Source organism: Pseudomonas sp. COR18 (assembly GCF_048568395.1).
GTDB classification, from domain to species: domain Bacteria; phylum Pseudomonadota; class Gammaproteobacteria; order Pseudomonadales; family Pseudomonadaceae; genus Aquipseudomonas; species Aquipseudomonas fuscovaginae_B.
On record NZ_CP183808.1, the window covers coordinates 4,731,507 to 4,788,148 of the forward strand.

Consider the following 56,642-nt stretch of genomic DNA (forward strand, 5'->3'; position numbering starts at 1 on the left):
GCCAGAACGAGCCTTTGGCGGTGCTCGATACCGATGAGCGGTTTTTCAGTCCTTCGCCACAGACCGCACTGGACCATGACCTGCGCCTGCACATGCTGCAACGTGCCCTGGCCGAGCTGCCGCGCCTGTGCCGCGACAGTTTCATGCTGCGCAAGCTGGAGGGCCTGTCGCACCCGGAGATCGCCGAACGCCTGAACATCTCCCGCAGCCTGGTGGAAAAGCACATCGTCAACGCGATGAAACACTGCCGTGCCCGTATGCGCCAGTGGGACTGTGAATGAGGCCGGGCGGCCCGAACCTGAACCCTTCCTGAAGAACTTTCCGGTAGCCCTGCGAAACACCTTGTTACCGTTTACCCTGCAAATGTCGAAGTGTAAGCTTCGCGCGTTTTCATCCATTGCGGAGGCCCATGTGGGTACTTGTTCGAGTGACAGTAGTCGGCCGGTTCCGATGACCGGCATATTCTCGGCAAGATAACGCGCAGTCTCTCCCTGCCGTTGTCTCGCCCGAAAGCGAGAAGCGGCATCCCGATCACGCCCCTGGTGGTGGTATCCCGAAGTCCCTTTTCCCGACACTGAACAGCCTGTGATGCGGCCCCCGTGGCCCGTCGCGACGCTATCGACACGCCTGGCGTTTTCGCCAGGCGGCCGGCCGCGCCTGTCCCATCCGGGGCAACGCGGCCTGGCGGTATCGCGCATGCGGACTCTGCCCGCAAGATCAACGTCGCCCGTGTCCCTGCCGTTGCAGGAGCCGGGTCGGTGGTACGGGAGGCAGCCCCATGAAACTCACCCTGTTGAAAGAATTCTTTGCCGGTTTCCTGCGGACCCGGCACTTTGCCCGGCACTTCCGCCGCCTGGCCCTGCTCGAAAGCATGACCGACGCGACGGTCAGCCGCGAGGTCCCGCCGACCCTGGCGCAGACCCTGGTGGCGGCGGCCAACGATCATCCCCAGGGACTGATGGAGCGCCTCGGTGCCCATGCCGACGGCTTGAGCGAAGCCCAGGCCCAGGTCCTGCGCGAGCAGTTCGGGCTCAACGAGGTCGAGCATGAGCAGCCGCTGCCGTGGTGGATGCACCTGTGGCACTGCTACAAGAACCCCTTCAACCTGCTGCTGACCCTGCTGGCGCTGATCTCCTGGCTGACCGACGACCTCAAGGCCGCCACGGTGATTTTCTCCATGGTGGTGCTCTCGACCCTGCTGCGCTTCTGGCAGGAAGCCAAGTCGAACAAGGCCGCCGATGCCCTCAAGGCCATGGTCAGCAACACCGCGACGGTCATGCGCCGGGATTTCGCCGCGGACACCACGCCGGTGTTCGGCAAGTTCCATGCGGCCAGCGCACAGGTGCAAGGTGCCCAGCGCATCGAGTTGCCGATCCGCCAACTGGTACCGGGCGACCTGATCGTGCTCTCGGCCGGCGACATGATTCCCGCCGACTGCCGGGTACTGACCGCCAAGGACCTGTTCGTCAGCCAGGCGGCGATGACCGGCGAGTCGATGCCGGTGGAGAAGTTCGTCCGCCAGATCGACCCCAGCGCCACCAACCCGCTGGATCTGGACAACATCCTGTTCATGGGCACCAACGTGGTCTCCGGGGCCGCCACCGCGGTGGTGCTGACCACCGGCAACAATACCTATTTCGGCGCCCTGGCCCAGCGAGTCAGCGCCACCGACCGTGCGCCGACCTCGTTCCAGCACGGGGTCAACAAGGTCAGCTGGCTGCTGATCCGCTTCATGTTCGTGATGGCGCCGCTGGTGCTGTTCATCAATGGCTTCACCAAGGGCGACTGGATGGAGGCGCTGCTGTTCGCGCTGTCGATCGCGGTCGGCCTGACCCCGGAAATGCTGCCGATGATCGTCACTTCGACCCTGGCCAAGGGCGCGGTGTTTCTGTCGCGCAAGAAGGTCATCGTCAAGCGCCTGGACGCGATCCAGAACTTCGGCGCCATGGACGTGCTGTGCACCGACAAGACCGGCACCCTGACCCAGGACAAGATTTTCCTGGCCCGCCATGTCGACGTCTGGGGCGAGGAGTCCGAGGACGTGCTGGAAATGGCCTACCTCAACAGCTACTACCAGACCGGCCTGAAGAACCTGCTGGACGTCGCCGTGCTCGAGCACGTCGAGATCGACCGCGAGCTGCAGGTCGGCACCGCGTTCCAGAAGGTCGACGAGATTCCGTTCGACTTCAACCGCCGGCGCATGTCGGTGGTGGTGGCCGAGCAGAACCATCCGCACCTGCTGATCTGCAAGGGCGCGGTGGAGGAAGTGCTGTCGGTGTGCACCCGGGTTCGCCACGGCGAAGCCGAGGTGGCGCTGAGCGACGAACTGCTGGCGCGGATTCGCCAGGTCACCGCGGCCTTCAACGAGGAGGGCCTGCGGGTGGTGGCGGTTGCCGCGCGTTCCATGGAAGCCGGGAGCGACGTCTACAGCCTGGCGGACGAGCAGGACCTGACCCTGATCGGCTACGTGGCCTTCCTCGACCCGCCCAAGGAAAGCACCGCGCCGGCCCTGCGCGCGCTGGCCGAACATGGTGTCGCGGTGAAGGTGCTGACCGGTGACAACGAACTGGTCACCGCCAAGATCTGCCGTGAGGTCGGCCTGGAGCAGCAGGGCCTGCTGATGGGCAACGACATCGAGCGCATGAGCGACAAGCAGTTGGCCAAGGCGATCGAGACCACCAACGTGTTCGCCAAGCTGACCCCGTCGCACAAGGAACGCATCGTCCGCCTGCTCAAGGCCAACGGCCATGTGGTCGGTTTCATGGGCGACGGCATCAACGACGCACCGGCCCTGCGCACCGCCGATATCGGGATCTCGGTGGACAGCGCGGTGGACATCGCCAAGGAAGCGGCCGACATCATCCTGCTGGAAAAGAGCCTGATGGTGCTGGAGGAGGGCGTGCTCGAAGGGCGGCGGACCTTCGCCAACATGCTCAAGTACATCAAGATGACCGCCAGCTCGAACTTCGGCAACGTGTTCTCGGTGCTGGTGGCCAGTGCCTTCATTCCGTTCCTGCCGATGCTGCCGATGCACCTGCTGGTACAGAACCTGCTCTACGACATTTCGCAGATCGCCATCCCCTTCGACAATGTCGACGAGGACCTGCTACGCAAGCCGCAGCGCTGGCAGCCGGCGGACGTCGGGCGTTTCATGTTCTTCTTCGGGCCGATCAGTTCGATCTTTGACATCACCACGTTCGCCTTGATGTGGTATGTCTTCGATGCCAACACCCCGGATCACCAGACGCTGTTCCAGTCGGGCTGGTTCGTGGTCGGCCTGCTGACCCAGACGCTGATCGTGCACATGATCCGCACACCGAAGATTCCGTTCCTGCAAAGCCGCGCGGCGATGCCGCTGATGGTGATGACCGGGATCATCATGGCGGTGGGGATCTTCCTGCCGATGGGCCCGCTGGCGCACTACTTCAAGCTGCAGGCGTTGCCGTCGCTGTACTTCGTGTTCCTGCCGGCGATCCTGCTGGCGTACATGGCGCTGACGCAGGCGGTGAAGGGCTTCTACAGCCGGCGGTTCGGTTGGCAGTGATCCGCGTATCGACCCAGGAGTGAATGGATGAAGGCCCTCGACAACATCAACCTCGACTCGCTGACCGACACCCTGGTCAGCCTCGGTGCGGCCTTCATCCTCGGCGGCCTGATCGGCTTCGAGCGCCAGTACCGGCAGCGTACCGCCGGCCTGCGCACCAACGTGCTGGTGGCGGTCGGCGCGGCGATCTTCGTCGACATGGCCAACCGTCTCGGCGGCGCCGAAGGCGCGGTGCGGGTGGTCGCCTATGTGGTGTCCGGCATCGGTTTTCTCGGGGCCGGGGTGATCATGCGCGAGGAGGGCAACGTCCGCGGCCTGAACACCGCAGCCACCCTGTGGGGCTCGGCAGCGGTCGGTGCCTGTGCCGGGGCCGACCTGATCCTCGAAGCGCTGCTCGGCACCCTGTTCGTGCTGGCGGCGAACACCCTGCTGCGGCCGATCGTCAACTACATCAACCGCCAGCCGCTGGACGTGGTCTCGGCGGAAGTCACCTACGTCCTCTACCTGACCGCCCTGCGGGCCGAGCAGAAGGTCGTGCTGTCGCTGCTGGAGAAGGAACTGGAGCGCAGCAACTACCCGGCCAGCGACGTCGAGGTACGCACGGTCGGCGACGACGAAGTGGAGATCGAGGCGACCCTGGCGGCCACCTCGATCGATGGCGACGAACTGGATGCGCTGGTGGCGCGGTTGTCGACCTCCAGCCGGGTGCAGCAGGCGTTCTGGAGTCCAAGCACCACCGATTGAACCGCATCTACCGTTGCGGCAGCCTGGTCTTGGGATTATTCCTACATATCTCGCCGGCCCCGCTCGCTAAAGTGCGCGATCCGTCCGGTTGGCCCTTGAGGTCGCCAGGGGACGTGCCAAGGCAGGTTTTCGAGAACTTTCCTACACTTGAGTTCGTTGGATCCCTTTCTCTTTCGATCGATGCAAGCACGTACCTGTCTCAAGCAGTGGCCGGCGTACTTCTCAAGGATTTGCGATGCGTACAGCACTGATTGTGGACGATCACCCGTTCGTTCGCCTGGCTATCAAGATATTGCTGGAGAAACTCGACTACGAGGTGCTCGCCGAGGCCGACAACGGCGTCGATGCGGTGCAGCGGGCGCGAGAACTGGAACCGCAGTTGATCGTGATGGACCTGAACATTCCCCGCCTCGATGGCCTGGAAGTCATCACCCGTATCAGCGCGCTGGGACTGCCCAGCAGGATCGTGGTGCTGACCGAGCAATCGCCGGAGTTCTACTCCGAGCGCTGCATGCGCGCCGGTGCCCTGGGCTATGTCTCCAAGACCGCCGAACTCGATGAGTTGCAACTGGCGGTGCGGGCGGTGATGCTCAACAAGAGTTTCTTCCCCCGTCTCGAAGATCACGGGCGTTTGGTCGCCCATGTCAACGAAACCGAGGCACGCCAGATCGAGAACCTCAGCAATCGCGAACTGAGCATCCTGCGCTACATCGCCCGCGGCATGAAGAACAAGGAGATCAGTGAGCTGATGCTGCTCAGCGACAAGACCGTGAGCACCTACAAGACCCGGCTGATCGACAAGCTGAACCTGAAGTCGGTGGTCGCGCTGGCGGAGTTCGCCAAGCGCAACCAGTTGCTCTGAGGCTCAATCCCAGGCCGGGGCGAGGCCGGCCGGGCTGGTCAGGCGGTGGCCGCGTTCCAGGCCGGCGATCAGCGCCATGTCGTCGTCGCTCAGGCGCAGCTCGCGGGCCTTGAGGTTGCTGGCCAGGTTCTCGCGTCGGGTCGAGGAGGGGATCACCGCGTAGCCCAGTTGCATGGCCCAGGCCAGGGTTACCTGGGCCGGGGTGGCCTGGTGCCGTTCGGCGATCTGCTGGATGACCGGGTCCTTGAGCACTTCACCGTAGGCCAGGGTCATGTACGAGGTGATCCGGATACCCTGGCTCCGGGCGAACTCGACGACCTTGCGGTTCTGCAGGTAGGGGTGCAGTTCGATCTGGTTGGTGGCGATCTGTTCGGCACCGACGGCGGCGATGGCCTGTTGCATAAGGTCGATGGTGAAGTTGGAGATACCGATCTGGCGGGTCAGGCCCAACTCCTTGGCCTCCAGCAGGGCGGCCATGAATTCGGCGACCGGTACTTCATCCGCGGGCGATGGCCAGTGGATCAGGGTCAGGTCGAGGTAATCGGTACCGAGTTTGCGCAGGCTGTCCCGGAGGCTGGGGATCAGCTTGTCCTGGGCGAAGTTGGCGACCCAGATCTTGCTGGTGATGAACAGCTCGTCGCGGGCCACGCCGCTGGCGGCGATGGCCTGGCCGACTTCGGCTTCGTTTTCGTAGATCTGGGCGGTATCGACGGCCCGGTAGCCCAGCTCGAGGCCGGTCTTCACCGAATCGATGACGACCTGGCCCTGCAGGCGGAAGGTACCGAGACCAAAGGCGGGAATGGACATGCTTGACTCCTGGAATGAGGGTGGGAATGGGCAGGAGTATCCCGATTCCCACTTTTGAGAAAAATACAGGCTGGAGAAAAGGACTCTTTACCTGCCAGCACGAATTCATATGGGCAGATGAGGTGGACGCGGAGCGTCCTTGGATGCATTCCCACGCAAAGCGTGGGGACGATCGACACATGGCGTGGGAACGATCTATGCACGGTGCGGGAGCGATCGGTGGGGCCTCTAACCCCCCGCTCGCTGATAGTTCCCACGCTCCGCGTGGGAATTCAGCCAGTGACGCTCCGCGTCACCTCGACTCACACCACGCCTTCATCCATCCCACCGCTGAATCTCGATCAACCCCTCCAGGCCGGCATAGTTGCGAGCACTGGAATAACGCCAGTGCTCCGCCAGGTCGACATAACCCCGCTTCACCGGGTTGTGGTGGATATAGTCGAGCTTTTCCCGCATCACCCGCTCGCTACACACTAGCTCCGCATGTGAGCCCTCCTGCCAGAGCTGATAAACCCGGTCCCGCTTGTGTGCTCGCTTGCTGAAGCACAGGCACTGCAGGGCCCGCTGCGCATTGTCCTGCTGCAACTGGTCGATGATCCGGCGGGCGGTGAACGACTTGAAGCTACTCAGGCAGCGGTTCAACTCCGGTGCCTGGGCGACGAAGTGCAGATGATTTTCCAGGACCACGTAGCCATGCAGGCGCAAGCCTTGGTAAGCCTGCTGATAGCGCCAAGACTCCAGCAGCAGGCTGACCAGGGTGGGGCGAGTGAACAGCGGCAGCCATTCCATGACGGTACAGGTGAGAAAGTGCGGTTGGTCGGGTTCAATGATGGTGTAGCGGCTTCTGCCCATGAGATCGTCCGTGATTGGGTGTGGGCTCGGTGACGCAGAGCGTCGATGGCTGCATTCCCACGCAGAGCGTGGGAACGATCAGTTGAGTCTAGGCGCGCCTCGAGCATTACCAGCCTGGCAAGTGTCAGCAAATCCTTCCAAGCTGCCTGTCACCGCCATCAGCGTCTTCCATCACGATCGTGCAACACGCACCGATGGCTCCCACGCTCCGCCCCTACACCGATCGTTCCCACGCTCCGCGTGGGAATGCCGCCCGTGACGCTCCGGCGTCACAAGTGCCCACACGTATCAGACCATCATCCGCATCCCAATCGTTCGTTCCATGGTTGGGACGATGAGGTTGATTTTTGCCGACTACCGCTAAGAACGTGACGAATCTAAGCTATGCCCCATGACTTGATGGAGGCGCCCATGAAAAAGATTCTTGGTATCTACACCAGCCCGCGTGGCCACTGGGTCGGCGACGGTTTTCCGGTGCGCACCCTGTTTTCCTACGATGGCCTCGGCCAGAAGATCAGTCCGTTCCTGATGCTCGATCACGCGGGCCCGGCCGAATTCACCCCGACCACCGAACGTCGCGGCGTCGGTCAGCACCCCCACCGCGGTTTCGAAACCGTGACCATCGTCTATGACGGCGAAGTCGAGCACCGCGATTCCACCGGTGCCGGCGGCATCATCGGGCCGGGCGACGTGCAATGGATGACCGCGGCGGCGGGGATCATTCACGAGGAGTTCCATTCCGACGCCTTTGCCCGCCGTGGCGGCCGGCTGGAAATGGTCCAGCTCTGGGTCAACCTGCCGGCGCGCGACAAGTCGGCACCGGCCGGCTACCAGGGCATCCTCGACCGCGATATTCCGAACATCGCCCTCGGGGACGGTGCCGGTCGCCTGCGTCTGATCGCCGGTGAGTTCGACGGCCAGCGCGGCCCGGCACGGACCTTCACGCCGATCGATGTCTGGGACATTCGCCTGGCGGGCGGCAAGGTGCTGAATCTCGACCTGCACGCCGGCCACAACACGGTGCTGGTGCTGCTGCGCGGCAGTGTGCAGGTCAACGGCGAGGCGCAGGCGGGCGCCGGGCAACTGGTGGTGCTCGAACAGGCCGGCGAACGCCTGCAACTGCAGGCCGATGCCGACGCCATGCTGCTGTTGCTCAGCGGCGAGCCGATCGACGAACCGATCGTCGGCCACGGCCCGTTCGTGATGAACACCGAGGCGGAAATCCACCAGGCCTTCGTCGATTTCCACAGCGGTCGTTTCGGCCGCATGGATGACTGAAGGCAGGCTGTGAGCCGTGGGTGAAAGCGGGCTATCCTTGGCACCTGCAGCTGTCCAGCTGTTTCCGGAGCCGTGCGATGCCTGACCTGTTCACCCAACACCCCCTGCTGTCCGAACACCCGCTGCTGTGCGCGCTGTTCCTGCTGGTGATCGACCTGTTGCTGTGGCGCCTGCTCGGCACGCGCAGCAGCAACTGGAAGCTGGTGGTGCGCCTGACCGTGTTTTCGCTGTACAGCCTGGTGCTGTTCAACGAAGGCATGAACCCGATGCAGATCGCGCCCTGGCCCGAGGATATCTCCCGGCACCTGGCCGCCACCGGCCTGCAGATCGGCTGGTGGCTGTTCGGTGCACGGACCCTGACGGTACTGGTCGGCACGGTGATGATGCAGCGGGTCGGGCATGCCGGGCGACTGCTGCAGGACGTGCTGGGGGCGATCATCTTCCTGATCGCGATCATCGCGGCGGCGGCCTATGTGCTCGATCTGCCGGTCAAGGGCGTGCTGGCGACCTCCGGGGCGTTCGCGATCATCGTCGGCCTGGCGTTGCAGAGCACCCTCAGCGACGTGTTTTCCGGCATCGTGCTCAACACCACCAAGCCCTACCAGGTCGATGACTGGATCTCCATCGACGGCACCGAGGGTCGGGTGGTCGATATCGACTGGCGTGCCACCCGCCTGCAGACCTCCCAGGGCAGCCTGGCGGTGGTGCCCAACTCCCTGGCGGCGAAAGCGCGGATCATCAACTTCAGCCGGCCCAGCGATGTGCACGGCCTGGCCATCAGCCTGCAGGTCAGCCCGCATGTGCGGCCCCATGTGGTGATCGACGCCCTGGAGCGGGCGGTGCTCGGCTGTCGGGCGCTGTTGACGACGCCGGCGCCGAGCGTGGCGCTCAAGAGTTCCAGTGCGACTGGCGTCGAATACGAAATCAGCGGTTTCGTCAGCGCCATGGGGCTCAAGCGCGAGGTGCGCAATCAGCTGTTCGACCTGGCGTTCCGCCATTTGCAGGCGTCGGGGGTAAGCCTGCTGTCCACGGTGGAGAGTGCCTTGCCGAGTTCGACGTCGCGCCCGCGGGCGCTGCTGGAAAGTTCGCCGATCTTCTCGACGCTGCGTTCCGAGGAGAAGGAGACCTTCAGTCAGAACATGGTCGCGCAGCTGTTTCGCGCGGGCAGCGTGATTCTGCCGCGGGGCGAGGTCAGCGACCATCTGTTCATTATCGAGTCGGGCGTGGTGTCGGTGACGCTGTTGCGCGGCGACAAGCCCGTGGAGGCGGCGCGGATGGGGCCGGGGGAGGTGATCGGCGAAGCCGGGATCCTCGCCGAGCAGGGGATGCCGGCGGACTTCACGGCCAAGACCGATTGCCTGCTGTACCGGATCGAGAAGGAATACCTCAAGCCGTGCCTGGATGCCCGGCATGATATCGGCGAGGCGATGCGCAGCCTGCTCGATCACCGCCTGCATGCGGCGCAGAACTTTACCCGCGAGGTGCCCAAGCCGGAGGTCAAGCGCGGGTTCATGCAGTGGCTGCGTAGCCGGGGAGGGCAGGGTTAGGTGCTGTCTGTACCGGCCTCTTCGCGAGCAAGCTCTGCTCCTACAGTACCGAGTTGTCCACATGATTTGTGGGCATCCACGAACTGTAGGAGCAGAGCTTGCTCGCGAAGAGGCCAGCACAGGCACCAAGGCCCCACGCTCGATCAGAAATCCACCGTCGCCGAGACTTTCAGGGTTCGCGGCGTCCCCTGGGTCAGGTACCCGCCGTTGGCCGAAGCCCAGTAGGCGGTATTGGCCACGTTCTCCAGGTTGGCCCGCAGGGTGACTTCCTTCTCATCCAGCTTGAAGCGATAGCGCGAGCCCAGGTCGAAACGGTTCCAGCTCGGCAGGCTCAGTGTGTTGCTGGCGTTCGCATACTGCCCGCCGGTGCGCAGCATCCGTGCGCTCAGAGCCGCGCCCTCGATACCCGGTACGTCCCAGTCGGCGCCCAGGTTGAACTGGAAGCTCGGCACGCCGATCGCGCGGTTGCCATCGTTGGTGCCGTTGAGGGTGCCGGTCAGCTCGGTTTTCATCACCGTTGCACCGCCCAGCAGGCGCAGGCCCGGCAGCGGTTCGCCGAACAGGTTCAGTTCGACGCCCTTGTTGATCTGCTCACCCTCGACCCGGAAGATCCGGTCGGAACCGGTGTAGCTGGACGGCTGTTCGATGCGATAGACGCCGAGGCTGCCACCGTAGCTGTCCATGTCCAGGCGCACACCTGCCTCGACCTGTTTGCTGCGCACCGGCGCAAAGGTCTCGGTGCTGTTGATCGCGGTAGTGGGGGCTGACGGCCCCTTGGCCAGGCCTTCGATACGGTTGGCGTAGAACGACACATGTTCCCAGGGTTTGATCACCAGCCCATAGACCGGTGTCGTGATCGACTCGTCGTAGCTGGCGTTATGCACGCCGGTGACGGTGTTCCAGCCATTGACCACGATGGACTGGCGGCGCGCCCCGACGGTCAACAGCACGCGGTCATCGAGAAAACCCAGGGTGTCGGCCACCGCCGTGCTGCGGATCTGGTTCCTGCCGACCACCCGCGGATCGTGGATGTCGCTGCCGAATGAGGTCGCCACCGGCCGGGGACGTGGCACCGCATCGTAGATGTTGTTGTAGTAGCGCCCGGCGCTGGCGATGTTCTCATAGGCCGAGCGTTGTTCACCCCACATCCCGGCCAGGCCGAAGCTCAGTTGATGACTGACCGGGCCGGTCTGCAGGCGGCCGTTGAGCCCGGCCATCAGGCTCCGGTTGTCCTCGGTGTGGGGCGCGTAGAGCATACCGCCGCGGGCGTTGCCGGTGGTGTCGGTGAGGGTCAGCGAGGAGTACACGCCGTTCTCCCGGGTGTACTTGGCGCCACCGGCGACGTAGCCGGTCCAGTTGTCGTTGAAGTCATATTCGGCACGGGCCATGCCGAAGGTGTCTTCCAATTGTGAATAACTCCAGGACTGGGCGTAGTTGTCCTTGGCCGACGGCGCGTGGGGTACCTTGTTCAGGCTGGAGTCGAGGTAGATCACCGGCCGGCCCTGGTTGATCACCTGCTTCTGGTAGCCGATATCCGCCGACAGCCGCAGGCGTTCGCCGCGATAGTCCAGGCCGAGGGTGGCGAGGGTCGAGCGTCGGTCTTCGTCGTCGATCCCGGAATCGCCCTCGCGTTGCAACAGGTTCAGGCGCGCGCCGAAACGGTTGTCCTCACCGAAGCGCTGGCCCAGGTCGACATGCGCACCGGCACGCCCCGAGCCACCGGCATCGAGGGTGACGCTGCGGGTCTGGGTGTCCCCGGCGCGTTTGGGCTGCAGGTTGACCCCGCCGCCGATACCGCTACCTCCGGGGGTGACGCCATTGATGAAGGCGTTCGGGCCCTTGAACAGCTCGACCCGTTCCAGCGCCTCGGTGGCGATGATCTGCCGGGGCAGAACGCCGTACAGGCCGTTATAGGAGATATCGTCGCCGTTGAGCGGCAGGCCGCGGATCATGAACACCTGGGAGAAGTTGCCGAAGCCTGCGGACTGACGCACCGAGGCGTCGTTGAGCAGCACATCGCCGACGGTCTGTGCCTGTTGGTCACGCAGGGTCTGCGCGGTGTAGCTGGTGACGCTGAAGGGCACGTCCTGCATCGACTGGGTGCCGAGCATCCCCAGGCGGGCGCTGCGGGCCACCTGGCCACCGCTGTAGATATCGGCGTCTTCGGCGGACTGGCCGCTGATGTTGGTCGCACCCAGTTCCAGGGCGCCATTGGCCTCGACATGGGGAGCGAGGGTGTAGCCGTTGCCGCCGCTGCTGATCAGATCGAAGCCGCTGCCTTGCAGCAGGTGCTGGAAGCCTTCGAGCACGCCGTAGCTGCCGTTGAGTCCGGGGCTCTGGCGGTTGCCCAGCAGCGCCGGGTCGAACGACAGCGGTACGCCGGCGCTGACGGCGAACTGCGCCAGCACCTGGTGCAGTGGGCCGGGGGCGATGGCGTAGGGGCGCACGGTATTTTCGGCGGCGACTTCAGCGGCGTGGCTGGCGGAGGGCAGGGTGACACCGAGCGTCAGGCCGAGGGCCAGGGTCAGCGCCTGCAGCGGCAGGCGGGGTGTCAGCGGGTGGTGCCTGGAGGTCATCGAACAGTCCTGTCGGAAGCGTGGAAACGCAAGGGGTTATCCACACACCGGACGAGAGTGGAAAAGGTATCAGTTCAGGGGAGATTTTTTCTGGGGAGGAGCGGAGGCTGTTCTGTCCGCGAAGGGACTCTACAGATCAGGCCCGGCCCTCGACCGACACCCAGTACCGGGTCAACCGGCTGACCTTCAAGGGCAGGGTGTTCTGCAGCAATTGCAGGCTCGAATCGGTGTCCTTCAACGAAAATGCCCCGGATACCCGCAACTCGGCCACCGCCGACTGGCAGCGCAATACGCCCGGCCGGTAACGCCCCAGTTCCTGCAGCACCTGCGCCAGGCGCATGTTGCGCGCCAGCAGCATGCCGCGGTCCCAGGTGAGGCTGGCGATATCGAAGTTCTCCAGCGGTTCGATACGGCTGTGCTGCAGGCCTGCCCGTTGCCCGACCTGCAACGTCGAACCGGGCCCGCCGACCTGGGTCTTCAATTCCACCGCTCCTTCGAGCACCGCAACCTCGCTGCGCTGCCCGTCGATCCTGACGTTGAAACGGGTGCCCAGTGCCCGCGCGGTTCCCTGCGGGGTCTCGACGATGAAGGGGCGATGGGTGGGCGCCGGGTCGCGGGCGGTGCTGACCAGGATCTCGCCGCTCAGCAGGATCAGCCGACGTTCCTGGCTGCTGAAGGCGATATCCAGTGAACTGTCGGTATTGAGCAGCACCTGGCTGCCATCGGCCAGGGTCAGGGTTTTCTGCTCGCCGACGGCGGTGCGCTGGTCGGCGGTCCACTGCTCCCAAGTGCCACGTTGCCAGGCCACGCCGATGGGGGCGGCCAGCAGTAACAGGCCGATGCGGTTCAGCACCTGGCGACGACCAAGGCCCTGCTGGCGCTCGACGTGCTTGAGGGTGTCCCTGACGATCCCGGCCGGCACGTTGCGAAAGTCGCCCAGTACCGCCTCGGCCCGTTGCCAGGCCTGGGCATGCTCGGCACTGCGCTGGCGCCACTGCTCGATGGCCAGGCGATCGGCCGCCGTTGCCGTACCGGAGTGCAACTGCACCAGCCAGTCGGCCGCCTCGCCGAGGATATGCGGGTTGATCGGCGCCTGGCTCATCAGGCGACGCTCAGGCAGGCGATGAACGCATCGCGCATGTAGCGCTTGACGCTGATCAGCGAGACGCCCAGGCGCTCGGCGATCTGCCCGTAGGTCAGGCCCTCGATCTGCGACAGCAGGAACGCCTCACGGGTCTTGCGCGGCATTTCCCGCAGCAGTGCCTCGATCCGCCACAGGGTCTCGAGGATCAGCAGGCGGGTTTCCGGCGAGGGCACCTCCTGGGTTGGCAGGTGGGCGATGGTCTCCAGATAGGCCCGCTCGACTTCCTGGCGGCGCCAGCGATCGATCACCAGGCCTTTGGCGATGTGCGTCAGCAAGGCCCGCGGCTCGCTGCCCAGCGAGCGTGCGGCAGGGCGGCTGAGCAGGCGCAGGAAGGTGTCGTGGGCCAGGTCCGCGGCATCGCAGCTGTTACCCAGCTTGCGCTGGAGCCAGCCATGCAGCCAGCCGTGATGCTCGCTGTAGAGCGTATGAATATGCGGGTGAGGGGCTGACGACATGGCACCGACTGCTCGCAGGGCGGCATCCTGCATGAATGTAATTAAGAATTGATCGCATTCTAGCGGTGTGCACCCGGCGCTGGCAATTGCGCCGTATCAGCTATTGCCAGGAGCGGCTGTCTTGCGAAAGCCCTGCAACTTGAGTGGTCAGCCATGCTGACCTATATTGGTTCCCTTTTTGCTGCGATATCAGATCAAGGAACAATCATGATGGGTAAGCGCGAAATCGGTGGTGAACGATCCCGGATCGGGCAGCCAGCGGAAGAGGGCATACGCCTCTGTGAGTTCAAGATAGATAATTTCAAATCCCTTGTCGGCTTTGAGATGGATTTGGCGAATTTCACTTGCTTGATCGGGCTGAACGGTGCTGGAAAGTCAACGATCCTGCAGGCACTGGATTTCCTCTCTCAACAAATCAGGGGAGACTTATCCGGCTGGCTGAAAAAGCGCGAGTGGAAACCGATCGACCTGAAATCCAAGTTGAGCAAGAGTAGCAACATAAAATTTGAGGTCGTTTTTGAAGTCGATGGTGAACGTGCGCTGTGGAAAGCAAGTTTTAACCGCACCTTTCTACGCTGCACAGAAGAGTTATGGCAAATCGATGAAACCCTTCTCTTGGTTGAGGATGGGCGCTTGTCTACCCACGAGAAAAAGGGCAATACAGCGACTGGTAGCAGTGGGTCGATCAATTTCGAATACCAGGGGTCGGTCCTTTCCGCTCTGAAGGAGACCAGCTTGCCCTCGGCAATCCTGAAGCTCAAGAAGTTCGTTTCTACCATCACCTCTCTGGATGCGTTGTCTCCCCAGTATCTGCGCAAACAGGCACGAGGAAGCGACGGTGACCTGGGATTTGCTGGAGAGAAACTTTCCGCGTTCATCCATCAGTTGGCGCCCAGCGAACTGGACTCCCTGCTGACAATGTTGAAGAAAAACTATCCGAAACTTCAGTCAATTGAGCTCAAGTCCTTGAACTCTGGCTGGAAGTCCCTGGCTATACAGGAAACCTACAGCACTGGAACATTCAGCACTCACGCCCGGCACATGAACGACGGCATGCTGCGTTTGATGGCGATACTGGCCGAAACTTTGTCCAGTCACGGTTTTATGCTGTTTGACGAAGTAGAGAACGGTATAAATCCGGAACTGATCGAGTTTTTGCTGGATTATCTGGTAAGCATTGATCGGCAGGTCATGGTCACTACCCATAGCCCGATGATTCTCAATTATCTCGAAGATGATGTTGCCCGCGAAGGGGTCCGGTTTATCTATAAGACTGACGACGGCAGAACGCGGACTATCCCTTTCTTTTCCATTCCCTCTGTGGCGGAAAAGCTCACTGTCATGGGGCCTGGAGAGGTATTTGTTGATACCGATCTGGTGCGTCTGCCTCAGGAAATCGGGCGTTTGGTCGCGAGGTAGTAGGGATGTTGCTTCTGGTCAGTGGAGAAGGGCCATCGGATATAGGTCGTCAGTCTCCCGGTGAAGAAGGGTTCGAGTTTTCCCCAGGGCCGATGTGTCTGATTCTGGATCTGCTGATCGAGAGACTGATGGGGTATTCATTGTTCGACTACCAAGGTGTGCAGTTCATCCATAAGTCTCAACTGGTTGCCGTGGAACCCAAGCATCATGGTCGCCGGTTCTCGGCGCCAGGCAAGGGTAGATCCAAAGAGACGGGCTATTACTACGAAAATGCTCGGCGGCTTGCACTCAAGGCTGTTGCTCTGGCTCAGGAAAGCAGTGACGTGGTCGTCCCGGTTTTGTTTCGAGATGCTGATGGTACGCAGTCTTCAGATCGAGGAGAGTGGTCGGCAAAATGGCAATCCATGATCAAGGGTTTTGAAGCGGGTGGCTCATCACTGGGTGTTCCTATGTTGCCCAAGCCCAAGTCGGAAGCCTGGTTGTTATGCGCATTTCGGGAACCTAACTATCAGCATTGCGCGGCGCTGGAACAGGCATCGGGTAATGATGACTCTCCAGATTCGCTCAAATCTCAGCTTGAACGGGTGCGCAACGGTTTATCGTCGGCCGCTGATATCAATGATGCGATACGTAATGGTGAAGTGGACCCTCACCGGATCGAGATGGATAGCTTCAATCTCTTCCGAAACCGGCTGAGTGAGGTGATCCATCAGGTTATTGCTCCGGCTGTAGCTGGAGCGCCGCCTGCATAGCCGTTTTCAATTCTCAGAGCATAGTTGGCGAAGCAGTCCGAGTACCCGGTCCAGGGACGGCTGGATGTCCAGGGTCTCGATCGAGCCGTAGCCCATCAGCAGGCCGGTGCGTGGCGGCGTGCTGTGGTAGAAGGGCGCCAGGGGGTAGAGGCCGACCTCGAAGCGTTTCGCCAGCTCGATCAGTTGCGCGATGTCCACCGTGCCGCGATCGAGGACCGCCATATGGTAGCCGGCGGTGGAGTGGATGCGTTCGAACCAGGGCGACAGGTCGCCGTCCAGCCGTTTGATCAGCTTCTCGCGGCGGCTGGCGTAGGCCTGGTGGCAGCGGCGGATATGCTTGACCAGGCAGCCATCGTTGATGAACTTGGCCAGGGCCCACTGGGCCAGGGTCGCGGTGTGCCAGTCGGTCAGCTGCTTGGCCGAGATCAATGCCTTGAGCAACCCCGGCGGTGCCACCAGGTAGCCCAGGCGCAGCTCTGGCAGCAGGGTCTTGGAGAAGGTCCCGACATAGGCCACCAGGCCATGCCGGTCGAGGCTCTGCAGGCAGTCGGTGGGCCGTCCTTCGTAGCGGAATTCGCAGTCGTAGTCGTCCTCGATGACGATCGCGCCCAGTTCCCTGGCCCGTTCCAGCAGGGCCTGACGCCGCTCCAGGCTCATCGGCATGCCGAGGGGGAACTGGTGCGCCGGGGTCACGTAGATCAGCCGCGTGCCCTCGGGAATCCGGTCGACCCGGATGCCCTGCGCATCCACCGGTACGCCGACCACCCGCGCGCCCTGGGCGGCGAACAGCAATCGCGCCGGCGGGTAGCCGGGGTCCTCGACGGCGACGGTGCAGCCGGGCTCCACCAGCACCCGCGCGACCAGGTCCAGGGCCTGCTGGGCGCCATTGGTTATCAAGAGGTCGGTGGCGTTGCAGCGCACGCCGCGAGCAAAGCCGATATGCCGGGCCACCGCCTCGCGCAGCATTGGGATGCCCTCCGGCTGGCTGTACAGGCCACGGGCCTGGGCGGTCTGGCGCAGGGCAAAGAGCACGCAGCGACGCCATTCGTCATGGGGGAACTGGTGCTTGCTGGTGGCCCCGCCGAGGTAGTCGTAGCGCAGGGTGCCAAGCGGATGATGCAGCGGTACCGAGGCCTCGCGCCATTGGCGTACCACTGCCGCACCGGCCAGCTCCTCGCTCCGGGCCGGGGTGCGTTCCTGGGGCGTATGCGAGTTGACGAAGGTCCCGGCGCCGACCCGGCCGACCAGCAGGTTGTCGTAGGTCAGTTGCGCGTAGGCATCGGCCACGGTTTTGCGTGACACCCCCAGTTGCTCGGCCAGCAGGCGGGTGGGTGGCAGTTGCGTGCCGGCCGCCAGTTTTCCGCTGGTGATGGCGTTGCGCAGTTGATCGGTGATCTGCCTGGCCAGGTCGCGACGACCCTCGAGGGTGATGTGCAGTTCCATGTGGGCTCGCTGGAGGGAGGGGGTGGTGCCTGTCAGTCCGCAGTTTAGCCTGTGGCCCCGGCCCATGGCAGTACCGGTCGATTGGCTTACCGATCTTGCCCGGAATTGGCTATTTGGCCTGGAGCCTGTCGGGCTTAACGTAGCGCCATCGCCAACCTCCTGAGGAAAACTGCCATGCAACCTCGTATCGACTTCTACACCGCTTCCCCGGATGCCATGAAAGCCATGATGGCGCTGGAAGGCGCGGTGAACAAACTGCCGCTGGAAAAATCCCTGCTGGAACTGGTGAAGATGCGCACCTCGCAGATCAACGGCTGCGCCTTCTGCCTGGACATGCACAGCGCCGATGCGCGCAAGGCCGGTGAAACCGAGCGGCGCCTGTACACCCTCTCGGCCTGGCGTGAAACGCCGTTCTTCAGTGCCCGCGAGCGCGCGGCCCTGGCGTGGACCGAAGCACTGACCCGGGTATCCGAAACCCACGCCCCGGACGAAGACTATGCTCTGCTCAACGCCGAGTTCACGCCGGCCGAGCAGGTCAACCTGACCCTGGCGATCAACACCATCAACAGCTGGAACCGCCTGGCGGTGGGTTTCCGCAAGATGCCCACCGAGTGACCGGCTGTACGGTGGTTTTTTTGCGCCACTGAACCTGTTGCCGCCGCGTGCGCCTGTTCTAGAGTGCGGGAACTTGTATCCGCCTGATGGGGAGCGCTATCGGATGTACAGCCAGTTGCAGCCACCGGCCATGCCTGAGGCGTTTCACTCGCGGATCTACGCCGGAGAGGTGTTCGCCCTGGCATTGCCGGCCATGCAGGTACTGGTCGAGACGGCCCGTCGCCTGCTGGAAGAGGCGCTGTACCCCTTCGAGCCGACCCGGGTTCATCAGTACTTGAACTACGTCCAGCAGGCGCAGTGCTTCACCCGCCTGCAGACGCTGTTCCATCGGCACGACGGCATCCAGCACCACTGGTCACAGGTGCTCGACAGCCTCGGCCTGGCCGCCGCCGGCATTGCCTGCGACCGCCTGCACCTACGCTTCCAGCCGCCGCATCCACCCGGTGAGGCGGCGCCGCGGGACCGCGCCACGGCGACCATCGCTTTCCACCGTGACACCTGGGGTTCGAACCTCTACGCCCAGACCAACTGGTGGGCGCCGATCTACCCGATCAGTGCCGGGCGGACCTTCGCCATCTATCCACAGCTCTGGCAGCGGGCCCTGGCCAACAGCAGCGCCGACTTCGATCTCAGCCGGGTGCTGGAGCGCTCGCACCGTGACGGCCGCAACTCGGTGAATGCCGACCAGGCGATTCCCCACCTGCTGGAATCCATCGAGGATGAAGTGGCGGTGCCGGTGGTGATCGACCCTGGCAGCCTGCTGGCGTTCTCCGGCGCTCACGCCCATGCCGGCGTGCCCAATCACACCGAGCTGACGCGGATCTCCTTCGAGACCCGCACGGTATGGATCGACGACGTGCTGGCCGGCCGCGGCGCACCGAATGTCGATGGCCGCGCGCCGTGGCGTTCGCCGGGATTCTTCCGCCGCTTGAGCGACGGTCGGCGCCTGCATGAGGTGTTGGGATGCGGTTATCTGGAAGCCTGCAACGCCTAGAGTGACAACCCCAGCGCACGGCTGGCGAGCAGCAGTGCGGCCGTCACGCCGACCACCGCGAACAACTGTTGCAGGCGTGGCCCGGCCAGGCGACCGGCAACCTGGCGTCCGAGCACCAGGCCCAGCACCGCGCCACCGGCAAACGGCGCGCCGACCGACCAGTGCATCACGCCCGAGAGCGTCGCCGTGACCACGCTGGCGGTGGACACCAGGGCGATCACCGCCAGGGAGGTGGCGACGATGCTCCTGCTGTCCAGGTTGGTGTAGCGGGTCAGCGCCGGAATGATGACGAAGCCGCCGCCGACCCCGAGCAACCCGGAGAGCAGCCCTGACACCACCCCGGTGACGGTCAGTGCCCGGGCGCAGGGCAGGGTCCAGCGCAGGCGGCCCTGCAACGGGTTGAGTACGCAGGGCAGGAACTCGGCGCGCGGTGCCGGCTGGCCGTGCCTGAGTTCGTGGCGGGCCTTGTTGAAGATCCGCGCGCAGGCGTAGACCATCACGGCGGCGAAGCCCAGCGCCAGCGGCTCGTTCGGCAGCCGATGGGCCAGCCACAGCCCGACCGGCGTGAGCAGGATGCCGATCCCGGCGATAAAGCCGGCGGCGCGATAACGCACGATACCCTGGCGCAGGCCGAGCAGGGCACCGATCGCTGCCGCCAGGCCCACCGCGAGCAGGCCGATAGGAGCGGCCTGGACCATCGACAGACCCAGGCCGAACACCAGCAGCGGCACCGCCAGAATGCCACCCCCTGCACCGGTCAGGGCGAGGATGGCACCGATCAATACGCCGAACCCGCTGCCCAGCAAGAGATGTTCGTTCATACCGCCGGCTTGTCCGCTTGCAGGGTCGGTCGGGCCAGCCATTCGTGGCCCTTGAGCATGCCGCGCCAGTACAGCGGCGGCAGCAGCCGTTCCTTCAGCCACCAGGCCAGGCGGGTCGGCCGACGGCCGTCGAGCAGCCAGGGGGCGAAGGTCGGCGCCAGCTTGCCGCCGTAGGTGAACTCGGCCAGGACGATCTTGCCGCGCTCAACGGTGAGTGGGCAGGAGCCATAACCGTCATAGACCGCCGCGCGGGTCAGCCGTCCCAGGGCCACCAGCACGTTGTTCGCCACCACCGGTGCCTGCTTGCGCGCCGCCGCGGCGGTCTTGGCGTTGCTGGTGTTGGTGACGTCACCCAGGCCGTGGATGTTGGCGAACCGGCGATGGCGCAGGCTGGCCGGGTCGACATCGACCCAGCCGGCGGCATCGGCCAGCGGGCTGCTGCGGATGAAGTCCGGGGCGATCTGTGGCGGCACCACGTGCAGCAGGTCGAAGGCGCGCACCACGGTCTCCCGGCTGCCGTCCGCCAGGGTGCGGGCGAAGGTCGCCTGTCTGGCCGGGCCGTCCACGGCAATCAGGTTATGGCCGAACTGCAGGTCCACGGCGTACTTGTCGATGTATTCCATCAGCGCCGGCACATAGTCGGGAACCCCGAACAGCACCGCGCCGGCGTTGAGAAAACTGGCCTTGACCTGGCCCTGTCGGCCATTTTTCAACCAGTGGTCACAGGACAGGTACAGCGCCTTCTGCGGCGCCCCGGCGCACTTGATCGGCATCGGTGGCTGGCAGAACAGCGCCTGGCCTTCCTTGAGCGCCTGCACCTGTTTCCAGGTGTAGGGTGCCAGGTCGTAGCGGTAGTTGGAGGTCACGCCGTTGCGCCCGAGGGTGTCCTCCAGGCCGTCGATGGCGCCCCAGTTCAGTTTCAGGCCGGGGCAGACCACCAGTTGCCGGTAGCCGATGCGACGCTGGTCGGCCAGCACCACGCAGTTGGCATCCGGTTCGAAGGCGCTGACCGCGGCCTTGATCCATTGCACGCCACGGGGGATCAGTGAGGCCAGTGGGCGGGCGGTCGACTCGGGGCTGAATACCCCGGCACCGACCAGGGTCCAGCCCGGCTGGTAATAGTGGGTGTCGGCCGGGTCGATGATCGCGATATCCAGGCCGGGGGCGCGGGCCAGCAGGCTGGCGGCGGTGGCGATGCCGGCGGCGCCGGCGCCGATGATCAGGACCTGGTGCTGGACCGGGGCGTTGCTGCTGTTCGAATTCATGAGGTCGGATCCTGGCTCAAATGGCGTTCAGCGGGATTTTCAGGTAGCGCACGCCGTTGTCTTCCGGCTCGGGCAACTGGCCGCTGCGCATGTTCACCTGCACCGAGGGCAGCATCAGCACCGGCATGTCGAGGGTGGCGTCACGGGCTTCGCGCATGTTGACGAAGGTGTCCTCGTCGATGCCGTCGTGGATGTGGATATTGCGCGCACGCTGTTCGGCCACGGTGGTCATGTATTGCAGTTCGCGCCCGCCTGGCAGGTAGTCGTGGCACATGAACAGCCGGGTCTGCGGCGGCAGCGCCAGCAGGCCCTGGATCGAGCGGTACAGGGTGCGCGCGTCGGCACCGGGGAAGTCGCAGCGGGCGGTGCCGTAGTCGGGCATGAACAGGGTGTCGCCGACGAAGGCGACGATCTCGTCCCCGTCATGAATCAGGTAGCTCATGCACGCCGGGGTGTGTCCCGGGGTGTGCAGGGCGGTGGCGCGCAGGTGGCCGATGGCGAACTCGCCATTGTCGGCCAGCAGCACGTCGAACTGGCTGCCGTCGCGACGGAACGCGCTGCCCTCGTTGAACAGCTCGCCGAACACCTGTTGCACTTCGGTGATATGGCTGCCGATTGCCACCTTGGCGCCCAACTGTTGCTTGAGGTAAGCCGCCGCCGACAGGTGATCGGCATGCACGTGGGTCTCCAGGATCCACTCCACTTTCGCATCCAGCTCGCGGATGCGTGCCAGCAGGCGGTCGGCGGATTCGGTGCGGGTGCGGCCGGACTTGGGGTCGTAGTCGAGCACGCTGTCGATCAGCGCACAGCAGCGGGTATCGCGATCCAGCACCAGGTAACTGATGGTCCAGGTGTTGGGATCGAAGAAGGCTTCTACGGTCAGCTTGTCGCCGATGTTCATTGCGTACTCCAGGCAAAGAGGGGCGGCGGCCGAGGTTGTCGGGCCATCCCTTGTTCGTCGAGGATTTCAATAAGCATGCCAACGGGCTGTGGTGCATTTTTCCTACGGTTTATTGACCTTTATCAGCGCGATTGACGGACTTTTCTGGATCTGAAAGTCAGTCTGGCAGAAATGGCGGAAATAATGGCAGTCAGTGGCAGTGAAATGGCAGATGCGCGCGAGCTGTATTAAGCTGCGGCCTTCGCCCCGGAGTCGCCATGAACCTGATTGCCACCGATCTCTCCCAGCCGGACATGCAGGCGCTGGTGTCCTACCTCGAACACGACGTTCAGCCGACCATCGTCCTCGACACCGACTACAACATCGTCGCGGCCAACACCGCCTACCAGCGCCAGTTCGGCGTCGCGGGCCGGCCCCATGTCGGCGCCAAGTGCTACCGGGTGTCCCACCAGTTCGCCGTGCCCTGCGACCAGGCCGGTGAGCACTGCCCGATGCGCAAGGCCTTCGATACGCGCCTGCCCGAACGGGTGTTGCACATCCATCACACGCCGCGCGGACCGGAGCATGTCGACGTGGAACTGCGCCCGTTGCTCGGTCGCCAGGGCGAAGTGGTGGGTTATGTCGAACGGCTGAACAGCGTCGCGGTGGCGGCGGCGCAGCCCCAGCATCAGGGCCTGGTGGGGCGCTCGGTGGCGTTCAAGGAGGCACTGACCGCACTGCAGCGGGCGGCGCCGTCGCCGATTCCGGTGTTGTTGCAGGGTGAATCGGGCACCGGCAAGGAGCTCTTCGCCCGGGCCTTGCACGAGGGCAGCCCGCGGGCTGGCGGCCCACTGGTGGTGGTCGACTGCACCGGCCTGACCGAAACCCTGTTGGAGAGCGAACTGTTCGGTTACGAGAAGGGCGCCTTTACCGGCGCCCTGCAGCGCAAGATCGGCCTGGCCGAAGCGGCCCACGGCGGCACGCTGTTCCTCGACGAGATCGGCGAGGTGCCGTTGGTGATGCAGGTCAAGCTGCTGCGGCTGATCGAGTCCGGCAGCTTCCGCCCGGTGGGCAGCCTGCGCACCGTGCATTCGGACTTCCGCCTGGTCTGCGCCACCCACAAGCCGCTCAAGGACATGGTGGCGGCCGGCAGTTTCCGCCAGGACCTGTTCTATCGCATCAGTGCCTTCCCGATCCGCCTGCCGGCCTTGCGTGAGCGCAGAGATGACCTGCCGCTGTTGATCGACAGCCTGTTGCAGCGCCTGGCCCCAGGCGCGGTGCCGCGTATCGATCCGCAGGCGCTGCGGGCCCTGACCCTGTATGCCTGGCCGGGGAACATCCGCGAGTTGCGCAATGTGCTGGAACGGGCGCGGTTGTTTACCGACGATGGAGTGATTCGGGTACAGGACCTGCCGGCGGAACTGCGCAACGAGACTCCCGTGGCTCTCGTGCCGACCCGTCGTCGGGGGCGCAGGGACCTGGAGCAACTGGCCCATGCGCTGGAGGTATTCGAAGGCTCGCGCAGTGAGCTGGCGAAGGAGTTGGGGATGAGTGAGCGGACGTTGTATCGGCGGTTGCAGGCGTTGGGGGGGAATGCCTGAGCCCGTCTCCAGGCCGGTAACGCAGGGGTATGCCGGGCTCGCCTGGTGGAGCCCGCCTCCCTTACGGGCCCGTCCTGATAGCCCGTCTAAGCTGATGGGTATTCACCTTTCTTGCAGGTAACCAGATGAGCGTGCCCGAAGCCATTGAGTCTGTCGAACAATACATCTTCATGTGGAAAGTGCTGGCCGGCGACCGTTGTGGCGCCGACCTGTCGGAGCAGCCAGGGCTATCGCTGTGCTGGGCCGACAGCCCTTTTTCGTTCTGGAACGCGGTATTTCTCAACGAGCAAATTACTGACGAACAGCTGTTGCGCGAGCGCCTGCGGGCCGGGGCCGCCTACCTGCGTGCCCGGCGCCAGGACGGCCTGGTGTATGTCTGCGAGGATTACCTGGGCGGTTCGGCCCGCCAGGCGCTGGAATCGATTGCCGCTGAGGAGCGATTGTCCTTTGCCCTGGACATCATGGGCATGGTGGGTGACCTCCTGCCATTCGAGCAATCGGCAGGGCACCCGCTGCTGACCTTCGAGCGGGTCCGGGATGAAGTCGCTTTGCAGCATTACGCCGATATCAACAGTGAAGGTTACGGCTCCCCCCTCGACGCCGGGCGCGCGGGGCTGGCAGGCTCGAATTTCTGGAAGCAGGAGGCCTTTGCGTTCATCGGCTACCAGGACGGCCGGCCGGTGTCGACGGCAGCGGCCATCGTCAACCGGGGGCAGCTCTACGTGGCCCTGGTCGCGACCCGGCCCGACGCCCAGCGCCAGGGCTTCGGCGAAGCCACGGTGCGCCACGCCCTGCAGGCGGCCCATGAGGCGACCGGGTTACGGCGTACCACATTGCATGCCACTGATGCGGGACTCCCGGTTTATCTGCGGTTGGGATACCACCGGACCACTCGGTTTATTACCTACGGCTTGGCTCCCTGACGGGACTTGTTGGAGGGAGCCGAGGGAGGCTCCCTGCATGAAAGGCCAATCAGCCTGTGTGAAATTTCTTGAGCAGGCGGTTATCCAGCCTGAATGTTTCGCTGCTTAAAGTAGCCTTCGTCGACTCCTGGTGCAGCGGATTGAACAGGTAGTTTTGGGTATGCGGCATGATCACACTGGGGACCGGCATCAGCAGTGCCGGGCTACTCAAGAGAAAGGTATCTCCCAGTTTCTTAGTGTAGCGCAGGTCATCAGCCCATTCTGCCTTCAGCGTCGGTGGCTGCCACTGGCTGGCATCGTCCGCGATCTCCACCTTGAGCAATTGCAGGGTTTGTGGGAAATCCTCCTGATCCACCTCCAGATGGACCAGAATTTCCAACATCGCTCCGGCCGGCGTCCCGGCCAAGTAGACCACCGGCCTGCCGGCTGAGTGCCAACGCCCGCTGGCGAGCAGGCCACCACGACCACTCAGGTCGGCAAACGCACTGATTCTCCAGAGGATCAAAAGCTAAAACCCTCTGCCAGTTGAATCAGCATCTCCTCGACCTGGCGGGTGCCCTGGATGGTCGAGAACATCGCCATGGGACTGCTGCCAGAAAAGCGCTCCTTGGGTTTGGACAACCAGCGCCTGGCCTTCTGGTCATCGCCGAAAATGGCAGAGGCCATTGCGGTGATATGCGCGGCACGGAACAACCGATCACTCTCGTCGACCGTCAACTTCTGTTCCTTGGCGATCCGCGTCTTCAAGGTTTTGAGCGGGATGATCCGGTCGCGCTCCAGCGGCGTGACGTCGCCTTGATCGCAGAGCTTCATCAACCGTTCGGCATCGAAACCGAACTGGATCATCTCGTGAATCTCCAGATCGCTGGCGTCGGTCGGAATCTGCAGCAGGTACTCCAGGCGGCTCCGATAGACCCCATAGGTGGGTTCCCGCATCACTTCGGCCAACATGAAACACCTCCCGAAACTATCGGCATTTGCCATATTGTAGCCGGCAAATGCCGGATATTGGAATGTTTCGGTGATGAGCGTTGATGTCTGGCACTCCAAGGCAGCTTGAGCAATGGGTCACATTCGACGGCCCAGTTTGCAGAAAGCGCTAGGCGCAGCCTCTCCGTGCATTGCACTATCCCCACTGTTTTTGTTATGGGCGCCCATGCGGGCGCCCGGTTTACCGGGAAACCAATTAGTGAACGGGCTTGTTGTCATCACTACCTACTTCAACCCCTGCGGCTACGCCACCCGCCGGAGCAACTACGACCTGTTCATTGCCGGCATGCGCCGGGCCGGGGTGACCTGCATCACCGTCGAATGCGCCTTCGGCGATGAACCCTTCGAGCTGCCACCGAGTCTGGACGTGATCCAGGTCCGCGCCCGCACGCTGCTCTGGCAGAAGGAGCGCCTGCTCAATCTGGCCGCCTCCTGGCTGCCAGGCAGTTGCCGCCATGTCGCCTGGCTCGACTGCGACATCCTCTTCGACAACCCGTCCTGGGCCCGCGACCTGGTACGTGTGCTGCACGAGTATCCGGTGGCCCAGGTCTTCGAAAGCTGCCTGCGCCTGGAGCGTGGCAACGTCGAGGGTGCCACCGCCGATATCGCGCATTCCTTCGCGGCGGTCATGCAGCGCCAGCCCGACAGCCTGGACGCCGGCCGCTATGATCTGCACGGCCACACCGGCTACGGTTGGGCCATGCGCCGCGAGATCTTCGATGAAGTGGGCCTCTACGAGTGCGCCGTCTCCGGCAGCGCCGACCACTTCATGGCCCATGCGATCTTCGACGACTACAACTTCTGCATCCGCAACGCCCTCAAGCACGACCCGCGGCAGATCGATCACCTCAAGGCCTGGGGCCGGCGCTTCCACCAGCGCGTCCAGGGTCGCCTCGGCGTGGTGCCGGGGCGCATCCGCCATCTGTGGCACGGCGATGCCGTGAACCGCCGCTACTTCCTGCGTATGCACGACATCACCGACCTCGGCTTCGACCCCTGGACCGACTTGCAGATCGCCCCCGGCGCCCCGCTGGAATGGGCCGAGGGCATGGACAAGCCGGGGCTGCGGCAGTATTTCGCCAACTACTTTGCCAGCCGTCGCGAAGATGGCCATCAGGCGCTTCAGGAGAACCCTGCATGAACGAGTTCCATAACCCGGACCTGGACGATGCCATCGCCGAATTGAGCGACGTGCTGGCAACCCTCGAACAGCGCGCCCGGGACAACGAACGCGCCATCGACAAACTGGCGCGCCAGCGCAAGGCCTACCTGACCCAGGTGACCTATGACCTGCTGCCGAAGCTGTCCGGCAGGGTCTTGGCAAGGCTGCGCGAGCAGGTGCCGGGGTTCGTCACGTTGCAGGTGCAGGAGAGCTTCGACAGCCAGCGCAAGTTTCTCGGGCTGTTTGCCAGCAGGGATTACGCCCACACCCTGGCACTGTTGCAGACCCGGCTGGCCAGCCACCTCGACCAACTCCAGTATGCCGGGCTGTGCGAGCGCGACGACGAGATCGGGCAGGTGGCGGCGCAGCGCGACGGGCTACAGGCCCAACGCAAGGCGACCGGGGAACTGCTGACGTTGCTGCGACAGGCCAGGCAGCAGGGCGCGCCGTTGCCACCGCAGGTACAGGAGCAGGTTCGGCATTTGGCCTCGCTGGCCCGGGCGGCTCGCCGGGACGATGACCGGCCATATACCCCGGATCGGGATTATTCGTCCTCGTCGCGATACGCCAATGAGCCGGGTCGCACGACGACGGTGGACGATCGGTTGCCGGGAAGCCGGGACAATCCGCTGGATCTGCTGATTTACTGGGCGACGGATGTCACGACGAGCTTGCGGACGCTGGTGCTTGATACGGTGGAGGAGGCGAAGCGTGACGTTGAGGCGTTTGGCCGGGAACTCAGTGGCGAGCCGAATGAGTCGGGGCCAGCGGAATCGAGGGATTCAGGTTCGTCGCCGTCCTCTTCGGTGGGGGATTCGGTGGTGCCGGTTGCTGTGGCGGCAGGCGTGACGGCTGCGGCGGTGACGGGGGCGGTGATTGCCACGGATGATAGTTTGGGATTGTTTTCGTGAATGCAGCTATGGCCGGGAGCAGCTTTTGCGCAAGGCACCTGATACGCGTGACGCCGGAGCGTGGGTGCTCAGGTTGAGATTGAGGTCCTTGCCTGGTGCAAACACGCTGAACAGCCCCCAACGGGCGGACCCTACGGGGCCGTGATGGTAGAGGGCGGCGACTCAGGCATGTCCGGATGGCTGCAATTGAGGCGTGCTTCAGAGGCTTCCTTGTGCGACAGTTGTGATACATGTTTTTGTCATATTCTTGTCAGACAATCCTACGCAGGTCGGTTATAGTTTCAAAAGTATCGAACCAGTTAGTTATTTTAACCATGAATCAACTGATCGCTCAGTGGGAACCTGCCAAGGCCCGAGGGCACAAGCAGCCGGCCAGAGAAATCGGAATTTCCATCGGGTATTGACGTGAAGCGTGACATCCAGCTTGTTGTAGTTCTGTTGTCAGTGATCGGTTGTTCCCTTGCCTCTCTGGCCTTCTGGAAGGTGATCGCTTCCAGGGAACAGGCGCTGGATGAAATCAACGTTCATGGATTGAACCTGGCTCAAGCGCTTTCAACGTATTCGGAGGGCATCGTCAGGCAAAGCTCGCTTCTTTTACTGGGCCTGGTCGAGCGTCTGGAAACCGAGGGGATCGATTCTGCGCAAATTGAGCGATTGAACACCCTGGTCAGTCGGCAATTGCCGCTTATGCCGCAGATGAGCGGTATCACCATCTACGACAGGCAAGGTCGCTGGATGGTGTCATCCAGCCAGCCAATTCCGACCGGCCTCAACAGCAGTGATCGGGCCTTCTTCATTCACCATCGTGACGATCCCTCGCGGGAGCCCTTCATCGGCCCGCCCATTCGCTGCCGGTTGAAACAGGAGTGGGTGATCACCATTAGCCGCCGTTTCAATGATCGCAAAGGCGACTTTGCCGGGGTGGTGGCGGTCACCCTGGGAATTGAAAACTTCCTGCGGCTGTTCGGGGCTATCGATGTAGGGCGGGACGGCGCAATTGGCTTGTCGTATACCGACGGTTCGATACTGGTTCGTTATCCGTTTCGCGAGGAGGACATGGCGCGCAGCTTCTCGAACTCACCCATTCGGGAGAAGTATCTGGCTGATCGGAATGTGGGAAATGCCTCGTTCACCTCCAGCCTGGACGGTGTCGACAGGCTCTACGCTTTCCGTAAAAGCGAAACCCTGCCCCTGGTGACGACAGTCGCCCTTGGCAAGGATGAGGCGTTGGCTGCATGGCGTCTTGAAGCGATGCTGTCATTCATGGTGGTGGCCGGACTGTTGATGCTGACCGGATTCATCGGGGTGCTGCTGATTTGCGACATTCGTCGTCGCAATCACGTCGAGGAAGAGTTGCGGGTCGTGCAAAGCCAGTTGCTGGAGAAAAACCATCAGCTCGCTCGAATGGCGATGGATGACGCGCTGACGGGGCTCGCCAATCGGCGTTGTTTCGATGAAAGGCTGCTGGTGGAAGTCAATCGCGCCCAGCGGGACAGGACGCCGTTGGCGTTGCTGATGATCGATATCGATTACTTCAAGCTGTACAACGACAGGTATGGGCATCCTGCTGGCGACGCATGCCTTCAAACGGTCAGCGCTGTCCTTTCCACGTGCATTCGTCGCCCCTGCGACCTGCTTGCGCGTTATGGCGGCGAGGAGCTGGTGGTCATTCTGCCCAATACGGAGATCGAAGGGGCGTCGGTGGTCGCGCAACTGATGATCGAGCGCTTGAACCAGCACAATATCCCTCACGAAAGCAGCCCTGACGGCCATATCACGATCAGCATGGGTGTCACCGAGCTTCGGCAAGCCGTTGCGGATCCCCTGCAATCGTTACTCAACGCCGCAGACGAGGCGCTCTACAGCGCAAAGGAAGCAGGCCGGAATCGACTGGCGGTCTGTTGAGCTTCTGATCGTTCAATCATTCACCTGCGACAGTGGCCTGGCGACATGCTCCAGCGACCGCCGCTCTGCCGCCACACCCCAGATCGCCTGCACTGCTGCCGCGCCGATCATTAACGCCGCACCGATCAGATAGCCATACAGCACATTGGTCCGCTGCCCGGTCTCGATCAGCGCGCCGAACAGCGTCGGGCCGATCAAACCGCCCAGGCCGGTGCCGAAGGCGTAGAACACGGCGATGGCCAACGCGCGGATCTCCAGCGGGAAGGTCTCGGCCACAGTCAGGTAGGCCGAGCTGGCCGCCGCCGAGGCGAAGAAGAAAATCACTACCCAGGCGATGGTCTGTTGGGTGGCGTCGATCAGCTGCTGCTGGAACAGGTAGCCGCTCAGACACAGCAACACACCGGAAATCAGATAGGTGCTGCTGATCATGATGCGTCGGCCCACCACGTCGAACAGCCGTCCGAGCAGCAGCGGCCCGCAGAAGTTGCCGAGGGCGAAGGGCAGCAGGTACCAGCCGATCTGGGCCGAAGGCACGTGGTAGAAATCGGTGAGCACCAGCGCATAGGTGAAGAAGATCGCGTTGTAGAAGAACGCCTGGGCGGTCAGCAGGGTCAGGCCGACCAGCGCCCGGCGGCGGTGGTCGACGAACAGGCTGTGGAACACCTCGCGCAACGGCGTGTGATCACGGGCGTGCAGGCGCAGCGGTGGCTCCTGCAGCGCAGGCACCTCGATGCCGCGCTCGCGGTAATGGCGCTCGATCTCGGCGACGATGCGCTCGGCTTCTTCCGGCTGGTTGTGGATCATCAGCCAGCGCGGGCTTTCCGGGACCCACAGGCGCATCAGCAGGATGATCAGCCCGAGTGCCGCGCCGATGCCGAAGCACAGCCGCCAGCCGAGTTCGCCGCCGGCCACCGCCGGGTCGAGCAGCACCACCGAGCCGACGGCGCCCAGGGCGGCACCGATCCAGAAGGTGCCGTTGATGGTCAGGTCGACCCAGCCGCGGTAGCGGGCCGGGGTGAATTCCTGGATGGTCGAGTTGATCGCGGTGTATTCGCCGCCGATGCCGGCGCCGGTGAGGAAACGGAACAGCAAAAAGCTCCACAGGTCCCAGGAAAAGGCCGTGGCCGCTGTGGCGCCGATGTACAGGAACAGGGTGATGAAGAACAGCTTGCGCCGGCCGAGGCGGTCGGTCAGCCAGCCGAAGAACAGCGCGCCGAGCACCGCGCCGGCGATGTAGGCGGCACCGGCCAGGCCGATCTCGGTATTGCTCATGGCCAGGCTGTCCTTGAGCGCCCCGGAGACGGCCCCGGCCAGGGTCACTTCCAGGCCGTCGAGCAACCAGGTGATGCCCAGCGCCAGGACCAGCAAGGTGTGGAAACGGGTCCACGGCAGGCGGTCGAGGCGCGCGGGGATGTCGGTGCTGTAGCAGCGCTCGTCCACTGAGGCGCCAGCTGTGCCTTGCAGGGCTTGGGTCGTCATGGTCACTCCTGTTCGCTGACGGGGTCTCATAGCGATGGAGTTTTGCGTAGGCGGAGGAGTTCAAAAAATTCGCCTTTGTCCGACTCGGGTGCTGTCAGTTTTTCCGACAGGAAAAACTAACTATTGAGTCAGTGTCGTGGTCTACCGTGATAGATTGATTCGATTCGCCGCCACCTCCCCATGCCTCTCGGCGGTCCCATCAAGAGCGATCTAAATGCAAGCAACGGCCCGCGAAGTTCATGTACCCCCGGTTCTGCAGGAACTGCGAACCGGTACGGCCGAACGACATATCGCACTGGAAAAACGTCTTCCCTTTTTCTCCGATACTTTTGACTCCAATGCCTTTCAACAACTGATGCAGGCCTACTATGGCTTCTATCAGCCGCTGGAACAGGCCCTGCGCAACAGCAGCGCACTCCCTGACGATTTTGATCTCACCCCGCGCCTCAAGGCACAGACCCTGCGCGGTGACCTGCACAGCCTGGGGCTGTCGGCCGAGGCCATCGACCGTTTGCCGATCTGCCAGGCATTGCCGCGGATCGATTCCGGGGCCGCCTGCCTGGGCGTGCTGTACGTCCTGGAGGGAGCCACGCTCGGCGGGCAGATCCTGCGCCGCGAAGTGTCCAGGCGCCTGGGCATTGAGGCTGACAGCGGCGCGGCGTTTCTGCAGGTCTACGGCGACGCCACGGGGCGGCGCTGGCGCGATTTCATCGAGTACCTGGGCAGCCGTCCCCTGGACGCGGTCGAGCGCGAGGCCGTCGTCACGGCAGCACACTCCACATTCAGCCGTTTCGAGCACTGGCTCGAAAGCCGGGAGGTACTGGCATGAGCCCGCAAGATCAGGAAGCATTCGAAGAGTTGCTGGCCAACTGTGCCAACGAACCGATCCGTTTCCCCGGTGCCATCCAGCCCCACGGCCTGCTGCTGACCCTGGGCGAGCCGGCGCTGGAGATCATCCAGATCAGCGCCAACGTCGAAACCCTGCTCGGCCGTGCGCCGCAGACACTGATCGGCCAACCCCTGGCCAGCCTGATCGGCGACGAGCCCACCGCGGCCGTACGCGAAGCGTTGCAGCAACCGGCCTTCTTCGATGCGCCGCCGTTGTATTTCCACCTCAACGGCACCACGTTCGAGGGCTTGCTGCATCGGCATGATGGCGTGCTGATCCTGGAGCTGGAAATCCACGTCGAGAACTTCCGTTCCCTCAACGTGGCCGGCAACCAGACCCATCTGGGGCGGATGCTGCAACGGCTGCAGGCGGCGACGTCGCTGCAGGCGCTGTACGACATCTGCGTCAAGGAACTGCAGGCAATGACCGGTTACGACCGGGTGCTGATCTACCGTTTCGAGGAAGAAGGCCACGGCCAGGTGATCGCCGAAGCGTCTTCGCCGTCCATGGAACTGTTCAACGGGCTGTTCTTCCCGGCGTCCGACATTCCCCAGCAGGCCCGCGAGCTGTATCGCACCAATTGGCTGCGGATCATTCCCAATGCCGACTATGAGCCGGTGCCGTTGGTGCCCAGGCTGCGTCCCGACACGCAAGCGCCGCTGGACCTGAGCTTCGCGACCCTGCGCAGTGTGTCGCCGATCCACTGCCAGTACATGAAGAACATGGGCGTGCTGTCGTCGATGAGCATTTCCCTGCTCAAGGGCGACCAGCTCTGGGGCCTGATCAGTTGCGGCAACCGCCAGCCGCTGCACGTCCCGCACGAATTGCGGGTGGCCTGCCAGACCATCGGCCAGGTGCTGTCGCTGCAGATCAGTGCCATGGAAGCGCTGGAGATCAGCCGCCAACGCGAAGCCAAGGTCGAGGCCCTGGCGCGACTCAACCAGGCGATGGTCGACTCAGCGCAAGACGTTTTCGACGGTCTGGCCCATGAGCCACAGACCCTGATGAAGCTGGTCGATGCCGGTGGTGTCGCGATTATCGAGGGCAAGCAGTTGCACTGCCATGGCAACTGCCCGCAACCGCAGGACATCCGTGCCTTGCACCAGTGGTTGCAGGCCGGCGGTGAGCCGGTGTTCGCCTGCCATCATCTGTCCAGTGTCTACCCAGCGGCGGCGGGCTATCAGCAGGTGGCCAGCGGCGTGCTCGCCATGAGCCTGCCCAAACCGGTGGAAAACGGCGTGCTGTGGTTTCGCCCGGAGGTCAAGGAAAGCATCAACTGGAGCGGCAACCCACGCAAGCCGCTGGACCTGGAAAACACCGAGACTGGCCTACGCCTGCGTCCGCGCACCTCATTCGAGATCTGGAAGGTCGAGATGGCCGGGATCTCCACCAAGTGGAGCCATGGCGACCTGTTCGCGGCCAACGACCTGCGTCGCTCGGCGCTGGAGAACGACCTGGCCCGGCAGGTGCGGCGGGAGCAGGAGGCGGTACGCGCCCGCGATGATCTGGTTGCTGTGGTCTCCCACGACCTGCGCAACCCGATGACGGTGATTTCCATGCTCTGCGGCATGATGCAGAAGACCTTCAGTTCGGACGGCCCGCACACCTCGCGGCGCATCTCCACGGCCATCGACACCATGCAACAGGCCGCCGGACGCATGAACACGCTGCTGGAAGACCTGCTCGACACCTCGAAGATCGATGCCGGACGCTACACCATCAAGCCGCGCAAGCTCGATGTGGGGCAGATGTTCGAGGAGGCGCAATCGCTGCTGGCGCCGCTGGCGCGCGACAAGGACATCAGCATTTCCTTCGAGGCCGACCCCGACCTGCGTATCCATGCCGATCCCGAGCGGTTGTTCCAGGTGCTGTCGAACCTGGTCGGCAACGCGATCAAGTTCACGCCGCGTCTGGGTACGGTCGGGGTGCGCGCGCAGTCGTCCGGCAACGACATCGTCTTCACCGTGCGTGACAGCGGCGAGGGCATTGCCCAGGAACACCTGCCGCATGTGTTCAGCCGGTACTGGACGCTGAAGGAGGGCAACCCGACCGGTACCGGCCTTGGCCTGTACATCACCCAGGGCATCGTCCATGCCCATGGCGGGCAGATCGTTGCCAGCAGCGAGCCGGGGCAGGGCGCCGAGTTCCGCTTCACCCTGCCGATGTTCAAGGGGAGCGCCTGAGATCGGCAGCGGCGCGCTGACGCCCGATTGGCCTGGATCAGCTTTCGGGCGAAAGCGTTTGCGCCTGGCTGGCCTCTTCGGCCAGTTTCAGGCGGTCGGCCTTGCTGATGTATTTCGGCTTGTTCTTCGGCGCCAGTTTGGCGCTGGCCTTTTTCGCGTGGGCTTTGAGCAACTGGCTGATTTTCTTGCGGCGGTTCATGTTTCTGTTTCCTATTCCTTGTGGGAATGAAATGAATAAAAATTATAAATTTCAGTAATTATCTGCGTCGGCATAGAGTGGTTTCAAGATGAACGGAGGCCATCATGAAACCGCAAACCCACAGTGCCAGTGCGAAGTTCGATGTCTCACGTGCCGCAGAGTATGGCATTCAAAGCCGAGTGGCCCTGGCGGGCTACGATGCCTGTCACGAGTTGAGCGCCTGCATACTGGCTGCGAGCCTTTCGACCGGACGCGCGGCGCGCGTGCTGGTCGTGGGTGTCGGCGGCACGGCCCAGGAAATCATCACCATGGGAGCATTGGAGCCGTCGTGGACCTTCGTGGGTGTGGACCCGTCGTCAGCCATGCTGGAGACTGCTGCCGCGAACCTCGGGGCCCACGGGATGCTTGGGAAGGCGCAGTTGCTCCTGGGTACCGTCGATGATCTCCCGGTCGACGAGCCCTTCGATGCCGCGACATTGATCGGCGTGCTGCATCACGTGCCCGGTGACGAAGCCAAGCAACAGCTGCTGCGTTCGATCCAGGCCCGCCTGAAAGTCGACGCCCCCTTCGTCGTGGCCTGCAACCACTACGCCTATGCCGAGCAACCCTTGCTGCTCAAGACCTGGGCCGAGCGCTGGCGGCAGCAGGGCGCGAGCCCGGATGAGGTCAAGGCCAAGCTTGCCCGGATCATGCAGGGCGCCGAGCCGCCCCGTTCGGAGGCGGCGGTTTGCGAGCTGCTGCAAGCGTGCGGTTTTGGTGAGAGCCAGCGCTTCTTCAGCAGTTTGTTCTGGGGCGCCTGGGTGACCCAACGACACGGATGAACCGAATGGCTGATCTGGACCGTCTGCCCAGCCAAGTGGTTTTCACTGGAGTGATGGTTTTCAACAACTGTTGAAAACCCTGGAACTGATGAAAATTGATCCGCAGGGGCAGAGACGGACAGCTTGCGGTTGATGTCACCCATGGCGCCCGTCGCCGGCGTTCACTCCACGTAGCGCAACCACAGATGCCGGCGGCCGCAGATCGCCTGGGCGAACACTGGAACCAGGGCTTGCCGTTTCTCTTCAGTGACGTTGTAGAGCGCACAGAAATCCTTCGCCACGGCGCCGGCCACCGCTGCATCGGCCGGCTCTGCCCGGAGGAAGCCGAGGTAGGCCGCGCCCACGCCGATCAGTTCATAGCCCTGCGTGAGGGAGAAATGCCGCGCCACCGCATGGTTCTGTGCCGGGCCCAGGTCGCAGGCGAAATAGCCGTTGGGAAAAGCCGCCAGCGCCTGGGACGAATGTTCGACCGGAACCAGCAGGGCCGAGAGCGGCTGGTCGAGCAGTGCCACAGGGTCGTCCTGATAGGCGACCCATTCCCGGATGGCCTCGTCATCGAGGGTGAGCCCATGGGCGCAAGCGTCTTCGAACGAGCCGTCGGCAACCCGACGAGTGAAGTTGCGCCGGCAGATGGCGAACTCGGCTTTCGTCGTCGGATAGCCCAGGTATTCGCCATGCTCGAAGCATTCCTCGGGCAGCCCGGCGATGTCCTCTTGCGTGGCCTCGTCCAGGTCGATGTGGTGGCGCGCATGCCCCGAGGTGTAGCGGGCCTGGTGCAGGTCATCGAGCGAGAACAGCGGGAGGAAGCCGGGATGGTGGGCGGCGAGCGTGCGGTAGGCCTCGACCAGTTCGTCGAGGCGGGTTATGGCGCTCACGCTGTACTCGTCGCAGGTACCTGAAGATGGGTTGTGGGGTTGTGTGTGACCGAGAAACTGGATGTCCATCGAATGCCTGCCTGCTCCATGTCGGGATGACGGAGTAGATAACAGGGTCCGTCATCCTGGCAAGGGCCCCATGTGCATGGGGCGCTGCCGCGGCGGTCAAAGGATGAACGCCGCAATCATTGGGCGTTGCGGGTCGGGAGCAGGTCCTCCGGCTGCACCGTCAGGATGATCTTGCCGATATTTTCAGCGGACTCCATGCGGCGGTGGGCATCGGCGGCACGGGACAGCGGGAAGGTGCTGTCGACCACCGGCTCCAGGCTTTCGCCGCCCTCGAAGCGCTCCAGCCAGTGCTCGCGGAAACGCCTGATCATCTCGTGCTTCTCATGCTGGCTACGGGACTTCATCACCGTGCCGATGATCTGCAGATGACGGTAGAGGAGGTCTTCGAGCTTCAGTGCCACGTTGCCGCCACCGCCCAGGATGCCGACCTGGACCAGCCTTCCGCCATTGGCCAGCGAAGCGATGTTGTGCGCGAAGTAGGGTTCGCCGATGAAGTCGATGACCACGTCGACACCCCGGCCGTTGGTCTTTTGCGCGATGACCTCGGCGAAATCCCGGGCCTTGTAGTCGATGGCGAAGTCGGCCCCCAGGTGCTCGACGCGCGACAGCTTGCTGGCGTCGGTCGTCGCGTAAATGGTGGCGCCCGTGGCATAGGCCAGCTGGACCGCAGCGGAGCCCACGCCGCCGGCGGCGGCATGGATCAGCACCGAGTCGCCGGGCTTCAGCCGGCCCAGGTGGAGCATCGCCTCGTGGGCGGTGACGAAGACTTCGGGGATGGCGGCGGCCTGCACATAGTCCAACTGCGCCGGAATCGGCATCGCCATGCGGTAGTGAAGGCGGGCCAGCTCGGCATAGGCGCCACCCCCGACGACGCCCATCACCCGGTCGCCGACCTTGTAGCCGACGACGTCGCTGCCGATCTCGATGACTTCCCCGGCGATTTCAAGGCCGATGAGCGACGAGTCGCCAAAGTCCGGACGGCCGTAGCCGCCCTTGCGGTGGGTCAGGTCGGCGCGGTTGACGCCGGCTGCGTAGACCCGCACCAGCAGGTCCGTGGGACGTACTTCGGGGCGTTGCACGTCGGTCAGTTCCAGGACGTCGGCGTCACCGAAGGTTTCGAAGGTAATGGCTTTCATGGTCGGTTTTCCTCAGATCTGGCTGATGAATTTGTGGGTGAGGTAGTGTTCGATGCCTTCGATTCCGCCTTCCGAACCGTGGCCGCTTTCCTTCAGGCCGCCGAACGGCAGCTCGGTGGCGACGATGCGGTACTGGTTGATGCCGATCATGCCGGCTTCCAGCCCATCGGCGACGTCGATGGCGGTGCGGGCATCGCGGGTGAAGGCGTAGGCGGACAGTCCGTAGGGCAGGCGATTGGCTTCTGCCAGTCCGTCGGCCAACTGATCGAACGGCATCAGGATGGCGATGGGGCCAAAGGGTTCTTCGTGCATGACCCGCGCCTCCATGGGCACATCGACCAGCACCGTGGGTGCGAAGAAGAAACCGGGGCCTGGCAGCGGCTCTCCGCCGGCGAGCACCCGCGCGCCCTTGGCGACCGCATCGGCGACCAGCTCTTCCATCTTGGCCAGTTGCCTCGGGTTGGCGAGCGGCCCGACCTGGGTCCGGGGATCCAGGCCATTGCCGATGCGCAGGGCCTGGGTCGCGGTCACGAATGCATCGACGAACGGCTGGTACACGCCGCGCTGGATCAGGAAGCGGGTGGAGGAAATGCACACCTGGCCGGTGCCGCGAAAGCGGTTCGCCACGCCTTCCACGGCCGCCTTTTGCACATCGGCGTCGTCGAATACCAGCACCGGCCCGTGGCCGCCCAGTTCGAGGGTGATCGGCTTGACCCCCTCGGCCGCCCGGGCGGACAGCAGGCGGCCGATCGGTACCGAACCGGTGAAGGTCACCTTGCGGATGACCGGCGAGGCGATCAGGTGGCTGGAGACCTGGTCCGGCACGCCGAACACCACCTGCAGCACACCCTTGGGCAGGCCGGCGTCGTCGAGGGCCCGGGCCAGCGCCAGGGCGGTGGAGGGGCTTTCCTCGCCGGGCTTGAGAATGACGCTGCAGCCGGCTGCCAGGGCTGCCGAAAGCTTGCGGGCCGGGGTGATCGCCGGGAAGTTCCACGGGGTGAAGGCGGCCACCGGGCCGATCGCCTGGCGCTTGACCAGTTGCAGCACCCCCGGCCGGTTGGCCGGTACCACACGCCCGTCGATACGCCGGGCGCTTTCGGCGAACCATTCGAAGTACTCGGCGGCCCGGGTGACTTCATCCATCGCCTCGGCAAGCGGCTTGCCTTCCTCCAGGGTCATTTGTGCGGCGATATGCGCGGCCCGCTCCAGGATCAGGTCGGCGGCCCGCTTGAGTACCTTGGCGCGCTGGTCGGGCACGGTCTGGCGCCAGGTGGCGAAACTCTGTTGCGCGACGTCGAGGGCGCGATCCAGGTCGGCGAGGGTGGCCAGCGGTACCCGGCCGATTTCGGTTTCGGTGGCCGGGTTGATGACGGCGGCGGTCGCCCGGCCGTCGGTGCCGATCCATTCACCGCCGATGAAAAGGTAGAGCGAGTCGTAGGTCGTATTCATTACTGTGGCCTTCATTAATGTCGGGAATGGACTGCGCGCTGCTGCGGCGGGTCGAGGAGGCCGTTCAGGCGATCCGTGCAATCCAGTCTATGGAGGACCACCCCGTTGATTTAGCCGGGCGGGAGGAAAGCACTGTTGTGCACAGAGGAAATATCCGCCGGGCGATATGCGGTACTCTCAGCCCCCAACCGCCGTCACTTGCCGTCCGGGCTTGCTGCATGGCATCGATCGAACACGCCGGGCACGGGCATCGGGAGGTTAGGCATGGACAAGTTTGCGAACATGGTGGTGTACGTGAGGGTGGTCGAGATGGGCAGCTTCACCGCCGTGGCGAACCACCTCGATTCGACGGTGGGCAATGTGTCGCGGGCCGTTTCCGCGCTCGAGTCGCTGCTCAACACCCGCCTGCTGCAGCGTTCGACGCGGCGTCTGTCGGTCACCGATGCCGGTCGCCGGTTCTACGAGCGCTGCACGGCGATCCTGGCCGACCTTGAACACGCGGAGGCGGAGGCCGGCAGTGCGCTGCAGGAGCCCAGGGGCACGTTGCGGGTGCATTGCGTGCCGGGGCTGGCCCGCCACCTGGTGACCCAGGCCGTGCTCGGCTATCGCCAGGACTACCCGCAAGTCTCGGTCGATCTGCTGCTGTCCCAGCGCATGCCCAACCTGCTGGAGGACCAGTTGGACCTGTCGATCCTGATCGCCCGGACGCTGCCGGACTCGGCCTACGTCAGTCAGAAAATCGGGGTCAGCCACTGTGTGCTGGTCGCGTCCCCCGAATACCTGGCGACGCATGGAGTTCCCGCGCAACCGGAGGATCTGGTCGATCACTCATGCCTGCTGCTGGGCACCGTCGATTACGCCCGGGATGAATGGCAGTTGAGCAGCAAGGCCGGCAGCACGACCTTCGTGCCGGCCGGGGCGAGCTTCAGTGTCAACGACATGGAGGCCATGGCGGTGGCGGTGCGCGAAGGCGCGGGCATCGGCCTGCTGGCGGGCTTCTCGGCGATTGACGAGCTGCGTTCGGGCAGGCTGGTGCGGGTGTTGCCGGACTACCATACGCAGGAGCGCAACGTGTATGCCGTCTACTCCTCACGGCAGTTCGTCGACGCGAAAATCACCCGCTTCATCGAGATCCTGAAGACCCGCGTGGGGGGGCAGTTGGCAGCGATTGCCCGGGAACTGGTCGGCGATTGACCCTCACATCCTGTGGTGCTCCAGCAGGAAATCCACGAACACCCGGACCCGGGCCGTCATCGCCGTCCCCCCGACGAACACCGCATGGATCGGCTCGCGGTCCCCGGGGTTGTAAGCCTCCAGCAGCGGTACCAGCCGACCGCCTTTCAACTCGTCGGCTACCGAAAAGGCACCGATGCGCGCGATACCGGCGCCGAGCAGGGCCAGTTGGGTCAATGCCTCGCCGCTGCTGCATTCGATATTGCCGGCGATCTTCAGTGAGAAATGCTGTCCATCGCGCAGAAACGGCCAGTCGGGCTCGGCCCGGCGGAAGCTGAAGCGCAGGCAGTTGTGCTTGAGCAGGTCTTCCGGTTCGCGGGGAACGCCGTGGCGTTCCAGATACTCGGGTGAAGCGACCACGACCTGGCCGGTTTCGCCGATGCAGCGGGCGCTCAGGGGGCTGTCGGGCAGATGGCCGAAGCGCAGGGCGACATCGGCCTGGCCGCCGAGGATGTCGACGACCTCGTCGCCGAGCATGAGGTCGACCAGGATCTTCGGATAGCGGGCGCTGAAGGCCGCGATCAGCGGCACCACGGTCAGTCGCCCATGGGCCAGTGCCGCACTGACCCGCAGCCGCCCCCTTGGCACGCCCTGGTCCGTTATCGCTTCCTCCACTTCATCCATGTCGGCCAGGATCCGCCGTGCACCGCGCAGGTACGCCTCGCCCTCGGCGGTGAAGGTGATGGCGCGGGTGGTACGCAGCAGCAGGCGGGTGCCGATGCGCTGTTCGGTGCGGGCGATGATCCGGCTCACTGCCGACGGGGTCAGGCCCAGGGCCCGCGCGGCGGCCGACAGGCTGCCGGCCTGCGCCACCTTGACGAACACCTCCATTTCGCCGGATCGGCCGTTGAAATCCATTTGTGCCTCGCAAGCAAAGGTGATTGTCGTGAAGGTGGGCTACTGCCTGGAAGTCACGAATTGTAGCATCTGCGGCACAGATGAGGAGTCAACCATGCGTATCAATCCACCCCTTGTAGCTCTCTCCATCGGTGCCTTCGGCATCGGTGTCACGGAGTTCGCCCCCATGGGCATGTTGCCGAGCATCGCGGCCGATCTCGGTGTTTCGATTCCCGCCGCCGGGCTGCTGGTCAGTGCCTATGCGATGGGTGTGCTGATCGGTGCGCCGCTGATGACCCTGGCCACGGTCAGGGTGCCGCGGCGTTACCTGCTGATCGGCCTGATGGCGATTTTCGCCCTTGGCAACCTGATGTCGGCGCTGGCCACCAGTTACGAAAGCCTGCTGGTCGCCCGGGTGGTGACCTCGCTCAACCACGGTGCGTTCTTCGGCGTCGGCTCGATCGTCGCGGCCAGCGTGGTCCCGCCGGACAAGCGCGCGGGCGCGGTGGCGGCGATGTTCATGGGGCTGACCCTGGCAACCATTGGTGGCGTGCCGTTGGCGACCTGGTTCGGTGAGCTGATGGGCTGGCGCACGGCGTTCTGGGGCATTGCCGCCCTGGGCCTGGTGGCGATGGTTTCGCTGTGGTTCGCCCTGCCCAATCTGCCGTTGCCGAAGAACGACGGCCTGCTGGCCGAGATTCGCGTGCTGGGGCGAGGGCCGGTGCTGTCGGCGTTGGCTCTGACGGTGGTCGGCTCGGCGGCGATGTTCACCGTGTTCACCTACATCGCGCCGATCCTGAGCAGTGAGACCCATGCATCGACCAGCTTCATTACCGGCATGCTGGTGCTGTTCGGCGTGGGCCTGACCCTGGGCAACATGTGGGGCGGCAAGGCGGCGGATCGCTCGATCGACCGTACGCTGATCGTCTCGCTGATGGTGCTGATCGGTGTGTTGCTGGCGTTCTCGGTGCTGGTGCGTTGGCCGTTGCCGGCCGCAGTGGCTATTCTGGTCTGGGGGATCGCCAGTTTTGCCCTGGTCCCGCCGTTGCAGATGCGCGTGATGGAAGCGGCCAAGGATGCGCCCAACCTGGCCTCCGCGGTGAACATCGGTGCATTCAACTTCGGCAACGCCATCGGTGCCGCGCTGGGTGGGGCGGTGATCAATGCCGGGCTGGGTTATCCGGCGATCTCCCTGGCGGGGGCGGCGATGGCGGCACTGGGCCTGGTGATGGTGCTGGTGTTTGCCTGGCGCTCCCGGGCCGCGGTGGCGCGGCCCGAAGGCGAGGTGGATGCGACCGCTTGACGAGCGCCGCGCAGTTCCGGACATTGCTGGCAATGGAATCGAACTGACGGAGCCTGGACCCTGATGATTGACCGCAAGCAACTGCTTCGGGACGGCCATGTCCTGCTGCGTCAGGCGATCCCGACACTGTGGCTGGATGAGCTTCGCGCGGTGTTCGACGCGGGTATCATCCCTTCGGCGCAATGGCCGGTGCCGCGAGGCATGGACTGGCGGCATTCGCTGCTGGACCTGGAGCCGAAGGTTCAGGCGGTCTGCCATCTGCCACAGGTGCTGGCGGCCGTTGGCGAGTTGATCGGCGAGCGGTTCTTCCTGTCCCAGGTGGAGGGCCGCGAACCGCTGGCCGGTGGCGGTCAGCAGCAGTTGCACCGCGACCTGTCGGCACTGCGGCCAGGCGACACCGTCAACTTCCTGGCCTATCTGGACGACTACGGCCCGCACAACGGCGCGACGCGGATCGTCCCCGGCAGCCATCGCCCGCAGCCGGCAGCGCCACCGGTCGACTTCAGTGACGAGTCCGGCGCCGTGCAGCTTTGCGGCCGGGCGGGTGACATCCTGGTATTCGATGCCGACCTGGTGCATGCGGGCACTCTGAACATCGGCGGCGGGCACCGTCGCTCGTTGCTGGGCACCTACTTCTCGGAAAATCTGTACGCCTCGCACCTGGAAACCGTGAGGCTGCGCAATGTCCGGATGGACACCCGCGAACGCTTCGAACCCGCGGATTACCCCTGGCAAGGGCCGCTTGCCTGACCGGCGCCTGCCGGCAGCATCGGCTACCGGCAAGCGCCGTCAACTCCCCTACTTGATGACCAGCAGCCGGTACACCCCGCCCTGGCTCTCGATGCCGTGGGTGTCATGGGCGAAGGCCGGGAACGCCCGGTCGAAACTCTCCAGGGCGCGCAGGTAGGTCAGTTGCGGGCCGTCCAGCGGTCCGGCGTTTTCACCGGGCATCAACAGCGGGATGCCGGGCGGGTAGGGCACGATACCGGTGGCGACCACGCGGTTGGTGGCTTCTTCCAGCGTCACCAGCTCCACCTCGTCCTTCACCAGTTTTTCGTAGGCCTCCACCGGGCTGTACACCGCCTTGGGCAAGGCGGCGAAGGCGTTGGCCATGGCGCTGGTGGTGCTGTGCTGCTTCATGGCCTGGAAGATCCGCTCGCACAGGTCCTTCAGGCCCAGGTGCTGGTACTGGTCCGGGTGCGCCTGGGCGAGGTCGGGCAGGCACAGTTCCAGGTCGAGGTTGGTGTCGTAGTCGCGCTTGAAGTCGAGCAGGGCGTTGACCAGCGTGCCCCACTTGCCCTTGGTGATGCCGATGGAGAACAGGAAGAGAATGGTGAAGTCGGTGGTCTTCTCCACCACGATGCCCTGGCGCGACAGGTAGGCGCTGAGCACGCAGGCGGGGATGCCGAACGGCAGCAGCTTGCCGTCGTCGCCCATGCCGGGGGTGAGCACCGACACCTTGATCGGGTCGAGCATGCAGTAGCCGTCCTCGATGTCGCCGAAACCGTGCCACAGCTCGTTCGGGTGCAGTACCCAATGCTGCGGTTCGCTCTTGAGGCGGGCTGGATCGACCTTGTGGAAGTCCACGGTCTGGCCGTCGACCTTTGCCGACGGTGGCTGCCAGCAGGAGAAGAACCACTGCCCCTGGCTGGCCAGGTCGGCATGCATGCGTGCGATCACCTGGCGGAAGGAGATGGCTTCCTCGATCGATTCGTTGGTAAGGATCTGCCCGCTGGGCGCGCTCATCATCGCCGAGCTGACGTCGCACGAAGCCATGATCGCGTAGTTCGGCGAGGTCGAGGCATGCATCATGAACGATTCGTTGAAGCGTGCGTGGCTGATGGCCTTGCGGCCGTTGCGCACGTGGATCATCGAGGCCTGGGAGAGGGCCGCGAGCAGCTTGTGGGTGGACTGGGTGGCGAACACCGTGGGCTTGTCGGCGTTGTGTTCGTCCGGGTCGCCGTGCATGGCGAAGCGGTCCTTGTACAGCGGATTGAAACGGGCGTAGCCGTACCAGGCCTCGTCGAAATGCAGGCGGTCGACGCTGGCACCGAGCAGTTCCTCGACGCGGGTGACGTTGTAGCACAGGCCGTCGTAGGTGGAGTTGGTGATGATCGCGTGCATCGGCGTCCGGTCGATGCCGGGCTTGACCAGCGGGTTGCGCGCAATGGCCTCGCGGATGGCCCCGGCTTCCAAGGTTTGCGGCAGGATCGGGCCGATGATGCCATAGCGGTTGCGGGTCGGCTGCAGGTAGGTGGGCAGCGCGCCGGACAGGGTCATGGCGTGCTCGGCGGACTTGTGGCAGTTGCGGTCGCAGAGGGCGATCTGGTTGCGGGTGACGCTGGCCATCAGGATCACCCGGTTCGAGGTCGAGGAACCGTTGGTGACGTAGTAGGTGCGATGCGCGCCGAAGACCTTGGCGGCGTAGCGCTCGCCCTGGCCGATGGGGCCGGAGTGGTCGAGCAGCGAGCCGAGTTCGCCGACCGAGATCGACAGGTCCGAGCGCAGCAGGTTCTCGCCGAAGTACTCGTAGAAGGCCCGGCCCGCGGTGCTCTTGAGGAACGCCGTGCCGCCGGCATGGCCCGGGGTGTGCCAGGAGTATTCGTAGGAGCGCGAGAAGCGCAGCAGCGCCCCGAGCATCGGCGGCAGCACGGCCTGGCGGTAGCGTTCGATGGCCGCCAGGATACGGCCGCTGAGGAAGCGGCTGGTGTCTTCCGGCAGCCAGATGAAATCGTCGGCGTGCTGCATCACCACCAGCGGAATATTGCTGGCGGTGCTGCGGTCGCTGATCAGGAACACCGGTACCCGGGTGTTGCGTTCGCGCAGGTTGTGCAGCAGGTCGATGCACTGCTGGTGGCCTTCGCTGTGGTCCATGCCCCAGTTCAGCAGCAGGCACTGGATGGCCGGGTCCGAACGGAGAATGGCGGTGGCGTCGGGCAGTGACTCGGACAGCAGCACGCTGATCGAGCGTTCTTCCACTTCGGTGATCAGCTGGCCAAGGGCACGGCCGAACACGGTGCGTTTGTCGGGGGCGGTGCTGACCAGCAGGGCCAGCATGCCGAGGTTGCTCCGGGGCTCACTCATGGAGGGTCTCCAGGCGGGACGCGGCCCGCTCTTCATGGCTGATGTGCCGGGCGCTGACCGATTGCACCGGCACGCTGACGCGGCCTTCGGTTTCCAGGCGGATCAGGCGGTTGTTGACGAAGCCGAACAGGGTATAGCCGAAGAAGGTCGCCAGCCCGCCCCACATCAGCGCCTGCTCACCGGAGCTGAACAGCGCCAGGTAGCTGTAGGCCGCGGCGATCAGGGCGACGATGTTCGAGGCCAGGGCCTTGCCCGGCGGCACGTTGGCGGCTTTCTGGATGGTCATCAGCGCGGCCATCGACAGGATGTATGGCACCAGGTTGGTCACCACCGCCAGGTTCACCAGCACATCGAATTGCTTGGACAGGTCCGGGCTGATGGTCAGCAGCCCGATGGCGGTCTGCGCCGCCAGCAGGATCAGCATGCCGATGATCGGCGTACCGGCCTTGTTGACCTTGGCGAACACCGGGATGAAGTAGCCGGTGTCGGCGGAACTCTTGAACACCTGGGCGATGGTGAACTGCCAGCCGAGCAGCGAGCCGACGCAGGCGATCACCATCAGGCCCATCACCACGTTGCCCACCGTCGGCGTGAACAGTTGCGCGAAGGCCAGGCCGAACGGCGCGGTGGAGGAGACCAGCGCGGCATTGTCGACGATGCCGGCGATGGCGTTGGTGGAGGCGATGTAGATGACCGCCGCGCCGAGGGTGCCGCCGAGCACGGCGATGGGCACGTTACGCTCGGGGTTTTCCACCGCATCGGTGTTGGCGCAGGCCGACTCCAGGCCGAGGAAGGCCCACAGGGTAATGGCTACCGAGGCATTGGCCGCCTGCCACCAGTTCAGGTCGTGGGGGTTCCAGGCCGCCATGTACCTGGCGCCGTCGAACCAGAACCAGCCCGCGGTGGAAATGAACAGCACCGGCGCGATCACGCCCCAGACCGTCACCGCACCGATGCGCCCGGTGATGCTGGCGCCGCCGAAGTTGGCGAAGGTGGTGAGCCAGAGCAGGGCGATGGTGGCCAGGCAGATCTGCACCGGCGTGAGGGTGAGGTGGAACAGGGTCTGGATGTAGCCGACCGCGGTGATCGAGATCGCCACGTTGGCGATCAGCAGCGACAGGCCGTAGGTGTAGTTGGTGATGTAGTTGCCGCCCTTGCCGAAGGTGTATTCGGCGTAGCCGCCCATGCCGCCGGTCTTGCGGCTGAGCATGCCGCAGCGGGCGAAGGCGTAGGCCAGGGCCAGGGAGCCGGTGGCGGTGACCAGCCACGACAGGATCGAGATGCCGCCCACCTCCGCCAGCTTGGTCGGCAGCAGCACGATGCCGGAGCCAAGCATGTTTACCGCGGTGAGCATGGTCAGTTGTACGACACTCATCTTTTTCGCCGTAGCCATTCCATTTTCCTCCGATACGAGGGCAGAGAGTCTCGGCAGGCCCCGATCACTGGCATTCCGTTGCCCTACTAGAAAAGGTGAGTGGGTTTAGCTATAGCAGAGCCGTTGCGCTAAGCAAGAATGTTTCCAATTCACGCCGGCTTGTCCGCTCGGCGTTTGCAATGAATTGCGGCTATTAATAGGACGCATTATTATTCGTACCCCGCCTTCATCGCCTGTCGCCATGAACCTCCAGCCACCTCGCAGACCCGGCTTTTTCGAGCATTACGAAGAATTGATCGGCACCTGGACCCGCCGACTGCGCAACCGTCAGAAAGCCGAGGACCTGGCTCACGATACGTTCGTGCGGGTATTGGAAAGCCGGGCCGACAGCGTCGAGCAGCCGCGCGCCTACCTGCACCAGACCGCGCGCAACATCGCGGTGGATGCCTATCGCCGCGAAGACCGGCGCGGCGCCCTGGAACTGGACGCGATCGATCACAGTGCGCCGCCCAGCGGCGACCCGGAGCATTTCATGCACGCCATCCAGCTGGCCGACTCCATCGAGCGGGCATTGGCCGAGTTGCCCGTCAACTGTCGCAAGGCGTTTGTCTGGCAGAAGATCGAGGGCCTGAGCCAGGCCGAGATCGCCGAACGCCTGGGGCTGTCCAAGAACATGGTCGAGAAGTATATGATCCGCACCCTGCGGCATCTGCGCGAGCGTCTGGACGAGCCGGGGCAATGATGGGCGAGGCGATGCAAACTTCATTCGGACAGGACTTTCCATGATGGATACCCGTGATTGCACCTGCGATGCCAACACGGTGCGTGAGGAGGCCGCCGCCTGGTTCGTGCGGGTCCAGGAGGCGCCGCTGAGCGCCGTGCAGCAGGCCGAGTTCGATGCCTGGCGTAACCGGCACCCGCTGCACCAGGAGGAGTTCGACCTGCTCCAGGGGCTCTGGAGTGCCACCGACCTGTTGCCCCGGGCACGCCTGCAGGCACTCTGCGAGGTGCCGCCGGAGCGTTCGCGGCGCCGGCCGCTGCTGCGTTATGCGGTGGCCGCCGGAGTGCTGGCGGTCGCCGTCGGGCTGGGCCTGTTCAGCGGGCTGAATCATCCGGCGCCCTACAGTGCGACCTTCGCCACGGTGCTCGGCGAGCGTCGCCAGGTGGCCCTGCCCGATGGTTCGGTGATCGATCTCAACAGCCGCAGCCGGGTGCGGGTGAGCTATGAACGCGATCGGCGTTCCGTCGAGCTGGAGCAGGGCGAGGCGCTGTTCAGCGTCGAGCACGACAGCAGCCGGCCGTTCGTGGTGCAGACCGGCGTCGGCAAGGTGACGGTGACCGGGACCCGCTTCGACGTGCGTCGCGATCCGACGCAGACGCGGGTGGTGGTCGAGGCGGGGACGGTCAGGGTCCAGGGGCGCAACGCCCGGGACGACGAGTTCGTCAGCCTCACCGCAGGCCTCGGGACGCGGGTCGATGCCCAGGGAAATGTCGCGGCGGCCCAGGCAGTCGACCCCGGGGAACTGACCGCTTGGCGCAGCGGCAAGCTGGTCTTCAACAACGCCAGCCTGGCCGACGTGGTCGCCGAGGTCTCGCGCTACCGGGACAGGCCGTTGACGGTGGCGAACCCGGCGGTGGGCAATCTGCGCCTGAGCAGCGTGTTCAAGCTCAACGACACCGATGCCTTGCTCAATGCCCTGCCGAACATCCTGCCGGTGGCCGTGCGCAGCCGTGCCGACGGCTCGCAGGAAATAATTTCAAAATAGATTCAGGTTTTTTTCGAGTTCGTCGTCTTCTGTCCAACTGCAACTGGTTTGCATTAACGCTCGCATCTATTGGCGAACAACAGGACAAGGTCAGACGTGAACAACAATAAACCCAACGCGCTTTACCAGGCGATCCGTAGTGCACTGCCCAGCTCCCAGGCCCTGGCCCTCGTGCTGGCGGTGACCGGCGTGGCGACCCTGAGCCAGGCGGCCCGGGCCGATACCGCCATTCATATCCAGGCCCAGCCGCTGGCGTCGGCCTTGAGCCAGTTGGGTCAGCAGACCTCTTTGCAAGTGTTCTTCAATCCGCAACTGGTGGCCGGCAAGCAGGCCCCTGCGGTGGACGGCAACCTGTCGCCGGAGGAGGCGCTGAACGTGCTCTTGCGCGGCAGCGGCCTGGACTACGACCTGCAGGACGGTTCGGTGACCCTGCGTCCGGCCACCCTGGCCGCCAGCGGCTCGCTGGAACTGGCACCGCTGGACGTCAAGGTGGTGGGTGACTGGCTCGGTGACGCCGACCAGGCGATCGTGCAGAACCATCCGGGCGCGCGCACCGTGGTCCGCCGCCAGGCAATGATCGAGCAGGGCGCGATGAACGTGAAGGACGCGCTCAAGACCGTGCCCGGCGTGCAGGTGCAGGAAAACAACGGCACCGGTGGCAGCGACATTTCCCTCAATGTCGGTGTGCGCGGCCTGACTTCACGGCTGTCGCCACGCTCCACCGTGCTGATCGATGGCGTACCGGCGGCCTTCGCGCCGTATGGCCAGCCACAGCTGTCGATGGCGCCGGTTTCGGTCGGCAACCTGGACAGCATCGACGTGGTGCGCGGGGCCGGCTCCGTGCGCTACGGACCGCAGAACGTCGGCGGGGTGATCAACTTCGTGACCCGGGCGATCCCGCAGAAATTCTCCGGCGAAGTCGGCACCACCCTGGAAACCACCCGCTACGGTGGCGTCAAGCACCTGGACACGGCGTTCCTCGGCGGTACCGCCGATAATGGTTTCGGCGCAGCCTTGCTGTATTCCGGGGTGAAAGGCCAGGGCTACCGCGAGAGCAACAACGGCAACGACATCAACGACGTGCTGCTCAAGACCCACTGGGCGCCGACCGATGTCGACGATTTTTCGCTGAACCTGCACTACTACGATGCCAACGCGGACATGCCCGGCGGCCTGACCCAGCAACAGTATGATGCCAAGCCGTACCAGTCGGTGCGCGACCATGACAATTTCACCGGTCGGCGCAAGGACATCTCCTTCAAGTACAAGCGGCAGGTGGATGACCAGACCCAGGTCGAGGTGCTTACCTACTACACCGACAGTTTCCGTGGCAGCAACATCGCTGCCCGTGACCAGAAGACCCTCGGTTCCTTCCCGCGCAGCTACTACACCCTTGGCGTCGAGCCACGGGCCTCGCGGGTGTTCGAACTGGGCGAGACCAGCCAGGAAGTCAGCGTCGGCTACCGCTACCTGCGCGAAGCGATGCACGAGTCGACCAGCCGGCTGGCGCTGGTCAACAACGTACCGACCGTGACCTCGACGTCCGACGGCCATATCTATCAGGACCGTACCGGTGGCACCGAGGCCAATGCCTTCTACATCGACGACAAGATCGACGTGGGCAAGTGGACCATCACCCCGGGTATCCGTTTCGAGCGGATCAACACCGACTGGCATGATCGTCCGGTGCCGGGCACCAACGGCGTGCGGGTCCAGGAGAAGAACCGCAGTGTCGAGAGCAACGAGCCGCTGCCGGCGCTGAGCGTGATGTACCACCTCTCCGATGCGTGGAAGCTGTTCGCCAACTACGAGACCTCGTTCGGCAGCCTGCAGTACTTCCAGGTGGCCCAGGGCGGCAACGGCGACAGTACCGCCAATGGCCTGCGGCCGGAAAAGGCCAAGACCTACGAGCTGGGTACACGTTATGACAGCGGTATCTGGGGGGGAGAGGTGACGCTGTTCTACATCGACTTCGCCGATGAGTTGCAGTACGTCAGCAACGATGTGGGCTGGACCAACCTGGGGGCGACCAGGCACCAGGGGATCGAGACGTCCGTGCACTACGACCTGTCGGCGCTGAACCCGGCACTCGACGGCCTGACCGCGAATGCCGGCTACACCTACACCAAGGCGACGTCCCAGGGCGACATTCCAGGGTTCAAGGATCGTGACCTGCCGCTGTATTCACGCCAGGTGCTCAACCTGGGACTGCGTTATGCGATCAACCGCTGGACCTACAACCTCGACGGTTTCGCCCAGTCGGCCCAGCGTGCACCGGGGACCGGCACCAATGCCGACGGCAGCTTCAACGGCAACTACATCACCCAGCCGACCGCTGACGGACAGTACGGCAACATTCCCGGCTACATGACCTGGGACGTGCGCGGGGCGTATGACTTCGGTGCGCAGTTGTCGAACCTGAAGCTGGGGGCGGGAGTGCGCAACGTCTTCGACCAGCGCTACTTCACCCGCTCCAGCGACAATAACGCGGGGATTTACGCGGGTGAGCCAAGGACGTTCTTCGTGCAGGCGAGCGTCGGCTTCTGACCGGTTCGCCTCCCGGGCCGAGGCCCGGGAGGCGCTGCCCTACAGGATAGGAAAACTTCAGACCCGCAGGATCCTGCCGCTGATCGCCACGCCCACCAGCATCAGCGCAATCAGCAGGAACGCCAGGTTCAGGCTGCTGGCGTGGGCGATGAAGCCGATCGCCGCCGGCCCCGCCAGGATTCCCGCATAGCCCAGGGTGGTGATCGCCGGCACGGCGATACTTTCCGGCATGACCTTCTGCTTGCCCACGGCGGTGTACAGCACCGGCACGATGTTCGAACAGCCGGCACCGACCAGGGCATAACCGACCAGCGCCGCTTCCCAGGCCGGGGTCAGGGTGGCCAGGGCCAGTCCGGTGGCCGCGGTGATGCCGCCCAGCACGATCACCCGTTTCGCCCCCAGGCGCCGGACGATGGCATCGCCGGTCAGCCGGCCGAGCGTCATGGTCAGGGCGAAGGCGGCATAGCCGAGCCCGGCATAGGCGTCCGGTACCTGGCGCTCGGCGCTGAGGAACACCGCGCTCCAGTCCAGCATCGCCCCCTCGGCGAGGAACACGATAAAGCACAGCAGGCCGATGAACAGCACCACGCCGTGGGGTACGGCGAAGGCCGGGCCAGTGCTCTCACTGCCATAGGGCAGCAGGTGGGGGCGGCCTTGAGCAGCGACAGCAGCAGGAACAGGATGACCACGCCGATGGCACCCAGCGGTGACAGGCCCAGGCCGAGCAGGGCGCTGACCCCGGCCGCACCGGCGATGCCGCCGAGACTGAACAGGCCATGAAAGCCCGACATCATGGTCTTGCCGCTGGCCCGCTCGACGATCACCGCCTGCAGGTTGACGGTGGAGTCCACCGTGCCGAGCCCGGCGCCGAACAGGAACAGGCTGATCACCAGCCAGGGCACCGAGCTGACGGTCGCCAGCAGCGGCAGGGCGGCGCAGATCAGCAACGTGCCGATGGTCAGCACGCGGCGGCAGCCGAAGCGCCCGGCCAGGGCACCGGCCAGCGGCATGGCGATGATCGAACCGACGCCGAGGCACAACAGCAACAGGCCGAGGGTACCTTCGTCGAGCCCGGTGCGGGCCTTGGCATAGGGCACCAGCGGGGCCCAGGCGGCGACGCCGAAGCCGGCGATGAAGAAGGCGATGCGGGTCGACATCTGTTCCAGGCGCCCCGGTCGGGTAGGGGCGTGGGAGGTGAGGGCAGTCATGAGCAATCCTTGTCCGGTACGGCGGCCCACGATGGGCTCTCTTGCTGTGGCCTTTTGCGGGAGTCGGCAAGCCGGCTCCCGCAAGGGCGGCTTCCAGAGTTCGAGGGCCGCGCCAGGTAAACAGTTCCAGCGCTAGCGCAGGCGCCCGACGATATTGGCGATGCTGCTCAGCACATCCTTGCCCAGTTGTGCCGAGCGTTTGCCCGACCAGCCGGTACGGGCGTCCGGGGCGTCGTCGTTGTCCTTGAAAGGCATTTCCAGGGTCAGCGACAGGCAGTCGTATTGCTGGCCGACGCTGTTGCAGGCCAGGGTCATGTTGGCTTCGCCGGGCAGGTCGCGGGTGTAGCCGTGGGTGGTCTGGAAGTCCCGGGTGAGGGCACTCAGGTGGCTACGAAAATGCTGTTCCAGCTCGGCGATCCGTGGGGTGTAGCCCGGGTTGCCCTCGCAGCCGGCGGTGAACACATAGGGAATCTCTTCATCGCCATGAATGTCGAGAAACAGGTCCACGCCATACTGGGCCATCTGCTGCTGGACGAAGAACACTTCCGGGCTGATTTCCGGGCTGGCGTTCTGCCACGCGCGGTTGAGGTCCTGGCCCATGGCGTTGGTGCGCAGGTGGCCGTGGAATGCGCCGTCGGGATTCATGTTCGGCACCAGGTACAGGTCGGCGGCGGCCAGCAGGGCGTTCATCTCTGAATCGTCGCGGTTCTGCAGGCGTTCGATCACGCCCTCCATGAACCATTCGGCCATGTGTTCGCCGGGGTGCTGCTGGGCGATCAGCCAGACCTTGCGCTTGCCCGCGTCGCCGTTGCCCTTGCGCAGCAGCTGGATGTCCCGGCCTTCGGCGCTCTTGCCGATGGCCAGCAGTTCGCTGCCGGCGTGGGTCAGGGCCTGTTCGACCAGCCTGTCATGCCGCTCGCGGCTGTAGGGTTCGAAGTAGGCGAACCAGGCCTGTGGCTGTTTCGCCTGGAACTGGATGTGCAGGCTTTCGCCGTCGAAGCGCGTGTCGGTACGAAACCAGTCCTGGTGATCGTGGGAGGCGGCGGCGCGATAGCCGGTCCAGGCCTTGTTGTAGGAGGACTGGCTGGCGTTGGTCAGTTCGAAGGTATAGGACTGGCCAAGTTGCAGGCCCTCGACCTTGAAGTGGAACCACTGGAAGTGCTGGCTGCGGGTGTCCGGCTCGATGGCCAGCAGCAGGTGTTGCGGGTTGCTGGCGTCCAGCACCTGGATGTTGCCACTGTCGAAGTCACTGCTGATTTTGAGTGAGGGCAGAACCACGGTCATAGTCTGTGTACCTGAATATGATGTCTTGTGGTTGCTACTGTACACGGCAAGCGGCTATTGGCCGAGGCATGTCGGATTTGATGCGGGGGAAGGGGGCGTCGTCCCTGACGCTGGGTCAGGGTAGTGTTTATGATATTGATTCTCAAGTACTTCAGGTTTTTTTCCGATCGATTATCGGGGCTGGCGGTCTTTCATTGGCTGATGGTCCTTTGCTATTATGCGCGCCATCGCGACTGCCCCATCAAGATGGCAGCGCCCCAGTCTTCATTAGCCTGAAGCCGAACCCGTAAAACGGGTGCAAAAAAAGACCCGGCAAAAAGCCGGGTCAAAAACCGTGATTAGCCTGATGAGGAGATAATCCAGGAGTCCGACCTAAGGTCTCCAGGGTTATCGACTGATCTCGCGACCAGTTGCTTGCAATAATAATCATTATCATTTGCAAGTCAAATGTTTTTCTGTCTCTTCTGGAAATTATTTTTCCAGCCCTCTCTCCAGACTTCGATGTTCCTCTGTCATCGGCCCTGTATCGGCCGTCGTTACCGTGCACGCGCGTTATGGCGCCGGGTATTGCACATTCATGGCGCGGTCGACCATGGCTTTGGCCATGTCGATCATGTGCACCACCGAAAAGGCCAGATCGCGGGAAGAGCCCTGCAGGGCGTCGGCTGCTTCATACGCGGTGGCGGCGGCGCAGCGCAGCAGGTCGGAGGCATAGATCATCGCCTCTTCGGCGCTGAGGTTGTGGCGTACGGCGAACAGCCGGTCTTCACAGACACGGCGCGGATTGCCCTCGGCAATCGAGCTTGAAACGGTTGGTTTCAAATAATAGTCGAGCGCCCGTCGGGCAGCGGGCCCGTCCCTGAGCGAATCGTAGGGGGGCGTGGTGTCGATCTCGGTCTTGGTCTTGGTGCTGGAAGTCATGGAGAGCCTGCCTTTGAGGGGGAATTCGAAACAGCAGGTGCAGATTAGTACCAACTGTACTCATTCGCTTGTTGGATATAATACATTTTGTGTATTGATCCCCCGAGTACAGCCCGTATTGTGCCGTCCATGGATAAATGGATTGCACTGGTGAGAGCCAAGCTGCGCGAGCTTGACCTCACGCAAGAAAAACTCGGAGAACGCGTTGGGGTATCCCAGGGCGGTGTCGGTCATTGGTTGAACAAGCGCCGCCAGCCGGACCTGGAAACCATGAACAAGGTGTTCCTGGCCCTGGGGCTTGGGCATCTGGAAGTCGCGCTGGTGATCCGCGACCGTTCGGTGGCGGTACAGTTGCCTGCCGAGCGTGATGGGCAGGCCTACGACACCACGTCGGCGTTCCGCTACCCGGTCAGTGACTGGCGCTCGGTGGTGAGAACCCGTGAGCCGGGGACCGATGACGAGGTCGCGCAGTACTACGAAGTGGCCGATCACTACGCCTCGGGCGCGGCTTTCTGGCTGAAGGTGGCGGGTGATGCGATGACCGCGCCGCTGGGCATCAGCGTGCCGGAAGGCATGCTGATCCTGGTGGACCCTGATCTGCAGGCCGAACCGGGCAAGTTGGTGGTGGCCCGACTGCGCGACAGTGAGGAAGCGATCTTCCGGCAGTGGGTGCAGGAGGGGGGCCAGGATTACCTGAAGCCGTTGAATCCGACGTATCCGAAAATCCTGTTTACCGACGACTACAGCATTATCGGTGTAGTCGTACAGGCAACAGCGAAGTTCTGATGGTTTTACACGGATCTTCAGGCGGTTACTTCTGTAGGAGCAGGGCTTGCCCGCGAATGGGCCCGAAAGCTCGCTAAAAGCTTCGCGGGCAAGCCACGCTCCTACAGGGTTGGCGTATGTGTTGGGTAGGTGCCTTATTCCAGCTCCACCAGCGCACTGCCCTCGGCAACCATCTCGCCTTCCTGGCAATACAGCGCCTTGATCACTCCGGCCTGGGGCGCGCGGATGCTGTGTTCCATCTTCATGGCTTCGAGCACCACCAATTGCGTACCCGCCTCGACCGCCTGGCCGACCTCCACCAGGATCCGCACGATACTGCCATTCATCGGCGCCGTGAGGCCGCCCTGGTGGCCGTGGCTGGCCTCGACCGCAGCGATCGGGTCGAACGCGCTGATCGCCAGCAGTTCACCCTGCCACTGCAGGTACAACTCGGTGCCCTGGCGAATCAGCCGATGACGCTGGCCTACGCCCTGGTGCTCGATGGACAGTGTTTCGCCCTGCAAGGTGATGGCCAAGTCCTCTGCCAGCGTCACCGCCCGATCCTCGTTGCGGCAGCTCAGGTGCACCACGGTTTCGCTCGGCAGCCCGGCGCGCAAACCGTTGCGCCCGGACCAGGGCGAGGCCGGGTCGTCCTCGCGGCGGGTCTCGGGCAGGCTCAGGACCCAGGCCCGGGCCGCCACCTGCCAGAACTCGTCGCTCAATGGCTCTGCTGGCGGCAGCAGTTGCTCCTGGTAACGAGGGATGAAGCCGGTATCCAGTTCCGCCGCGGCAAACGCCGGGTGACCGATGATCCGCCGCAGGAACGCGACGTTGCTCTTGAGCCCGCCAACCGCGAATTCATCGAGCATCGCCAGCAGACGCAGGCGCGCCTGCTCGCGGCTTTCGCCCCAGGCGATCAGCTTGCCCAGCATCGGGTCGTAGAACGGCGAGATACTGTCGCCCTCGGCTACGCCGCTGTCGACGCGGCGGCCCGGTCCGGCCGCCGATTCACGGTAGACCTCCAGGCGTCCGGTGGCCGGGAGGAAGTCGTTGCCCGGGTCTTCGGCATACAGTCGCACTTCGATGGCATGGCCCAGCAGCGGTACGTCCTGCTGGCTGATCGGCAGGACTTCGCCGCTGGCCACGCGGATCTGCCAGGCCACCAGGTCGAGGCCGGTGATGGCTTCGGTGACCGGGTGCTCGACCTGCAGGCGCGTATTCATCTCCATGAAGAAGAACTCGCCGCGTGAATCCAGCAGGAATTCCACGGTGCCGGCACCGACGTAGCCGATGGCCTGTGCGGCGCGAACCGCGGCTTCTCCCATGGCCTGGCGCAACGCCGGGCTGAGGCCGGGTGCGGGGGCTTCCTCGACGACCTTCTGGTGGCGGCGCTGGATCGAGCAGTCGCGTTCGTTGAGGTACAGGCAATTGCCGTGACGGTCGGCGAACACCTGGATTTCCACGTGGCGTGGCTTGAGCAGGTACTTTTCCACCAGCATCCGCGAGTCGCCGAACGACGATTGCGCTTCGCGTTGCGCCGAGGCCAGGGCTTCGGCCAGCTGGCCGGGCTCCTCGACCACTTTCATGCCCTTGCCACCACCGCCGGCGGTGGCCTTGAGCAGCACCGGGTAGCCGATGCGCGCGGCGGCCTCGCGGAAGGTTTCCAGGTCCTGGGCTTCGCCGTGGTAGCCGGGAACCAGTGGCACGCCGGCGGTTTCCATCAGCGCCT

The 56,642-nt window shown here is 64.1% G+C and carries 47 protein-coding genes and 1 pseudogene (2 of these 48 cut by a window edge); 25 read left to right on the plus strand and 23 right to left on the minus strand.

What is annotated here, in order from left to right; genetic code table 11:
* From ACM62G_RS21685 to ACM62G_RS21700, 4 genes are all read left to right on the plus strand, one after another.
* Positions 1-281, plus strand: the 3' portion of a protein-coding gene (locus tag ACM62G_RS21685) for a sigma-70 family RNA polymerase sigma factor (protein WP_273822595.1). It extends 199 nt beyond the left edge of the window; only the last 281 of its 480 coding nucleotides appear in the window; its start codon lies off the left edge, out of view; it ends in the stop codon at positions 279-281.
* A gap of 497 nt (positions 282-778) precedes the next feature.
* Positions 779-3,544: a magnesium-translocating P-type ATPase gene (gene mgtA / locus ACM62G_RS21690; RefSeq protein WP_273822564.1), complete on the plus strand. Its 2,766-nt coding sequence runs from the start codon at positions 779-781 to the stop codon at positions 3,542-3,544.
* A 27-nt stretch (positions 3,545-3,571) separates the two neighbouring features.
* A complete protein-coding gene (locus ACM62G_RS21695) occupies positions 3,572-4,288 on the plus strand; it encodes an MgtC/SapB family protein (protein ID WP_419735517.1) in 717 nt (238 codons plus the stop codon).
* A gap of 235 nt (positions 4,289-4,523) precedes the next feature.
* Entirely contained in the window at positions 4,524-5,150 is a 627-nt protein-coding gene (locus tag ACM62G_RS21700; protein WP_419735518.1) for a response regulator, read from the plus strand.
* A gap of 3 nt (positions 5,151-5,153) precedes the next feature.
* On the opposite strand, the gene dkgB is transcribed toward ACM62G_RS21700, so the two are convergent.
* Positions 5,154-5,957 (minus strand): 2,5-didehydrogluconate reductase DkgB, encoded by an 804-nt coding sequence (gene dkgB / locus ACM62G_RS21705; RefSeq protein WP_419735519.1) that lies wholly within the window; start codon positions 5,955-5,957, stop codon positions 5,154-5,156.
* A 315-nt stretch (positions 5,958-6,272) separates the two neighbouring features.
* Positions 6,273-6,809 (minus strand): REP-associated tyrosine transposase, encoded by a 537-nt coding sequence (locus ACM62G_RS21710; protein WP_419735520.1) that lies wholly within the window; start codon positions 6,807-6,809, stop codon positions 6,273-6,275.
* A 411-nt stretch (positions 6,810-7,220) separates the two neighbouring features.
* Between ACM62G_RS21710 and ACM62G_RS21715 the strand changes: the two genes are divergently transcribed.
* Positions 7,221-8,087: a pirin family protein gene (locus ACM62G_RS21715; protein WP_273822557.1), complete on the plus strand. Its 867-nt coding sequence runs from the start codon at positions 7,221-7,223 to the stop codon at positions 8,085-8,087.
* 77 nt (positions 8,088-8,164) lie between these two features.
* A complete protein-coding gene (locus ACM62G_RS21720; RefSeq protein WP_419735521.1) occupies positions 8,165-9,634 on the plus strand; it encodes a mechanosensitive ion channel domain-containing protein in 1,470 nt (489 codons plus the stop codon).
* Between the two features lie 143 nt (positions 9,635-9,777).
* Here ACM62G_RS21720 and ACM62G_RS21725 read toward each other — a convergent pair whose 3' ends face one another.
* From ACM62G_RS21725 to ACM62G_RS21735, 3 genes are all read right to left on the minus strand, one after another.
* The gene (locus ACM62G_RS21725) at positions 9,778-12,210 is read right to left on the minus strand and encodes a TonB-dependent siderophore receptor (RefSeq protein ID WP_419735522.1); all 2,433 of its coding nucleotides are present in this window, start codon (positions 12,208-12,210) and stop codon (positions 9,778-9,780) included.
* A gap of 136 nt (positions 12,211-12,346) precedes the next feature.
* Positions 12,347-13,312 carry a FecR domain-containing protein gene (locus ACM62G_RS21730; protein ID WP_419735523.1) on the minus strand — a complete coding sequence of 322 codons (966 nt, stop codon included), beginning with the start codon at positions 13,310-13,312 and terminating at the stop codon, positions 12,347-12,349.
* Positions 13,312-13,809, minus strand: coding sequence for a sigma-70 family RNA polymerase sigma factor (locus tag ACM62G_RS21735; protein ID WP_054056571.1), 498 nt, complete (start codon positions 13,807-13,809; stop codon positions 13,312-13,314). The genes ACM62G_RS21730 and ACM62G_RS21735 overlap by 1 nt, the downstream gene beginning before the upstream one ends.
* 153 nt (positions 13,810-13,962) lie before the next feature.
* Here ACM62G_RS21735 and ACM62G_RS21740 point away from each other — a divergent pair, with 153 nt between their 5' ends.
* Positions 13,963-15,228, plus strand: coding sequence for an AAA family ATPase (locus tag ACM62G_RS21740; RefSeq protein ID WP_419735524.1), 1,266 nt, complete (start codon positions 13,963-13,965; stop codon positions 15,226-15,228).
* Positions 15,229-15,233: 5 nt separating this feature from the next.
* Positions 15,234-15,980 carry a hypothetical protein gene (locus ACM62G_RS21745; protein ID WP_419735525.1) on the plus strand — a complete coding sequence of 249 codons (747 nt, stop codon included), beginning with the start codon at positions 15,234-15,236 and terminating at the stop codon, positions 15,978-15,980.
* A gap of 6 nt (positions 15,981-15,986) precedes the next feature.
* Here ACM62G_RS21745 and ACM62G_RS21750 read toward each other — a convergent pair whose 3' ends face one another.
* Complete coding sequence (locus ACM62G_RS21750; protein ID WP_419735526.1) at positions 15,987-17,423, minus strand: PLP-dependent aminotransferase family protein; 1,437 nt, start codon at positions 17,421-17,423, stop codon at positions 15,987-15,989.
* Between the two features lie 174 nt (positions 17,424-17,597).
* On the opposite strand from ACM62G_RS21750, the gene ACM62G_RS21755 reads away from it, so the two are divergent.
* Both ACM62G_RS21755 and ACM62G_RS21760 read left to right on the plus strand, forming a co-directional pair.
* Positions 17,598-18,038 carry a carboxymuconolactone decarboxylase family protein gene (locus ACM62G_RS21755; protein WP_054062848.1) on the plus strand — a complete coding sequence of 147 codons (441 nt, stop codon included), beginning with the start codon at positions 17,598-17,600 and terminating at the stop codon, positions 18,036-18,038.
* Between the two features lie 103 nt (positions 18,039-18,141).
* The gene (locus tag ACM62G_RS21760; protein ID WP_419735527.1) at positions 18,142-19,032 is read left to right on the plus strand and encodes a hypothetical protein; all 891 of its coding nucleotides are present in this window, start codon (positions 18,142-18,144) and stop codon (positions 19,030-19,032) included.
* Here ACM62G_RS21760 and ACM62G_RS21765 read toward each other — a convergent pair.
* Genes ACM62G_RS21765 through ACM62G_RS21775 form a run of 3 tightly spaced genes read right to left on the minus strand, consistent with a single transcriptional unit; the run spans position 19,029 to position 22,019 of the window.
* Positions 19,029-19,853 carry a sulfite exporter TauE/SafE family protein gene (locus ACM62G_RS21765; protein WP_419735528.1) on the minus strand — a complete coding sequence of 275 codons (825 nt, stop codon included), beginning with the start codon at positions 19,851-19,853 and terminating at the stop codon, positions 19,029-19,031. The genes ACM62G_RS21760 and ACM62G_RS21765 overlap by 4 nt on opposite strands.
* Positions 19,850-21,118, minus strand: a complete 1,269-nt coding sequence (locus ACM62G_RS21770; RefSeq protein WP_419735529.1) for an NAD(P)/FAD-dependent oxidoreductase — start codon at positions 21,116-21,118, stop codon at positions 19,850-19,852. Before ACM62G_RS21770 ends, ACM62G_RS21765 begins: the two co-directional genes overlap by 4 nt.
* A 16-nt stretch (positions 21,119-21,134) precedes the next feature.
* Positions 21,135-22,019 carry an MBL fold metallo-hydrolase gene (locus tag ACM62G_RS21775; protein WP_419735530.1) on the minus strand — a complete coding sequence of 295 codons (885 nt, stop codon included), beginning with the start codon at positions 22,017-22,019 and terminating at the stop codon, positions 21,135-21,137.
* 257 nt (positions 22,020-22,276) lie between these two features.
* Here ACM62G_RS21775 and ACM62G_RS21780 point away from each other — a divergent pair, with 257 nt between their 5' ends.
* Complete coding sequence (locus ACM62G_RS21780; RefSeq protein ID WP_419735531.1) at positions 22,277-23,599, plus strand: sigma-54 interaction domain-containing protein; 1,323 nt, start codon at positions 22,277-22,279, stop codon at positions 23,597-23,599.
* A gap of 125 nt (positions 23,600-23,724) precedes the next feature.
* A complete protein-coding gene (locus ACM62G_RS21785) occupies positions 23,725-24,522 on the plus strand; it encodes a GNAT family N-acetyltransferase (protein ID WP_419735532.1) in 798 nt (265 codons plus the stop codon).
* 49 nt (positions 24,523-24,571) lie between these two features.
* Here ACM62G_RS21785 and ACM62G_RS21790 read toward each other — a convergent pair whose 3' ends face one another.
* Together ACM62G_RS21790 and ACM62G_RS21795 are read right to left on the minus strand one after the other, a co-directional pair.
* On the minus strand, positions 24,572-25,027 hold the full coding sequence (locus ACM62G_RS21790; RefSeq protein ID WP_054060251.1) for an RES family NAD+ phosphorylase: 456 nt from the start codon (positions 25,025-25,027) through the stop codon (positions 24,572-24,574).
* On the minus strand, positions 25,024-25,473 hold the full coding sequence (locus tag ACM62G_RS21795) for an antitoxin Xre/MbcA/ParS toxin-binding domain-containing protein (RefSeq protein ID WP_419735533.1): 450 nt from the start codon (positions 25,471-25,473) through the stop codon (positions 25,024-25,026). Before ACM62G_RS21795 ends, ACM62G_RS21790 begins: the two co-directional genes overlap by 4 nt.
* Before the next feature lie 238 nt (positions 25,474-25,711).
* On the opposite strand from ACM62G_RS21795, the gene ACM62G_RS21800 reads away from it, so the two are divergent.
* The 3 genes from ACM62G_RS21800 (at position 25,712) to ACM62G_RS21810 (ending at position 29,490) form a co-directional block, all read left to right on the plus strand.
* The gene (locus ACM62G_RS21800; protein WP_419735534.1) at positions 25,712-26,653 is read left to right on the plus strand and encodes a hypothetical protein; all 942 of its coding nucleotides are present in this window, start codon (positions 25,712-25,714) and stop codon (positions 26,651-26,653) included.
* Positions 26,650-27,585, plus strand: a complete 936-nt coding sequence (locus ACM62G_RS21805) for a hypothetical protein (protein ID WP_419735535.1) — start codon at positions 26,650-26,652, stop codon at positions 27,583-27,585. The genes ACM62G_RS21800 and ACM62G_RS21805 overlap by 4 nt, the downstream gene beginning before the upstream one ends.
* Positions 27,586-27,990: 405 nt before the next feature.
* Positions 27,991-29,490 carry a sensor domain-containing diguanylate cyclase gene (locus tag ACM62G_RS21810; RefSeq protein ID WP_054060255.1) on the plus strand — a complete coding sequence of 500 codons (1,500 nt, stop codon included), beginning with the start codon at positions 27,991-27,993 and terminating at the stop codon, positions 29,488-29,490.
* A gap of 12 nt (positions 29,491-29,502) precedes the next feature.
* On the opposite strand, the gene ACM62G_RS21815 is transcribed toward ACM62G_RS21810, so the two are convergent.
* Positions 29,503-30,969, minus strand: a complete 1,467-nt coding sequence (locus ACM62G_RS21815; RefSeq protein WP_419735536.1) for an MFS transporter — start codon at positions 30,967-30,969, stop codon at positions 29,503-29,505.
* Between the two features lie 214 nt (positions 30,970-31,183).
* Between ACM62G_RS21815 and ACM62G_RS21820 the strand changes: the two genes are divergently transcribed.
* Entirely contained in the window at positions 31,184-31,798 is a 615-nt protein-coding gene (locus ACM62G_RS21820; RefSeq protein WP_419735537.1) for a biliverdin-producing heme oxygenase, read from the plus strand.
* Positions 31,795-34,041 (plus strand): ATP-binding protein, encoded by a 2,247-nt coding sequence (locus tag ACM62G_RS21825; RefSeq protein ID WP_273822526.1) that lies wholly within the window; start codon positions 31,795-31,797, stop codon positions 34,039-34,041. Before ACM62G_RS21820 ends, ACM62G_RS21825 begins: the two co-directional genes overlap by 4 nt.
* 37 nt (positions 34,042-34,078) lie before the next feature.
* Here ACM62G_RS21825 and ACM62G_RS21830 read toward each other — a convergent pair whose 3' ends face one another.
* On the minus strand, positions 34,079-34,240 hold the full coding sequence (locus ACM62G_RS21830) for a DUF2986 domain-containing protein (RefSeq protein WP_081006064.1): 162 nt from the start codon (positions 34,238-34,240) through the stop codon (positions 34,079-34,081).
* A 104-nt stretch (positions 34,241-34,344) separates the two neighbouring features.
* Here ACM62G_RS21830 and ACM62G_RS21835 point away from each other — a divergent pair, with 104 nt between their 5' ends.
* Positions 34,345-35,061 carry a class I SAM-dependent methyltransferase gene (locus ACM62G_RS21835; RefSeq protein WP_419735538.1) on the plus strand — a complete coding sequence of 239 codons (717 nt, stop codon included), beginning with the start codon at positions 34,345-34,347 and terminating at the stop codon, positions 35,059-35,061.
* Between the two features lie 161 nt (positions 35,062-35,222).
* Here ACM62G_RS21835 and ACM62G_RS21840 read toward each other — a convergent pair whose 3' ends face one another.
* From ACM62G_RS21840 to ACM62G_RS21850, 3 genes are all read right to left on the minus strand, one after another.
* Entirely contained in the window at positions 35,223-36,005 is a 783-nt protein-coding gene (locus tag ACM62G_RS21840; RefSeq protein ID WP_419735539.1) for a hypothetical protein, read from the minus strand.
* A 116-nt stretch (positions 36,006-36,121) separates the two neighbouring features.
* Complete coding sequence (locus ACM62G_RS21845) at positions 36,122-37,141, minus strand: NAD(P)H-quinone oxidoreductase (protein ID WP_419735540.1); 1,020 nt, start codon at positions 37,139-37,141, stop codon at positions 36,122-36,124.
* Positions 37,142-37,153: 12 nt separating this feature from the next.
* Positions 37,154-38,590 carry an NAD-dependent succinate-semialdehyde dehydrogenase gene (locus ACM62G_RS21850; RefSeq protein ID WP_419735541.1) on the minus strand — a complete coding sequence of 479 codons (1,437 nt, stop codon included), beginning with the start codon at positions 38,588-38,590 and terminating at the stop codon, positions 37,154-37,156.
* A gap of 264 nt (positions 38,591-38,854) precedes the next feature.
* Here ACM62G_RS21850 and ACM62G_RS21855 point away from each other — a divergent pair, with 264 nt between their 5' ends.
* A complete protein-coding gene (locus ACM62G_RS21855) occupies positions 38,855-39,784 on the plus strand; it encodes a LysR family transcriptional regulator (protein WP_419735542.1) in 930 nt (309 codons plus the stop codon).
* A 3-nt stretch (positions 39,785-39,787) separates the two neighbouring features.
* Here the strand turns inward: ACM62G_RS21855 and ACM62G_RS21860 are convergent, their stop codons facing one another.
* Complete coding sequence (locus tag ACM62G_RS21860) at positions 39,788-40,681, minus strand: LysR family transcriptional regulator (RefSeq protein ID WP_273822516.1); 894 nt, start codon at positions 40,679-40,681, stop codon at positions 39,788-39,790.
* A gap of 94 nt (positions 40,682-40,775) precedes the next feature.
* On the opposite strand from ACM62G_RS21860, the gene ACM62G_RS21865 reads away from it, so the two are divergent.
* Together ACM62G_RS21865 and ACM62G_RS21870 are read left to right on the plus strand one after the other, a co-directional pair.
* Positions 40,776-41,963 carry an MFS transporter gene (locus ACM62G_RS21865; RefSeq protein WP_419735543.1) on the plus strand — a complete coding sequence of 396 codons (1,188 nt, stop codon included), beginning with the start codon at positions 40,776-40,778 and terminating at the stop codon, positions 41,961-41,963.
* 63 nt (positions 41,964-42,026) lie between these two features.
* A complete protein-coding gene (locus ACM62G_RS21870; protein ID WP_419735544.1) occupies positions 42,027-42,713 on the plus strand; it encodes a phytanoyl-CoA dioxygenase family protein in 687 nt (228 codons plus the stop codon).
* Positions 42,714-42,761: 48 nt separating this feature from the next.
* On the opposite strand, the gene ACM62G_RS21875 is transcribed toward ACM62G_RS21870, so the two are convergent.
* Both ACM62G_RS21875 and potE read right to left on the minus strand, forming a co-directional pair.
* Positions 42,762-45,047: an Orn/Lys/Arg decarboxylase N-terminal domain-containing protein gene (locus tag ACM62G_RS21875; RefSeq protein WP_054060267.1), complete on the minus strand. Its 2,286-nt coding sequence runs from the start codon at positions 45,045-45,047 to the stop codon at positions 42,762-42,764.
* Positions 45,040-46,440, minus strand: coding sequence for a putrescine-ornithine antiporter (gene potE / locus ACM62G_RS21880; protein WP_273822512.1), 1,401 nt, complete (start codon positions 46,438-46,440; stop codon positions 45,040-45,042). Before potE ends, ACM62G_RS21875 begins: the two co-directional genes overlap by 8 nt.
* A 223-nt stretch (positions 46,441-46,663) precedes the next feature.
* Here potE and ACM62G_RS21885 point away from each other — a divergent pair, with 223 nt between their 5' ends.
* From ACM62G_RS21885 to ACM62G_RS21895, 3 genes are all read left to right on the plus strand, one after another.
* Positions 46,664-47,164, plus strand: a complete 501-nt coding sequence (locus ACM62G_RS21885; protein WP_054060269.1) for a sigma-70 family RNA polymerase sigma factor — start codon at positions 46,664-46,666, stop codon at positions 47,162-47,164.
* A 40-nt stretch (positions 47,165-47,204) separates the two neighbouring features.
* Complete coding sequence (locus ACM62G_RS21890) at positions 47,205-48,188, plus strand: FecR family protein (protein ID WP_419735545.1); 984 nt, start codon at positions 47,205-47,207, stop codon at positions 48,186-48,188.
* Between the two features lie 132 nt (positions 48,189-48,320).
* Positions 48,321-50,735: a TonB-dependent siderophore receptor gene (locus ACM62G_RS21895; protein ID WP_419737546.1), complete on the plus strand. Its 2,415-nt coding sequence runs from the start codon at positions 48,321-48,323 to the stop codon at positions 50,733-50,735.
* A 57-nt stretch (positions 50,736-50,792) separates the two neighbouring features.
* Here the strand turns inward: ACM62G_RS21895 and ACM62G_RS21900 are convergent.
* The 3 genes and pseudogenes from ACM62G_RS21900 to ACM62G_RS21910 all read right to left on the minus strand — a co-directional run bounded on the left by ACM62G_RS21900 (position 50,793) and on the right by ACM62G_RS21910 (position 54,148).
* Positions 50,793-51,943 (minus strand): annotated as a pseudogene (locus ACM62G_RS21900) (MFS transporter).
* 132 nt (positions 51,944-52,075) lie between these two features.
* Positions 52,076-53,227 (minus strand): M14 family metallopeptidase, encoded by a 1,152-nt coding sequence (locus tag ACM62G_RS21905; RefSeq protein WP_419735546.1) that lies wholly within the window; start codon positions 53,225-53,227, stop codon positions 52,076-52,078.
* A 552-nt stretch (positions 53,228-53,779) separates the two neighbouring features.
* Complete coding sequence (locus ACM62G_RS21910) at positions 53,780-54,148, minus strand: DUF6124 family protein (RefSeq protein WP_054062827.1); 369 nt, start codon at positions 54,146-54,148, stop codon at positions 53,780-53,782.
* Between the two features lie 129 nt (positions 54,149-54,277).
* On the opposite strand from ACM62G_RS21910, the gene ACM62G_RS21915 reads away from it, so the two are divergent.
* Positions 54,278-54,934: a LexA family protein gene (locus tag ACM62G_RS21915; protein WP_054060333.1), complete on the plus strand. Its 657-nt coding sequence runs from the start codon at positions 54,278-54,280 to the stop codon at positions 54,932-54,934.
* Between the two features lie 134 nt (positions 54,935-55,068).
* Here ACM62G_RS21915 and ACM62G_RS21920 read toward each other — a convergent pair whose 3' ends face one another.
* On the minus strand, positions 55,069-56,642 hold the 3' portion of the coding sequence (locus ACM62G_RS21920) for an acetyl/propionyl/methylcrotonyl-CoA carboxylase subunit alpha (RefSeq protein ID WP_419735547.1). 370 nt of this gene lie beyond the right edge of the window; 1,574 of the gene's 1,944 nt are visible here — the last part of the coding sequence; the start codon falls outside the window, past its right edge; the stop codon is at positions 55,069-55,071.

What these genes read in the sequence shown, in the direction of transcription:
- ACM62G_RS21840 (WP_419735539.1), bottom strand. Translation starts at nt 36,005, where the DNA reads ATGGACATCCAGTTTCTCGGTCACACACAACCCCACAACCCATCTTCA.
- ACM62G_RS21745 (WP_419735525.1), top strand. Translation starts at nt 15,234, where the DNA reads ATGTTGCTTCTGGTCAGTGGAGAAGGGCCATCGGATATAGGTCGTCAG.
- ACM62G_RS21740 (WP_419735524.1), top strand. Translation starts at nt 13,963, where the DNA reads ATGCTGACCTATATTGGTTCCCTTTTTGCTGCGATATCAGATCAAGGA.
- ACM62G_RS21715 (WP_273822557.1), top strand. Translation starts at nt 7,221, where the DNA reads ATGAAAAAGATTCTTGGTATCTACACCAGCCCGCGTGGCCACTGGGTC.
- ACM62G_RS21815 (WP_419735536.1), bottom strand. Translation starts at nt 30,969, where the DNA reads ATGACGACCCAAGCCCTGCAAGGCACAGCTGGCGCCTCAGTGGACGAG.
- ACM62G_RS21755 (WP_054062848.1), top strand. Translation starts at nt 17,598, where the DNA reads ATGCAACCTCGTATCGACTTCTACACCGCTTCCCCGGATGCCATGAAA.
- ACM62G_RS21695 (WP_419735517.1), top strand. Translation starts at nt 3,572, where the DNA reads ATGAAGGCCCTCGACAACATCAACCTCGACTCGCTGACCGACACCCTG.
- ACM62G_RS21845 (WP_419735540.1), bottom strand. Translation starts at nt 37,141, where the DNA reads ATGAAAGCCATTACCTTCGAAACCTTCGGTGACGCCGACGTCCTGGAA.
- potE (WP_273822512.1), bottom strand. Translation starts at nt 46,440, where the DNA reads ATGGCTACGGCGAAAAAGATGAGTGTCGTACAACTGACCATGCTCACC.
- ACM62G_RS21750 (WP_419735526.1), bottom strand. Translation starts at nt 17,423, where the DNA reads ATGGAACTGCACATCACCCTCGAGGGTCGTCGCGACCTGGCCAGGCAG.
- ACM62G_RS21730 (WP_419735523.1), bottom strand. Translation starts at nt 13,312, where the DNA reads ATGAGCCAGGCGCCGATCAACCCGCATATCCTCGGCGAGGCGGCCGAC.
- ACM62G_RS21710 (WP_419735520.1), bottom strand. Translation starts at nt 6,809, where the DNA reads ATGGGCAGAAGCCGCTACACCATCATTGAACCCGACCAACCGCACTTT.
- mgtA (WP_273822564.1), top strand. Translation starts at nt 779, where the DNA reads ATGAAACTCACCCTGTTGAAAGAATTCTTTGCCGGTTTCCTGCGGACC.
- ACM62G_RS21700 (WP_419735518.1), top strand. Translation starts at nt 4,524, where the DNA reads ATGCGTACAGCACTGATTGTGGACGATCACCCGTTCGTTCGCCTGGCT.
- ACM62G_RS21735 (WP_054056571.1), bottom strand. Translation starts at nt 13,809, where the DNA reads ATGTCGTCAGCCCCTCACCCGCATATTCATACGCTCTACAGCGAGCAT.
- ACM62G_RS21910 (WP_054062827.1), bottom strand. Translation starts at nt 54,148, where the DNA reads ATGACTTCCAGCACCAAGACCAAGACCGAGATCGACACCACGCCCCCC.
- ACM62G_RS21785 (WP_419735532.1), top strand. Translation starts at nt 23,725, where the DNA reads ATGAGCGTGCCCGAAGCCATTGAGTCTGTCGAACAATACATCTTCATG.
- ACM62G_RS21890 (WP_419735545.1), top strand. Translation starts at nt 47,205, where the DNA reads ATGATGGATACCCGTGATTGCACCTGCGATGCCAACACGGTGCGTGAG.
- ACM62G_RS21905 (WP_419735546.1), bottom strand. Translation starts at nt 53,227, where the DNA reads ATGACCGTGGTTCTGCCCTCACTCAAAATCAGCAGTGACTTCGACAGT.
- ACM62G_RS21805 (WP_419735535.1), top strand. Translation starts at nt 26,650, where the DNA reads ATGAACGAGTTCCATAACCCGGACCTGGACGATGCCATCGCCGAATTG.
- ACM62G_RS21780 (WP_419735531.1), top strand. Translation starts at nt 22,277, where the DNA reads ATGAACCTGATTGCCACCGATCTCTCCCAGCCGGACATGCAGGCGCTG.
- dkgB (WP_419735519.1), bottom strand. Translation starts at nt 5,957, where the DNA reads ATGTCCATTCCCGCCTTTGGTCTCGGTACCTTCCGCCTGCAGGGCCAG.
- ACM62G_RS21860 (WP_273822516.1), bottom strand. Translation starts at nt 40,681, where the DNA reads ATGGATTTCAACGGCCGATCCGGCGAAATGGAGGTGTTCGTCAAGGTG.
- ACM62G_RS21825 (WP_273822526.1), top strand. Translation starts at nt 31,795, where the DNA reads ATGAGCCCGCAAGATCAGGAAGCATTCGAAGAGTTGCTGGCCAACTGT.
- ACM62G_RS21855 (WP_419735542.1), top strand. Translation starts at nt 38,855, where the DNA reads ATGGACAAGTTTGCGAACATGGTGGTGTACGTGAGGGTGGTCGAGATG.
- ACM62G_RS21725 (WP_419735522.1), bottom strand. Translation starts at nt 12,210, where the DNA reads ATGACCTCCAGGCACCACCCGCTGACACCCCGCCTGCCGCTGCAGGCG.
- ACM62G_RS21835 (WP_419735538.1), top strand. Translation starts at nt 34,345, where the DNA reads ATGAAACCGCAAACCCACAGTGCCAGTGCGAAGTTCGATGTCTCACGT.
- ACM62G_RS21765 (WP_419735528.1), bottom strand. Translation starts at nt 19,853, where the DNA reads ATGAACGAACATCTCTTGCTGGGCAGCGGGTTCGGCGTATTGATCGGT.
- ACM62G_RS21775 (WP_419735530.1), bottom strand. Translation starts at nt 22,019, where the DNA reads ATGAACATCGGCGACAAGCTGACCGTAGAAGCCTTCTTCGATCCCAAC.
- ACM62G_RS21720 (WP_419735521.1), top strand. Translation starts at nt 8,165, where the DNA reads ATGCCTGACCTGTTCACCCAACACCCCCTGCTGTCCGAACACCCGCTG.
- ACM62G_RS21875 (WP_054060267.1), bottom strand. Translation starts at nt 45,047, where the DNA reads ATGAGTGAGCCCCGGAGCAACCTCGGCATGCTGGCCCTGCTGGTCAGC.
- ACM62G_RS21820 (WP_419735537.1), top strand. Translation starts at nt 31,184, where the DNA reads ATGCAAGCAACGGCCCGCGAAGTTCATGTACCCCCGGTTCTGCAGGAA.
- ACM62G_RS21870 (WP_419735544.1), top strand. Translation starts at nt 42,027, where the DNA reads ATGATTGACCGCAAGCAACTGCTTCGGGACGGCCATGTCCTGCTGCGT.
- ACM62G_RS21830 (WP_081006064.1), bottom strand. Translation starts at nt 34,240, where the DNA reads ATGAACCGCCGCAAGAAAATCAGCCAGTTGCTCAAAGCCCACGCGAAA.
- ACM62G_RS21865 (WP_419735543.1), top strand. Translation starts at nt 40,776, where the DNA reads ATGCGTATCAATCCACCCCTTGTAGCTCTCTCCATCGGTGCCTTCGGC.
- ACM62G_RS21915 (WP_054060333.1), top strand. Translation starts at nt 54,278, where the DNA reads ATGGATAAATGGATTGCACTGGTGAGAGCCAAGCTGCGCGAGCTTGAC.
- ACM62G_RS21760 (WP_419735527.1), top strand. Translation starts at nt 18,142, where the DNA reads ATGTACAGCCAGTTGCAGCCACCGGCCATGCCTGAGGCGTTTCACTCG.
- ACM62G_RS21885 (WP_054060269.1), top strand. Translation starts at nt 46,664, where the DNA reads ATGAACCTCCAGCCACCTCGCAGACCCGGCTTTTTCGAGCATTACGAA.
- ACM62G_RS21850 (WP_419735541.1), bottom strand. Translation starts at nt 38,590, where the DNA reads ATGAATACGACCTACGACTCGCTCTACCTTTTCATCGGCGGTGAATGG.
- ACM62G_RS21770 (WP_419735529.1), bottom strand. Translation starts at nt 21,118, where the DNA reads ATGAATTCGAACAGCAGCAACGCCCCGGTCCAGCACCAGGTCCTGATC.
- ACM62G_RS21795 (WP_419735533.1), bottom strand. Translation starts at nt 25,473, where the DNA reads ATGTTGGCCGAAGTGATGCGGGAACCCACCTATGGGGTCTATCGGAGC.